63 protein-coding genes (2 of these 63 only partly in view) are annotated in these 55,514 nt (G+C 66.0%); 5 read left to right on the top strand and 58 right to left on the bottom strand.

The window, feature by feature from the left end; all coding sequences use genetic code 11:
* From GO999_RS02065 to pilM, 6 genes are all read right to left on the bottom strand, one after another.
* Positions 1-433, bottom strand: partial view of a shikimate kinase gene (locus tag GO999_RS02065; RefSeq protein ID WP_011002875.1) — the 5' portion only. Its footprint begins 140 nt before the window's first position; 433 of the gene's 573 nt are visible here — the first part of the coding sequence; the start codon lies at positions 431-433; the stop codon falls past the left edge of the window.
* A gap of 141 nt (positions 434-574) precedes the next feature.
* The gene (gene pilQ / locus GO999_RS02060) at positions 575-2,713 is read right to left on the bottom strand and encodes a temperature dependent type IV pilus secretin PilQ (protein ID WP_277615475.1); all 2,139 of its coding nucleotides are present in this window, start codon (positions 2,711-2,713) and stop codon (positions 575-577) included.
* Positions 2,714-2,715: 2 nt separating this feature from the next.
* The gene (locus tag GO999_RS02055) at positions 2,716-3,261 is read right to left on the bottom strand and encodes a pilus assembly protein PilP (RefSeq protein WP_011002877.1); all 546 of its coding nucleotides are present in this window, start codon (positions 3,259-3,261) and stop codon (positions 2,716-2,718) included.
* On the bottom strand, positions 3,258-3,917 hold the full coding sequence (gene pilO, locus GO999_RS02050) for a type IV pilus inner membrane component PilO (protein WP_020832821.1): 660 nt from the start codon (positions 3,915-3,917) through the stop codon (positions 3,258-3,260). The genes GO999_RS02055 and pilO overlap by 4 nt, the downstream gene beginning before the upstream one ends.
* Positions 3,918-3,919: 2 nt before the next feature.
* Positions 3,920-4,552, bottom strand: a complete 633-nt coding sequence (locus GO999_RS02045) for a PilN domain-containing protein (RefSeq protein ID WP_011002879.1) — start codon at positions 4,550-4,552, stop codon at positions 3,920-3,922.
* A gap of 13 nt (positions 4,553-4,565) precedes the next feature.
* A complete protein-coding gene (gene pilM / locus GO999_RS02040) occupies positions 4,566-5,636 on the bottom strand; it encodes a type IV pilus biogenesis protein PilM (RefSeq protein ID WP_011002880.1) in 1,071 nt (356 codons plus the stop codon).
* Between the two features lie 452 nt (positions 5,637-6,088).
* On the opposite strand from pilM, the gene GO999_RS02035 reads away from it, so the two are divergent.
* Complete coding sequence (locus GO999_RS02035) at positions 6,089-8,494, top strand: penicillin-binding protein 1A (RefSeq protein ID WP_011002881.1); 2,406 nt, start codon at positions 6,089-6,091, stop codon at positions 8,492-8,494.
* Between the two features lie 70 nt (positions 8,495-8,564).
* Here GO999_RS02035 and cyaY read toward each other — a convergent pair whose 3' ends face one another.
* Positions 8,565-8,906 (bottom strand): iron donor protein CyaY, encoded by a 342-nt coding sequence (gene cyaY, locus GO999_RS02030; protein WP_011002882.1) that lies wholly within the window; start codon positions 8,904-8,906, stop codon positions 8,565-8,567.
* 115 nt (positions 8,907-9,021) lie between these two features.
* Between cyaY and lptM the strand changes: the two genes are divergently transcribed.
* Together lptM and lysA are read left to right on the top strand one after the other, a co-directional pair.
* Positions 9,022-9,252 (top strand): LPS translocon maturation chaperone LptM, encoded by a 231-nt coding sequence (gene lptM / locus GO999_RS02025; protein WP_043876662.1) that lies wholly within the window; start codon positions 9,022-9,024, stop codon positions 9,250-9,252.
* A 64-nt stretch (positions 9,253-9,316) separates the two neighbouring features.
* Positions 9,317-10,576, top strand: coding sequence for a diaminopimelate decarboxylase (lysA, locus tag GO999_RS02020; protein WP_016725146.1), 1,260 nt, complete (start codon positions 9,317-9,319; stop codon positions 10,574-10,576).
* Positions 10,577-10,643: 67 nt separating this feature from the next.
* Here the strand turns inward: lysA and msrQ are convergent, their stop codons facing one another.
* The 8 genes from msrQ to GO999_RS01980 all read right to left on the bottom strand — a co-directional run bounded on the left by msrQ (position 10,644) and on the right by GO999_RS01980 (position 18,524).
* Positions 10,644-11,297: a protein-methionine-sulfoxide reductase heme-binding subunit MsrQ gene (msrQ, locus tag GO999_RS02015; protein ID WP_011002885.1), complete on the bottom strand. Its 654-nt coding sequence runs from the start codon at positions 11,295-11,297 to the stop codon at positions 10,644-10,646.
* 15 nt (positions 11,298-11,312) lie between these two features.
* Entirely contained in the window at positions 11,313-12,308 is a 996-nt protein-coding gene (gene msrP, locus GO999_RS02010) for a protein-methionine-sulfoxide reductase catalytic subunit MsrP (RefSeq protein WP_019718896.1), read from the bottom strand.
* A 95-nt stretch (positions 12,309-12,403) separates the two neighbouring features.
* Positions 12,404-13,264: an anti-sigma factor family protein gene (locus GO999_RS02005; RefSeq protein WP_011002887.1), complete on the bottom strand. Its 861-nt coding sequence runs from the start codon at positions 13,262-13,264 to the stop codon at positions 12,404-12,406.
* A gap of 8 nt (positions 13,265-13,272) precedes the next feature.
* Entirely contained in the window at positions 13,273-13,806 is a 534-nt protein-coding gene (locus tag GO999_RS02000; RefSeq protein WP_011002888.1) for an RNA polymerase sigma factor, read from the bottom strand.
* A gap of 25 nt (positions 13,807-13,831) precedes the next feature.
* Complete coding sequence (locus GO999_RS01995; RefSeq protein WP_011002889.1) at positions 13,832-14,278, bottom strand: COG4315 family predicted lipoprotein; 447 nt, start codon at positions 14,276-14,278, stop codon at positions 13,832-13,834.
* Between the two features lie 101 nt (positions 14,279-14,379).
* A complete protein-coding gene (gene ccsB, locus GO999_RS01990; RefSeq protein ID WP_211906511.1) occupies positions 14,380-15,567 on the bottom strand; it encodes a c-type cytochrome biogenesis protein CcsB in 1,188 nt (395 codons plus the stop codon).
* A gap of 7 nt (positions 15,568-15,574) precedes the next feature.
* Entirely contained in the window at positions 15,575-17,758 is a 2,184-nt protein-coding gene (gene resB / locus GO999_RS01985) for a cytochrome c biogenesis protein ResB (protein WP_211906510.1), read from the bottom strand.
* Between the two features lie 106 nt (positions 17,759-17,864).
* Positions 17,865-18,524, bottom strand: a complete 660-nt coding sequence (locus GO999_RS01980; RefSeq protein ID WP_011002892.1) for a c-type cytochrome — start codon at positions 18,522-18,524, stop codon at positions 17,865-17,867.
* 283 nt (positions 18,525-18,807) lie between these two features.
* On the opposite strand from GO999_RS01980, the gene yihA reads away from it, so the two are divergent.
* Entirely contained in the window at positions 18,808-19,512 is a 705-nt protein-coding gene (yihA, locus tag GO999_RS01975) for a ribosome biogenesis GTP-binding protein YihA/YsxC (protein ID WP_016725256.1), read from the top strand.
* Positions 19,513-19,647: 135 nt separating this feature from the next.
* Positions 19,648-20,643, top strand: coding sequence for a porphobilinogen synthase (gene hemB, locus GO999_RS01970; protein ID WP_011002894.1), 996 nt, complete (start codon positions 19,648-19,650; stop codon positions 20,641-20,643).
* A 6-nt stretch (positions 20,644-20,649) separates the two neighbouring features.
* Here hemB and GO999_RS01965 read toward each other — a convergent pair whose 3' ends face one another.
* The 43 genes from GO999_RS01965 to GO999_RS01755 all read right to left on the bottom strand — a co-directional run.
* Positions 20,650-22,476 (bottom strand): protein-disulfide reductase DsbD, encoded by a 1,827-nt coding sequence (locus GO999_RS01965; protein WP_211906509.1) that lies wholly within the window; start codon positions 22,474-22,476, stop codon positions 20,650-20,652.
* Between the two features lie 18 nt (positions 22,477-22,494).
* The gene (gene cutA, locus GO999_RS01960; protein WP_019718902.1) at positions 22,495-22,833 is read right to left on the bottom strand and encodes a divalent-cation tolerance protein CutA; all 339 of its coding nucleotides are present in this window, start codon (positions 22,831-22,833) and stop codon (positions 22,495-22,497) included.
* Positions 22,834-22,993: 160 nt separating this feature from the next.
* Positions 22,994-23,392 carry a 50S ribosomal protein L17 gene (gene rplQ / locus GO999_RS01955; protein WP_011002897.1) on the bottom strand — a complete coding sequence of 133 codons (399 nt, stop codon included), beginning with the start codon at positions 23,390-23,392 and terminating at the stop codon, positions 22,994-22,996.
* Positions 23,393-23,532: 140 nt separating this feature from the next.
* Positions 23,533-24,513, bottom strand: coding sequence for a DNA-directed RNA polymerase subunit alpha (locus GO999_RS01950; protein WP_011002898.1), 981 nt, complete (start codon positions 24,511-24,513; stop codon positions 23,533-23,535).
* A gap of 241 nt (positions 24,514-24,754) precedes the next feature.
* On the bottom strand, positions 24,755-25,378 hold the full coding sequence (rpsD, locus tag GO999_RS01945) for a 30S ribosomal protein S4 (protein WP_011002899.1): 624 nt from the start codon (positions 25,376-25,378) through the stop codon (positions 24,755-24,757).
* Positions 25,379-25,583: 205 nt separating this feature from the next.
* Entirely contained in the window at positions 25,584-25,985 is a 402-nt protein-coding gene (gene rpsK, locus GO999_RS01940) for a 30S ribosomal protein S11 (protein ID WP_011002900.1), read from the bottom strand.
* Positions 25,986-26,010: 25 nt separating this feature from the next.
* Positions 26,011-26,376: a 30S ribosomal protein S13 gene (gene rpsM / locus GO999_RS01935; RefSeq protein ID WP_011002901.1), complete on the bottom strand. Its 366-nt coding sequence runs from the start codon at positions 26,374-26,376 to the stop codon at positions 26,011-26,013.
* 21 nt (positions 26,377-26,397) lie between these two features.
* Positions 26,398-26,514, bottom strand: coding sequence for a 50S ribosomal protein L36 (rpmJ, locus tag GO999_RS01930; protein ID WP_003264141.1), 117 nt, complete (start codon positions 26,512-26,514; stop codon positions 26,398-26,400).
* A 30-nt stretch (positions 26,515-26,544) separates the two neighbouring features.
* Entirely contained in the window at positions 26,545-26,763 is a 219-nt protein-coding gene (infA, locus tag GO999_RS01925) for a translation initiation factor IF-1 (RefSeq protein WP_011002902.1), read from the bottom strand.
* Positions 26,764-26,792: 29 nt separating this feature from the next.
* Positions 26,793-28,115: a preprotein translocase subunit SecY gene (gene secY / locus GO999_RS01920; protein ID WP_016725254.1), complete on the bottom strand. Its 1,323-nt coding sequence runs from the start codon at positions 28,113-28,115 to the stop codon at positions 26,793-26,795.
* A 56-nt stretch (positions 28,116-28,171) separates the two neighbouring features.
* On the bottom strand, positions 28,172-28,603 hold the full coding sequence (gene rplO, locus GO999_RS01915) for a 50S ribosomal protein L15 (protein ID WP_011002904.1): 432 nt from the start codon (positions 28,601-28,603) through the stop codon (positions 28,172-28,174).
* Between the two features lie 18 nt (positions 28,604-28,621).
* A complete protein-coding gene (gene rpmD, locus GO999_RS01910) occupies positions 28,622-28,804 on the bottom strand; it encodes a 50S ribosomal protein L30 (protein ID WP_011002905.1) in 183 nt (60 codons plus the stop codon).
* A 22-nt stretch (positions 28,805-28,826) separates the two neighbouring features.
* Positions 28,827-29,345, bottom strand: coding sequence for a 30S ribosomal protein S5 (gene rpsE, locus GO999_RS01905; RefSeq protein ID WP_011002906.1), 519 nt, complete (start codon positions 29,343-29,345; stop codon positions 28,827-28,829).
* Positions 29,346-29,366: 21 nt separating this feature from the next.
* On the bottom strand, positions 29,367-29,723 hold the full coding sequence (gene rplR, locus GO999_RS01900) for a 50S ribosomal protein L18 (RefSeq protein WP_009241896.1): 357 nt from the start codon (positions 29,721-29,723) through the stop codon (positions 29,367-29,369).
* A gap of 11 nt (positions 29,724-29,734) precedes the next feature.
* Positions 29,735-30,268: a 50S ribosomal protein L6 gene (gene rplF / locus GO999_RS01895; RefSeq protein ID WP_011002907.1), complete on the bottom strand. Its 534-nt coding sequence runs from the start codon at positions 30,266-30,268 to the stop codon at positions 29,735-29,737.
* Between the two features lie 11 nt (positions 30,269-30,279).
* Positions 30,280-30,675, bottom strand: coding sequence for a 30S ribosomal protein S8 (gene rpsH, locus GO999_RS01890; protein WP_011002908.1), 396 nt, complete (start codon positions 30,673-30,675; stop codon positions 30,280-30,282).
* A 27-nt stretch (positions 30,676-30,702) separates the two neighbouring features.
* Complete coding sequence (gene rpsN / locus GO999_RS01885; RefSeq protein ID WP_211906508.1) at positions 30,703-31,008, bottom strand: 30S ribosomal protein S14; 306 nt, start codon at positions 31,006-31,008, stop codon at positions 30,703-30,705.
* A gap of 9 nt (positions 31,009-31,017) precedes the next feature.
* Positions 31,018-31,560, bottom strand: coding sequence for a 50S ribosomal protein L5 (rplE, locus tag GO999_RS01880; protein ID WP_003264131.1), 543 nt, complete (start codon positions 31,558-31,560; stop codon positions 31,018-31,020).
* Positions 31,561-31,586: 26 nt separating this feature from the next.
* The gene (rplX, locus tag GO999_RS01875) at positions 31,587-31,895 is read right to left on the bottom strand and encodes a 50S ribosomal protein L24 (protein ID WP_011002909.1); all 309 of its coding nucleotides are present in this window, start codon (positions 31,893-31,895) and stop codon (positions 31,587-31,589) included.
* A gap of 11 nt (positions 31,896-31,906) precedes the next feature.
* Entirely contained in the window at positions 31,907-32,275 is a 369-nt protein-coding gene (gene rplN / locus GO999_RS01870; RefSeq protein ID WP_003264129.1) for a 50S ribosomal protein L14, read from the bottom strand.
* Between the two features lie 267 nt (positions 32,276-32,542).
* On the bottom strand, positions 32,543-32,812 hold the full coding sequence (gene rpsQ / locus GO999_RS01865; protein ID WP_011002910.1) for a 30S ribosomal protein S17: 270 nt from the start codon (positions 32,810-32,812) through the stop codon (positions 32,543-32,545).
* Entirely contained in the window at positions 32,809-33,003 is a 195-nt protein-coding gene (rpmC, locus tag GO999_RS01860; protein ID WP_011002911.1) for a 50S ribosomal protein L29, read from the bottom strand. Before rpmC ends, rpsQ begins: the two co-directional genes overlap by 4 nt.
* 12 nt (positions 33,004-33,015) lie before the next feature.
* Complete coding sequence (gene rplP / locus GO999_RS01855; RefSeq protein WP_003264123.1) at positions 33,016-33,432, bottom strand: 50S ribosomal protein L16; 417 nt, start codon at positions 33,430-33,432, stop codon at positions 33,016-33,018.
* 2 nt (positions 33,433-33,434) lie between these two features.
* Positions 33,435-34,229, bottom strand: a complete 795-nt coding sequence (gene rpsC, locus GO999_RS01850) for a 30S ribosomal protein S3 (RefSeq protein WP_011002912.1) — start codon at positions 34,227-34,229, stop codon at positions 33,435-33,437.
* Positions 34,230-34,238: 9 nt separating this feature from the next.
* Positions 34,239-34,568, bottom strand: a complete 330-nt coding sequence (gene rplV / locus GO999_RS01845) for a 50S ribosomal protein L22 (RefSeq protein ID WP_011002913.1) — start codon at positions 34,566-34,568, stop codon at positions 34,239-34,241.
* A 9-nt stretch (positions 34,569-34,577) separates the two neighbouring features.
* Positions 34,578-34,853, bottom strand: coding sequence for a 30S ribosomal protein S19 (gene rpsS, locus GO999_RS01840; protein WP_011002914.1), 276 nt, complete (start codon positions 34,851-34,853; stop codon positions 34,578-34,580).
* A gap of 22 nt (positions 34,854-34,875) precedes the next feature.
* Positions 34,876-35,706 (bottom strand): 50S ribosomal protein L2, encoded by an 831-nt coding sequence (gene rplB, locus GO999_RS01835; RefSeq protein WP_011002915.1) that lies wholly within the window; start codon positions 35,704-35,706, stop codon positions 34,876-34,878.
* Positions 35,707-35,708: 2 nt separating this feature from the next.
* Positions 35,709-36,023, bottom strand: coding sequence for a 50S ribosomal protein L23 (gene rplW / locus GO999_RS01830; protein ID WP_003264114.1), 315 nt, complete (start codon positions 36,021-36,023; stop codon positions 35,709-35,711).
* Positions 36,020-36,640, bottom strand: coding sequence for a 50S ribosomal protein L4 (rplD, locus tag GO999_RS01825; RefSeq protein WP_011002916.1), 621 nt, complete (start codon positions 36,638-36,640; stop codon positions 36,020-36,022). Before rplD ends, rplW begins: the two co-directional genes overlap by 4 nt.
* A 12-nt stretch (positions 36,641-36,652) precedes the next feature.
* Complete coding sequence (rplC, locus tag GO999_RS01820) at positions 36,653-37,315, bottom strand: 50S ribosomal protein L3 (protein ID WP_011002917.1); 663 nt, start codon at positions 37,313-37,315, stop codon at positions 36,653-36,655.
* Between the two features lie 287 nt (positions 37,316-37,602).
* On the bottom strand, positions 37,603-37,917 hold the full coding sequence (gene rpsJ / locus GO999_RS01815; RefSeq protein ID WP_003264110.1) for a 30S ribosomal protein S10: 315 nt from the start codon (positions 37,915-37,917) through the stop codon (positions 37,603-37,605).
* Between the two features lie 105 nt (positions 37,918-38,022).
* Complete coding sequence (gene tuf / locus GO999_RS01810; RefSeq protein WP_011002918.1) at positions 38,023-39,213, bottom strand: elongation factor Tu; 1,191 nt, start codon at positions 39,211-39,213, stop codon at positions 38,023-38,025.
* An 81-nt stretch (positions 39,214-39,294) separates the two neighbouring features.
* Positions 39,295-41,406, bottom strand: coding sequence for an elongation factor G (fusA, locus tag GO999_RS01805; protein ID WP_011002919.1), 2,112 nt, complete (start codon positions 41,404-41,406; stop codon positions 39,295-39,297).
* 116 nt (positions 41,407-41,522) lie between these two features.
* Positions 41,523-41,993, bottom strand: a complete 471-nt coding sequence (gene rpsG, locus GO999_RS01800) for a 30S ribosomal protein S7 (RefSeq protein ID WP_004634470.1) — start codon at positions 41,991-41,993, stop codon at positions 41,523-41,525.
* 186 nt (positions 41,994-42,179) lie between these two features.
* A complete protein-coding gene (rpsL, locus tag GO999_RS01795; protein WP_003265519.1) occupies positions 42,180-42,557 on the bottom strand; it encodes a 30S ribosomal protein S12 in 378 nt (125 codons plus the stop codon).
* Positions 42,558-42,994: 437 nt separating this feature from the next.
* On the bottom strand, positions 42,995-44,908 hold the full coding sequence (recQ, locus tag GO999_RS01790) for a DNA helicase RecQ (protein WP_197361855.1): 1,914 nt from the start codon (positions 44,906-44,908) through the stop codon (positions 42,995-42,997).
* Between the two features lie 113 nt (positions 44,909-45,021).
* Entirely contained in the window at positions 45,022-45,612 is a 591-nt protein-coding gene (locus GO999_RS01785) for a class I SAM-dependent methyltransferase (RefSeq protein ID WP_016725251.1), read from the bottom strand.
* A 15-nt stretch (positions 45,613-45,627) separates the two neighbouring features.
* Complete coding sequence (locus GO999_RS01780) at positions 45,628-46,482, bottom strand: YfaP family protein (RefSeq protein WP_211906507.1); 855 nt, start codon at positions 46,480-46,482, stop codon at positions 45,628-45,630.
* A gap of 21 nt (positions 46,483-46,503) precedes the next feature.
* A complete protein-coding gene (locus GO999_RS01775) occupies positions 46,504-47,286 on the bottom strand; it encodes a YfaP family protein (protein ID WP_020832834.1) in 783 nt (260 codons plus the stop codon).
* 17 nt (positions 47,287-47,303) lie between these two features.
* The gene (locus tag GO999_RS01770) at positions 47,304-49,034 is read right to left on the bottom strand and encodes a YfaQ family protein (RefSeq protein ID WP_211906506.1); all 1,731 of its coding nucleotides are present in this window, start codon (positions 49,032-49,034) and stop codon (positions 47,304-47,306) included.
* A 7-nt stretch (positions 49,035-49,041) separates the two neighbouring features.
* Positions 49,042-53,814, bottom strand: coding sequence for an alpha-2-macroglobulin family protein (locus GO999_RS01765; RefSeq protein WP_211906505.1), 4,773 nt, complete (start codon positions 53,812-53,814; stop codon positions 49,042-49,044).
* Between the two features lie 8 nt (positions 53,815-53,822).
* Positions 53,823-54,548 (bottom strand): DUF1175 domain-containing protein, encoded by a 726-nt coding sequence (locus GO999_RS01760; RefSeq protein WP_021154634.1) that lies wholly within the window; start codon positions 54,546-54,548, stop codon positions 53,823-53,825.
* Positions 54,545-55,514, bottom strand: the 3' portion of a protein-coding gene (locus GO999_RS01755) for a DUF2138 domain-containing protein (protein ID WP_211906504.1). The gene runs 872 nt beyond the window's last position; only the last 970 of its 1,842 coding nucleotides appear in the window; the start codon falls outside the window, past its right edge; it ends in the stop codon at positions 54,545-54,547. Before GO999_RS01755 ends, GO999_RS01760 begins: the two co-directional genes overlap by 4 nt.

Below are 55,514 nucleotides of genomic sequence, written 5' to 3'. Positions count from 1 at the left end.
CCTCGCGGTACAGCGGGTCGCGAATCGCGTGCAGTTCCTCAAGCCTGGCGCGCGGGTTCTCGGTCTGCAGCAGCGGACGGTTCTTGTCGTGGCGCGTGCGCAGGTACAGGTCGTGGGGATTGGCGCGCAGGTAGATCACCGTGCCGCGCTCGCGCAGGAAAGCGCGGTTTTCCGGGCGCAGCACGGCGCCGCCGCCGGTGGCCACGACCACGCCGTGGCGCGCGGTCAGCTCATCGATCATCTGGGTTTCGCGGTCGCGAAAGCCCATTTCGCCTTCATGCTCGAAGATGACCGGCACGCGCACGCCGCAACGCGCTTCGATCTCGTGGTCGGAGTCGAAGAACGGCAAGTCAAGCCGCCGGGCGACGGCACGCCCGACGGTGGTCTTGCCGGCCCCCATCAGGCCGACGAAAAAAACGTTGGAAACAGACAAAATCGCGCGAAATCTGAAATTTGATTCCGATTGTAGTGGCTTTTGCCCGCCATCCCGCGCCGATCGATGCGCCGAACGAAAAAAAGCCCGGCGCTCCATCCGGAGGCCGGGCTTTCGGGTCTGGCACACCCGCGCTGCGGCTTACTTCAGCGACAGTTGGTCGGACAGCACGCGCGGCGTCAGGAACACCAGCAGTTCCGTCCGGTCGTTGGTCTTGGCCGTGCTCTTGAACAGGTTGCCCAGCACCGGGATGTCACCCAGCAGCGGGACCTTGTTCACATCGGTCCGTTCGTTCTGCGTGTAGATGCCGCCAATCACAACCGTGCCGCCGTTCTCGACCAGCACCTGGGTCTGCACGTGCTTGGTGTTGATGGCGAAGCCGTTGGTGGTCTGCGTGCCCAGGCTGTCCTTGTTGACGTCCACGTCCAGGAACACGTTGCCGTCCGGCGTAATCTTCGGCGTCACCTCCAATTTCAGGTTGGCCTTTTTGAACGAAACCGACGTCGCACCCGACGAGGTTGCCTGCTGGTAAGGCACTTCGGTACCCTGCTCGATCAGCGCCTTGATGTTGTCAGCGGTGACCACACGCGGGCTGGAGATGATCTTGCCGCGGCCATCGGCTTCCAGCGCCGACAGTTCGAGCGCCAGGAAACGGCCGGCACCGGCGTTGAACAAGCTCACTGCCACACTGGCGGCGTTCACACCGTTGATGCCATTGGCGGGCAAGCTGACGGCCGCGCTGTTATCCCAAGTGGCGTCTTTCGTGACCGGCGACACCACGTTGCTGTAGGTGTTGCCATACCCGGCACCATTGGTCTTGGCCGCGAAGCCCAGCTTTGCCCCGAGATTGCGGCTGAACGTGTCATCGGCCTCGACGATGCGCGCCTCGATCATCACCTGACGCACCGGGATGTCGATCTTCAGCAGGAAGGCCTGCACCTCCTCCAGCTTGCTCGGGATATCCGAGACGAACAGCTGGTTGGTACGGGCATCCGACGTCAGCGAGCCACGCTTGGACAAGATGCGCGACGCCGCAGCACCACCGCCCGCCGTTCCTCCGGTACCCAGCAGCATGTTGCGCACGTCGTCAGCACGCTGGTAATTCAGACGGAACACCTGGCTGCGCAGCGGCTCCAGCTCGGTCACCTGTTGCTGCGACTCCAGCTCAGCCTTCTCCTTGGTCGCCAGTTCGTTGCGCGGCGCCACCCACAGCACGTTGCCGTTGCGGCGCGAGGCCAGGCCCTTGGAATCCAGCACGATCTGCAGCGCCTGATCCCACGGCACGTCCTTCAGACGCAGCGACAGGGTCCCCGTCACGCTGTCGCTGGTGACGATGTTCAGGTTGGTGAAGTCGGCAAAGACCTGCAGCAGCGAACGAATGTCGATGTTCTGGAAGTTCAGCGACATGCGCTCCCCGCGATAGCCCGGACCGGAGATCAGCTTGTTCGGGTCCTCCTTGGTCGGGCGGACTTCCACCACGAACTGCGTGTCGGTCTGGTACGAGCTGTACTGCCAGTTGCCGCGCGGCTCGATGACCAGGCGAGTGCCCGTGCCGTTGTCGGTGGCGCGCATGGCCTGCACCGGCGTGCCAAAGTCGCTCACGTCAAAGCGGCGACGCAGCGATTGCGGCAGCGTGGCACCGGCGAAATCGACCACCAGGTTTTGCCCCTGCTGAGCGATGTTGATCGCGGAGTTGGACGTCGACAGGTCGACCACCACACGGCCGGCCAGCTCTTCGCCACGGCGGAAGTCGATGTTGCGCACGGACGGCCGCTCCACACCGGCCGTCGGCGCGGGCGCGGCGAAGGTCGGCACCGGGGTGGCCGACGCCGTCGGCGCGGCGCCCAGCGTCAGCACGTACTGGTTGCCCCGGATCTCGGACTTGTACTGCGACTGGCGCGCCAGATCCAGCACGACGCGGGTGCGGTCACCGATCTGCACCACGCTGGCCGCGCGCAGCAGCTTGCCGCCATATTGATAGTTGGCACGCCCCTGGGCGAATGCCGTGCCGAAGAAGTCGATGGCGATGCGCGCAGGCTGCTGCGTGCTGAATTCCACCGGCTTCTGGGCGGGCGTGTCCTTCAGCGTCACCGTCACCACGGTGGATTCGCCTGTCGAGGCTTGTTCCACGCGTTCGACGGCATTGCTTGCCGGCGCCGTGATTGCCTGCTGGGCCAACGCCTGTCCACCCACCATCAGCATACACAGCGAAAGCCATGCCACTGCGCCCCCCCGGGCCACTCGAACGGCCTGCACCAGGCCGCCCTTCACGCGACGCATCGTCATTGCGCGCCCTCCTGAACTTTCAGGGTCGTCATTTTTTCTTTCCATTCGGCCGTGCCTTCGCGCACCAGCTCACGCAAGGTGAGTTCCTGATCGCCGATGCGGACGATGCGGCCATAGTTTTGTCCGATGTACTGCCCCACATGCACGTGCTGCGTCTTGTCCCCGACAGACAGGACGGCTTCCGACTCACCGTTGCGTTTCATCGTCCCGAGCAGCTTGAAGGCTTCCAGCGGATAGTCCTCGAGCGGCTCACGGCGGTGACCCGGTTCCGGCGATTCGTTTTGCGCGCGCGACAGCTCCGCCACCTTCTGCACACTGAACGGATCAGTCTGCTTGGTGGTCGTGTATTCGCGCGGCGCGTATGGCTTGGGCTCCGGCAGCGGGGCCAGCCTGGTGCTGACGGTGCTGCGTGCCTGCTGCATCCATTGCTCCAGCTCGTCGTCCGCGCTGGCGCCGCAAGCGGCCAGCACCACGGCCAGACACAGTGGCGAAAGATGTATGAGACGCGTTACCTGGCGGCGGGTCATGACTTGGCCCTTCATTTGGCGTCTCCCTTGACGACGGCGGCAGCCTTGCGCTGCGCGGCCTGCTCATCCGGGTCGAGCGCACGGTAGGCTTCGGCGCGCGCTTCCATCACCATGCTGCCGTCCTTGTTGCCGGTCAGCGCAATGTTCCTCAGCGTGACGATCCGCGACAACGCTGCCACATCGGCGGCAAACAGCGCCATGTCGTGATAGCGGCCGTTGACCTTCACCGAGACCGGAATCTCGGCGTAGTACGGCTTGACCACGGCGGACTGGGGACGGAACAGATCGAAAGTCAGCCCCCGCGCGATGCCGGCATGGTTGACGTCGGCCAGCAGCGCGTCCATCTCGGTTCGGTTCGGCAGTTGCAGTTCAAGCTTGGCGACGCGGCGCTCCACCTCGATCTTCTGCTTGCGCAGTGCCTCTAGATTGACCACCTGGGCCAGCTTGGACTGGTATGCGGATTTCAGCTGCTCCTGCTCGGTGCGCTTGGCGTCGCGCTCGTCCAGCTTGCCGCTCCAGTAAAACTGCCAGCCAAGCACGACCACCAGCACGGCCGCGAGGATCATGAACAGGATGCGCGGCGCCAGTTGCCACGTTTCCGGCTCGTTGAGGTTCAGGCCACGGAATTGGCCAACCAGTTCTTCCAGCGAGAGTTCGGTCGAGAGAGCCATGGTCATTTCCCCGCCACTGCGCTGGCTGCACTGCCCGGCTTGGCCGGCGTTGCCGGCTCGGCCTTCCACGTGAAGCGGATGGTGAAGTTGAAGAGGCGGCGCTGCTCCTTCAGGTTGTTCGTCATGGTGGTGGCAACGGATTCGCCCAGTTCGGCACGATCCAGCCAGGACACCGACCCCAGGTTGCGCAGCAGATCCGACACCCGTTCGTTGGACTGCGCCACACCGGACACCGTGTAGCGGTCACCGTCCTGCTTGAGCGCGGTCAAGTAGATGCCGTCCGGCACCCGACGCACCAGCTCTTCCAGCAGCTGCACCGGGCGGTTGCGCTGGTTCTGCAGGCTTTCCACCGCCTGCTGCCGCTGCAGCAGGTCGTCGATGTCCTTCTTGAGGGTGTTAACCTCGGCGATCTGCTTGTCCATCTCCGCATTCTTCTGCGTGAGGATGTCGTTGATGCGCTGAGCCTCTTCGGTCTGCTGATCAATCACCATGCCGCCAAGGAACACCAATGCGGCGCCCACGACGGCTGCACCGCCCAGGCTCATGAAGACCTTCTTGCGCTTGCCCGCACGCCGTTCGGCGTGATAGGGCAGCAGATTGACGCTCGGGAGCGCGTTGACGCTTTCGTTGGCCATCGCCCGCCCCTCCTTATTGCAGCCCGCGCAGGGCCAAGCCCGCGCTGACGATGTATGCCGGCAGATCGCGTTGCAGATAACGCGCGTTGACGTTCTTGGCCGCGCCCATATTGGCAAACGGGTTGGCCAGCGTCGTATTGATCTGGGTCTGTTGTTGGATTGCCGTCTGCACGCCGAGCAGCGACGCGTGGCCGCCAGACAGCACGATCTCGTCGACGCGGCCGACGCTGGAAGTCGACAGGAAGTTCTGGATCGCCTGGCTGACTTCCATGGCCAGCGTCTCCAGCGAAGGCTTGAGCAACTGGCTGCGGTATTCGTCCGGCAGCGTGTTCTTGCGCTTCTTCACCTCGGCCTTCAGCAGGTCGAGCGAGAACAGGCGGGAGATGCTCTGTGTGAGCTGGTCGCCCGAGCCGGACAGCGGCTGCTCGTACAGCTCCTTCCAGCCCTGATAGAACAGGGCCTGCGAATTCGCCCCCCCGAGGTGGAACATCGCCACCACGGGCATGTCCCGCATCTCGGCCTCGGTGGCCGAGGTCTTCACCGCGCGCATGTGGGTCATGGCGCGCTGGATGGCGTTTTCCTCCACGTCCATGACGATCGGCCTCAGGCCGGCCATCTCGGCGGCCGTCACGCGCTCGGTCACGCGCTCGGCGACCGTCGCCATCACGCGCACGCCGATGCCGCCCTCGGTCTCGGACGGACCGATCACGACATAGTCGAAATTGACGTTCTGCGAAGGCGGAAACAGCCGGTTGGCCTCGCTCTCGACCTGGACGAACAGCTCATCCTCGGTGAGATTGTCGGGCAGGCTGACGGTCTGGGACTCGGTCAGACTGGCCGGAATGGCGAGCACGGCATCCTTGCTGCGGATGCCGGCCTTGGCGATCGCGCGCTTGAGCGCGCTGCCCACCGCATCGATATTGACCAGATTGCCGTCAGCGACGGCACTGCGTTCGATCAGCTCACTGGCGCACTTCTCGAGCCGGAAGTCTCCCTGTTTGCCATTGGCGGACAACTCCACCACCTTGACGCTGGAAGATCCGATGTCGATTCCGACAATATTGCGGCGCAGCAGGCCGGACAACAAACCCCGTCGCACAGAAACACCCCACCGTTTATATATTTTTGAACCCTGACACACGTCCCACGTCCAACGTGCGCCATAGCCTGCATGGATTTGCCGTTGGATTCTCACAAAATCCTTTAGAACAGGCAAACGCTGGCGCAGGCCGCGACGCATTTCGCCCGCATCGCTTCGCAAAGCGTTGCCAAAACCCCACGGTCGGGGGATACCCCATTCGTCCGACTTGCTTTCCGCAGCGACTACTTCTAACGGCGGATTCGCGCACGGCTTGAACTTTGGTGCGCATGACGCACAAGCCGCGGACCCGCTGCGCCGCAACGCGCACAATGTGTACCGAACAGGCCGGGCCCGGAGGCCCGCGCGACACCGGTTACGCGCTGTTACGCCACACCGGCCGGACCCCGCCGACGCCGACGATATAATCGCCGCCACGCTGACAGACACCCCTCGTAATGGCTACTGCCCAAACCGCCCCTGCCTCGCCCAAGCCGCCCAAAGCCCGCCGCCCGCTGTGGCTGCGCCTGATCCTGTGGATGCTTGGCCTGTTCGTCGCCATGGGGGTCGTGGGAGCGCTGCTGTTGGGCTATGCCCTGCTGGTTGCCGCGCCCAACCTGCCGTCGCTGGATGCGATCACCGACTACCGCCCGAAGATCCCGCTGCGCGTCTACACCGCCGACAACGTCCTGATCGGCGAATTCGGCGAAGAACGCCGCAGCTTCGTGCCGATCACGCAGATGCCCGACGTGATGAAACGCGCCGTGCTCGCCATCGAGGATGACCGCTTCTACGAGCACGGCGGCGTCGACTTCATCGGCGTGCTGCGCGCGGGGCTGGCCAACCTGCACGGCGGCCTGTCGCAGGGCGCCTCGACCATCACCATGCAGGTGGCGCGCAACTTCTTCCTCTCCAGCGAGAAGACGTACACGCGCAAGATCTACGAGATGCTGCTGTCCTACAAGATCGAGGCCAGCCTGACGAAGGACCAGATCCTCGAGCTCTACATGAACCAGATCTACCTCGGCCAGCGCGCCTACGGCTTTGCCAGCGCCGAGCAGATCTACTTCGGCAAGAACATCAAGGACATCACGCTGGCCGAGGCCGCCATGCTGGCCGGGCTGCCCAAGGCGCCGTCGGCATACAACCCGGTGGTGAACCCCAAGCGCGCCAAGATCCGCCAGGAGTACATCCTGCAGCGCATGCGCGACCTGCACTACATCACGCCGGAGCAGTACGCGCAGGCCATCCACGAACAGCTGCCCGTGCGCGGCGAGGGCCATGAATTCGACGTGCACGCCGAATACGTGGCGGAAATGGTGCGCCAGCTGATGTACGCGCAGTACCGCGAAGAGACGTATACGCGCGGCCTGAACGTCTACACCACGCTGCGCAAGGGCGACCAGGAAGTCGCCTATGAATCGGTGCGGCGCGGCATCCTCGACTATGAGCGCCGCCACGGCTATCGCGGCCCGGAAGCTTTCATCGACCTGCCCGCCGATGCCGACGAGCGCGAGCAGGCCATCGACGACGCGCTGGTCGAGCACCCCAACAGCGACGACCTGCAATCGGCCGTGGTGGTCAGCGCGGCGCCCAAGCTGGTGCGGGCGACCATGCTGTCGGGCGAGACCATCGACCTCGCCGGCGACGGCCTGCGGTTCGCGCAGGCGGCGCTGTCGGCCAACGCCCAGCCCAAGATCAAGCTGCGCCCGGGCGCGATCATCCGCGTGATCCAGGACCCGAAGACGGGCAAATGGTCGATCACGCAACTGCCGGAAGTGGCCTCGGGCTTCGTGTCGCTCGACCCGCAGACCGGCGGGATCTATTCGATGGTCGGCGGCTTCGACTTCAACCGCAGCAAGTTCAACCACGTCACGCAGGCCTGGCGCCAGCCGGGTTCGAGCTTCAAGCCGTTCATCTACTCGGCGGCGGTGGACAAGGGCTTCTCGCCGTCGACCGTCATCAACGACGCACCGCTGTCGATCCCGACCGGCGACACCGGCGGCCAGTTGTGGGAGCCGAAAAACTACGGCGGCGGCTACGACGGCCCGATGACGATGCGCCGCGCGCTGCAGAAGTCGAAGAACCTCGTTTCCGTGCGCATCCTGCGGACCATCGGCACGCAGTACGCGCAGCAGTACATCACCCGCTTCGGCTTCGAGCCCGACAAGCACCCGGCCTACCTGCCGATGGCGCTCGGCGCCGGCTCGGTGACGGTGCTGCAGATGGCCGGCGCATACTCGGTGTTCGCCAACGGCGGCTACCGCGTCAACCCGTACATCATCGACCGCGTGACCGATGCGCGCGGCACCGTGATCCAGCAAACCCACCCGATGACGGCCAGCAAGGACGCGGTGCGCGTGATCGATCCGCGCAACGACTTCATCATGGATTCGCTGCTGCGCAGCGTGGTGTCGGGCGGCACCGGCTACCTGGCCAAGCAGAAGCTGGGCCGCAGCGACATGGCCGGCAAGACGGGCACGACCAACGATTCGTTCGATGCCTGGTTCTGCGGCTACACGCCCAAGCTGGTGGGCGTGGCCTGGATCGGCTACGACAACCCGCGCAGCCTCGGCGACCGCGAAACCGGCGGCGGCCTGGCCTTGCCGATCTGGATCAATTACATGAGCTACGCGCTCAAGGGCCAGCCGGAAACCGAGCGCCAGCCGCCCGAAGGCGTGGTGCAGATGGCTGGCGACTGGGCCTACGAGGAATACGCCAACGGCCAGGGCGTCGCCTCGGTCGGCCTGGGCGATGCCCTGCCGGGCGGTCCGCCGGCATCGGGCCCCGAAGCCGCGCCGAGCCTGGCGCCGACGCCGGAGCAGGAGAAACAGAAGATTCTCGACATGTTCCGCGGCAACTGACGTGCGTCACGCGCCGACAAAAAAGCCGCCCGATCGGGCGGCTTTTCTTTTGCGGTGGCACGGCGGCGGCTCAGTCCGCCACCAGCGTGACATCGACCTCGCTCTGCTGGCTGACATAGCGCGACAGGGCCACATACAGCTCCTCGCCGCTGCGCGTATCGACCCAGCGGCCGTCGTTGCGGCGGAAATGGAAACCGCCGGCGCGCGCCGCGACCCACAGCTCCTGCATCGGCGTCTGGCTGTTGATGATGATCTTCGAACCATCGTCGAACTCCAGCGTCAGCACATTGCCGACGCGGCCGATCTCGATGTCGGCGTCAACCTCATCGGCGGCGCGCTCGACGGTGCGCTCGATACGGCCCAATTCGGCGTCGGCCAGCGCCAGGAACTCCGATTCGGTCAGGGGGGGCATGCTACACTCCAAAATCTTGCGGGGGCTGGGCGCGCAAGCCTTTCCGGCTGACGGTCGCCGCGCCCCGAGTGACTCCGATCGCCGCATCGCGGCATCCTTTCTGCACCATCATCCGATGATACGAACCGCCGCCATTGTAGCCACTGTCGGCCTGGCCCTGACGGTCACCGGTCTCTCCGGCTGCGGCATTCGCGGACCGCTGTACCTGCCCACCGTGCCGCCCGCCCCGACCGCGCCCACCACGCCGGACCCGGGCATCGCAGGCCCCAACGCCGTGCCGCAATTGCCGGTGCCGGGCACCAGGGCCGCGCCGGATGCCGCCAGCGCAGTCCCGGCCAGCCGCTGATTCCGTTCTTCCGCTGTCTTTCTCAACCGGCGTCGCAGTGCGGCGCCCTGATGGTTTCCCGTTCATGTCCGAGTCCCTGATCCGCCAGGACGGCGCCCTGATGATCGAAGGCGTCGCGCTCGAGGCGATTGCCGCCCGGTTCGGCACGCCCACCTACGTCTATTCGCGCGCCGCCCTGACCGCCAACTACCGCGCCTACGCGGCCGCCTGCGAGGGCCGCAACGCGCGCGTGCAGTACGCCATGAAGGCCAACTCCAACCTGGCGGTGCTGCAGATCTTCGCGCAACTGGGCGCCGGCTTCGACATCGTCTCGGGCGGGGAACTGCGGCGCGTGCTGGCCGCCGGAGGCAAGGCCGCCGACGTGGTGTTCTCGGGGGTGGGCAAGACCGCCGACGAGATGCGCCTGGCGCTCGAAGCCGGTGTCGCCTGCTTCAACGTCGAATCGATCCCCGAGCTGCACCGGCTCAACGAGGTGGCCGGCTCGCTGGGCAAGACCGCGCCGGTGTCGCTGCGCGTCAACCCGGACGTGGATGCCAAGACCCACCCGTACATCTCCACCGGCCTGAAGGGCAACAAGTTCGGCGTCGCGTTCGATGAAGTCCTGCCGACCTACCGCGCGGCCGCGGCCATGCCGAACCTGCGCGTGGTCGGCATCGACTGCCATATCGGTTCGCAGATCACCGAGGTCTCGCCGTACCTGGACGCGATCGACAAAGTGCTCGACGTGGTGGCCCGGCTCGACGCCGAAGGCATCCGCCTGTCGCACATCGATGTGGGCGGCGGCCTGGGCATCACCTATACCGACGAGACGCCGCCGGACATCACCGCCTTCGCCCGCACGCTGCTGGACCGCATCGAGCAGCGCGGCTTCGGTGACCGCACCGTGCTGTTCGAGCCCGGCCGCTCGCTGGTCGGCAATGCCGGCCTGTTGCTGACGCGGGTCGAATTCCTCAAGCCCGGCGCGGCCAAGAACTTCTGCATCGTCGATGCGGCCATGAACGACCTGGCCCGCCCGGCGATGTACGAGGCGTACCACCACATCGTGCCGGTGCGCGAGCGCGGCGGCGCGCCGACCGTCTACGACATCGTCGGCCCGGTCTGCGAATCGGGCGACTGGCTCGGCCGCGACCGCGCGCTCGACGCGCAGCCGGGCGATCTGCTGGCGATCCTGTCGGCGGGCGCCTACGGCTTCACCATGAGCTCGAACTACAACACCCGCGGCCGCGCGGCCGAAGTCATCGTCGACGGCGACCGGGTACACGTGGCACGCGAGCGCGAGCGCTTCGAAGACCTGATCCGCGGCGAGCAGTTGCTGTCGGCCTGAAGACGCCCTCCCCCCCAAAAAAAAGCCGCGCACGTCGCGGCTTTTTCATTGGGCCTGCCTCGGCGCATCAATCGCGTAGCGGCACGGCCCCACCGGCAATGGCCCCCTGCCGCGCCCCGCGCCACACCCACCACACGCGCAGGCCCAGCAGCACCGCCATCACCGCCGCATAGATCGACACCTCGGCGAAATCGTGCTTGCCGGCCTTGTGCCACCAGTAGTGCAGGATGCCCAGCACGCCGGTCACATAGACCAGCCGGTGCAGCCACTGCCAGCGCCTGCCGCCCAGGCGCCGCACCATCGCGTTGGTGGAGGTGGCCGCCAGCGGGATCATCAGCACGAAGGCCGCGAAGCCCACGGTGATGAACGGCCGCTTGGCGATGTCCTTCACCATCGATGCCGGATCGAGCCCGCGATCGACCAGCAGCCAGATCAGGAAGTGCAGCGTGCCATAGAAGAACGTGTACAGCCCCAGCATGCGGCGGATGCGGATCAGCCAGTTCATGCCGGTCAGCCGCCGCAGCGGCGTGACGGCCAGGGTGCAGCACAGTAGCACCAGCGTCCAGGTGCCGGTGGAGCGCGTGACGAATTCCAGCGGATTCGCCCCGTACCGATCGGTCGCGCCCAGCACCACCAGCCGCAGGAACGGCACCAGCGCCAGCAGCCACACCGCGATCCTGACGGCGCGCAGCGATTTGGGGGGCAGCATCGAGGGCAGCATCTTCACGGTGCGTCCTCAGAAGAACTTGCGCAGATCCATGCCGGTGTACAGCGACGCGACCTGGTCGTAGCCGTTGAACATCAGCGTCTTGCGCTTGGGCGCGAACAGGCCGCCGAAGCCGCCCTTGTCCTCGCCGATGCGGCGTTCGGTCGCCTGGCTCCAGCGCGGATGATCGACGCTCGGGTTCACGTTGGAATAGAAGCCGTACTCGTTAGGCGCGGCGATGTTCCAGCTGGTCGGCGGCTGCTTGTCGACAAAGCGGATCCGGACGATGGACTTGGCGCTCTTGAAGCCGTACTTCCACGGCACGATCACGCGCACCGGCGCGCCGTTCTGGTTCGGCAGCACCTGGCCATACAGGCCGAAGGTCAGCAGCACGAGCGGGTGCATCGCCTCGTCCATCCGCAAACCCTCGCTGTAGGGCCAGTCCAGCACCGGGCTGCTGACGCCGGGCATCTGGCGCTTGTCGGCCAGCGAGATGAACTGGATGTACCTGGCGCTGCCCTGCGGCTCGACCCGGCGGATCAGCTCGGCCAGCGGGAACCCCACCCACGGGATCACCATCGACCAGCCCTCCACGCAGCGCAGACGATAGATGCGCTCCTCCATCGGCGCCATCTTCATCAGATCATCCAGGTCGTAGGTCTTCGGCGCCTTCACCAGGCCCTCCACGCTGACCTGCCAGGGGTGCGGGCGCAGCGTGCCGGCGTAGCGCGCCGGGTCGGACTTGTCGGTGCCGAACTCGTAGAAATTGTTGTAGGTCGTGACTTCATCGAACGGCGTCGGCTTCTCGACCGTAGCGTAGGCCGGGTTGGGCTTGGCGGCCAGCCGGGCCGGCGCGGGGCTGGCGGCGAAGGCCCGGCGCGCCGCCCAGGGCGACAGCGCCGCGCCGGCCGCGCCCAGGGCGGCGGCGGCCAGCAGCCTGCGGCGCTGGTCGAAGAGGTGCTGCGGCGTGATCTCGCTGGCGGGAATGTCGTCACCGCGCAGCCAGCGGTCGGTCTTGATCAGCATGATGGTCCTCGTTGTGCGTTGGGGCGGCCCCATGTGCGTTGGTCGCGCCCGCGCCGCCGACCTGACAGCGCGCGGCGAAAAATGTCCGGCGGCGCTCAGCGCTTCTGCGCCGGGCCGGTGAAGTCGCTGTACTGCCGGTACACCGCCTGCGCCACCGCCAGCAGTTGCGGACGCGCCAGCGGCCCGGACACCGCAAACCCCAGGCCGTGGTCGGCCCAATAGAACGCCATCGGCGGCGGCCGGTCGACGGCCGGATGCATCGCCGCCAGCACCCGGCTGTCCGGCGCCAGCGTCTCCAGGCGGAAGCCGGTATCGCGGTTGTCCGGCATGCGGCGCAGCTGCACGGAGATGCGCGTGCCATCCTGGCCTTCGTACATCAGCATGGCGGTCGGGGCATCCGCCACCACGGTCTGGCGGCCACCGATCAGCCGGTAGCCGAGCGGCGCGAGGTCGGGAATGTGCAGTTGCGCATCCAGCCGCCGCGACAGCCAGGTGACGAGATGGCCCTCCTCCCCGGCCGGCACCTCCACCATATGCTTGGACTCCGGCGCATAGACGACGTGCGACACCAGGGCGTCATTGGCAAAACGCTGCATCGGCAGGGAAGTCTCCAGGGCACCCCGGCCGATCCAGCCGGCGCCGATGCCGACGGCCAGGCAGCCGATGCCCAGCACCAGCGTCCTCCACCCACGGATCACGCCGACATGGCTGGGGGCCTGAGGCCGCCGCGCCGCCGCCAGGATCGCCGACGGAATGCGGCGCTGCGGCACGGATTCGTTCAGCAGCGGATCGAGCGCGCGATGCAGCCGCCCGTCGATCCGGCGCCACGCCGCCACCTCGGCGGCGGCGGCAGGATGCGCGGCCAGGTACGCCTCCACCGCGGCACGGCGCGTGGCGGGCAGGCGGCCGTCGACGTAGGCGTGGAGTTCTTCGATGTGGATGGAAGCGGCGGACATGGTCGGCCTCATTTCACGCGGTGCAGCGTCGTGCCGCTGTCGCCCGATGTGGCAGGCGCGCCATCGAGCGCCACCCGCATGCGTTCGCGCGCCCGCGACAGCCGCGACATCACCGTGCCCAGCGGCACGCCCAGCACGTCGGCGGCCTCTCGGTAGGCCAGTTGCTCCAGCCCGACCAGCAGCAGCACCGCGCGCTGATCGTCGGGCAGCGATGCCAGCGCCTGCAGCAGGTCGCGGCGCAGGCCCGGGTCGTCGCTGACGGGAATGTCGGGCGGCGCATCGGTCAGCTCCAGCCGGTCCGGCCGGCGCACGGCATTCAGGTGCAGGCGGTGCATGATGGTCAACAGCCACGCGAACAGCCCGTCGCCCTCGCCCGCGGCGCCGAGCCTCGGGCGCAGCTGGAAGCGCCAGCGGTAACGCCAGGCGCGTTCCAGCGTGTCCTGCACGAGATCGTCGGCGCGGGCGGCGTCACCCACCAGGCCGCGCGCGTGACGCCGCAGCCTCGGCGTCAGCGCGATCAGGCGGCCAGCGAGGTCGGACATGGATCGGACGATCGGGGCGCGGCGCTTACGGCTTGGCGATATGCCAGGCGTTCATGAACCCGTCGCCGGTCTGGTCGCCGGGCATCTTGTCCTTCGACCACAGGTAGAGCGGCTTGCCGCGATAGGCCCACTGCTTCTTGCCGTCGTCGCGGACGATGATGGTGTAGTCGCCCGAGCCCTTGTCGGCATCGTTGGCCGTCAGCGGCGGCCAGTTGTTGGCGCAGTTGCCGTTGCAGGCGCTCTTGCCGGCCATGGTGTCGCGGTCGAAGGTGTACAGCGTCATGCCATGCGCGTCGGTCAGCGAGCCGTTGGTCACCTTGACCGCCGACGGCGCGGACGACATCCCCATGCCCATACCGCCCATGCCCATGCTGCTGCAGCCGCCCAGACCCAGCGCGGCGAGCGCCACGGCGCCGGCGGCAAGCGCGAGTCGGGAAGCGGACAACCGGGGGAAAGCTGCGGACTGGCTCATCTTGTTCTCCTTGGTGTGGAGGGGCACGCCGATCGCGCCCTCTAGAGCAGTAAACACGCGGAGCGTGCCTTTATTCCAGTCCGCCGGGGATTTTTTGTGACTCAGAGTTCGCCGTAGCTATGCAAGCCGGACAGGAACATGTTCACGCCCAGGAAGGCAAAAGTCGTCACCAGCAGGCCGACCAGCGCCCACCACGCCGCCATCCGGCCGCGCAGCCCCTTCATCAGCCGCATGTGCAGCCAGGCCGCATAGTTCAGCCAGACGATCAGCGCCCAGGTCTCTTTCGGATCCCAGCTCCAGTAACCGCCCCAGGCGTCGGCCGCCCACAGCGCGCCGAGGATGGTGGCGATGGTGAAAAAGGCAAAGCCGACGGTGATGGCCTTGTACATGACGTCATCGAGCACCTCCAGCGACGGCAGGCGGTCGGCCAGCACGCCGTGCTCCTTGAGCAGATAGGCCGCCCCAACCATGGCGGCCAGCGCGAACGTCCCGTAGCCGATGAAGTTCGCCGGCACGTGGATCTTCATCCACCAGCTCTGCAGCGCCGGCACCAGCGGCTGGATCTCCTGCGCGCCGCGCGACACCGTGTACCACAGCAGGAAGCCCACCGCCGCCGACACCACCAGCATCACGAACGGGCCCAGCGCGCGCGTCCGGTAGCGCTGCTCGTAATACAGGTAGAACAGCGAGGTGATCAGCGTGAAGAGGATGAACACCTCGTACAGGTTCGAGATGGGAATGTGGCCGATATCCGCCCCCACCAGATAGGACTCGTACCAGCGCACCAGCATGCCGGTCAGGCCCAGCACCACGGCCGCCCAGCACAGCTTGCTGCCGATCGCGCCGCCCGCGGGCCAGCGTGCCGCCAGCCCCGCCCAGAAGAACAGCGTCGACAGGAAGATCAACGCGCTCATCCACAGGATGGCCGACTGGCTGGCCAGGAAATACTTGAGGAAGAACACGCGGTCGGCGCGGGCCAGCTCCGGCCCGCGCCGACCGCTGTACTGCGCGATGGCGAACAGCGACAGCACGGCCAGTCCGATCATCAGCGTCCGCACCGGCTTCCACGTCCAGCCCAGCCAGGCGAAGGCCGGAACCGCGGCCACCAGGATGCCCCGCTCATAGCCGTCCATATAAGCGCCATAGCGCGAGAATGCATAGCCGGCGCCCAGGGCAAGCAGCGCGGCGAACAGCCAGTCGAACGGGCCGAGACGACGGAAGTAGGACGGCCGCTGCAGTGCACCCAGATCGGCCGGGGCGGACGGTTGGGGGAGGTTGGTCGCTTCCATCACCTGCTCACTTCGTTGGCGGTTGTTCGGCGGCCGCTGCGGTGGCGGCGCCGGGCGCGCCGGCTGCGGCGCGGACATCCTGCTTGAGGCGCTCGAACTCGCGGTCGAAGTCGAGCGTGCGGCGTGTGGTCGACATGGCTGTCAGCACGTGTGCCCCCTGCGCGGATCCGTCGGCTTGCGGGCGGATCCACAGCCACCAGCGGCGCTCCCGTACGTAGAACATCGAGAACACACCCAGCACCAGCAGCAACGACCCAAGATACACGATGTTCTTGCCCGGCGCACGGGTGAGCTGGAACACGCTGGCCTGCACTTGCTGGAAATCAACCAACTGCAGGTACACCGGCGCACCGTAGAAAAAGCTGTCCGACAGCGAGTTGATGGCCGTCTGCAGCCACTGACTGCCGGCGGCGTCGACGGCGGGGGCGGCGAGGCCGTCCTGCGCCCGGGCCAGTTGCCACAGCTCCCACATCGCGCTATTGATGATCTTCATCAGCACATCGGCGGCCTTTTCGCGCTCGCCCTCGGGCACCGATTTCTGCAGGAAGCCGGCGACCGCGGCAAAGCCGCCCGGCCCCTCCGCCGGCGCGCCCTTGATGTCGGTTGCGCCGGCGAACAGGTCGAGCGCGCGGCGAGCACTTTCGGCCAGCTGCGCGCGCAACACCGCGCGATCATCGCCGGGCATCGACAGCATCGCGAAGCGGCGCGCCGCCTCCCCACGCATGGCCGAGCTCTGCAGCGCGGCCCGCAGGCGCATCCAGTCGTTGACCGAGCCCAGCGCATCGGCGGGGATGCGCAGGTAGCGGAACGGCTCGTCCGGCTGCGTGCGCACACCGGCGAGGAAGACCGACTGCCCTTCGAGCGTGACCGGCAGCATGTAATTGCTGAACTCGCGCGCCTGGCCGTTGGCGTCGCGCAGCTTGTACTGCACCGAAGGCCCGACGTTGCGCAGATCGCGCTCGCGCGTCATCCGCTTGGCGTTGCCGAGCTCGGCGCGCAGGCCGGTATCGCCACCACCCGTGCCGACGCCGCGCGCATCCCGCTTGCCCGACGCATCGGTGACGGTCTCGATGTTCATCAGGCGGAAGTCGGTGAACTCGACGGTATAGTCGGCACCGGCGCCGGTCAGCCGGGTGTTCTCGCCGACCGTGCCGGACAGCGCGAACGGCTTCGCATCCGCCCCGCGCATCGGAAAGCCCGTCAGCTTGAGCCTGGAGCCGCCATCCTCGAAGCTCGACTGGTAGATCGCCACGCCGTCGTAGACGAAGGGCTTGTTGACCTCGACCCGCGCGGCGGTCTGCTTGCCGGTGCTGCGGTCGGTCACGACGATGTCGCTGGCGAACAGCTTGGGCATGCCGGTCGAGTAATGCTCGACGGTGAACTTCCTGAGCATGACGGAGAACGGCAGATCCTGGATCAGGGCCCCATCCCCAATGTTCAGGATCGCCGTGCCGACAGTCGCGCCCTCCGGCACGAAGGCATTGCCCCGAAAGCCCGGGTTGGACGCCGGCAGCCGGTGCTCCGGACCGATCTCGCTGATGACCGCGTTGCCCCGGATCGGCGACTTGCCGCCGAACCACATCTGCAGGCGGATCATCATGTCGCCATCCAGCAGCCCGCCGATGCAGATGATCACGATGGCAGTGTGCGCCAGGATGTAGCCGATCTTGTTGCCAGCGCCTGCCTTGGCGGCGATGAGCGTGGCCCCGCCGTCGCGCGCGAAGGCACGGATGCGGAAGCCGCGGTTCTGTGCAAGCGCTGCCAGGCGCGCCGTGACCGCGGCGGCATCCGCCGGCACATCGAATTCATCCCTGTGGTGGAACGCGCGCAGGCTGCCCTCGCGCACATGCTCGCGCCAGGCGCGCATATCGGCCAGCATCTTGGGCGCATTGCGCAGGATGCACAACGAGGTCGACACGACCAGGAACGCCAGGATCAGCAGGAACCACCACGCGCTGTACACCGTCGGCAGCGTCAGCGCGCGGAACACGTCCGCCCAGAACGGCCCGAACTGGTTGACGTAGTTCGGGTACGGCTCGTTCTGCTTGAGCACGGTGCCGATCACGCTGGCAATGGCGATCACCGTCAGCAGGCTGATCGCAAAGCGCATCGACGACAGCAACTCGACCGCCTCGCGCAGGGCACGGCGCCGTGAGCGGATCCGGACGCCGGAAGTGGAAACCGAAGACATGCAATGCCTGTTCAGAAACGAAAACAGGGTGGCGATGCCGAACGCATTGCCACCCTGCTCTTCTTGTTGATTGCCGGGCCGCCACAGGACGGCCCGGTGCGGCGGATCAGCGCAGGCCGGCGATGTAGTCGGCCACGGCCTTGATCTGCAGCGCCGTCATGCGCCCGGCCAGATCGTGCATCTGAACGCTGTTGCTGCGGCTGCCGTTCTGGAACGCGACCAGCTGCGCCTCGGTGTACTCGGCGAACTGGCCACCGATGCGCGGATACTGCGCCGGAATACCGGCCCCGGCCGGGCCGTGGCAGCCCGCGCAAGCCGCGATGCCGCGCTTGGCATCACCGCCGCGGTACAGCTTCTGGCCGAGTTCGATGGTGTCCTTGTTCTTGGCCGAGCTCGGCTTCCAGGCCGGTTGCTTGGCGATGTAGGCGCCGATGTCCTTCATGTCCTGGTCGGACAGCGCGCCTGCGTACAGCGACATCACCGGCTGGTTGCGCTCGGTCTTGGCCTTGAAATCCTTCAGCTGCTTCTCGATGTATGCCGCGTGCTGGCCGGCCAGCTTCGGGTTGGCGTTCGCCGTGCTGTTGCCGCCGGGGCCGTGGCAGCTGGTGCAGGCGGGCACGCCGTTGGCGGGGACTCCGGTGTTGAAGAGCGTCTCGCCGCGCGCGGCATCGGCTTTGGCGACCTTCGGCTCTTCGGCATGGGCCAGCGGGAGGGCCGATGCCAGGGACAGCGCTGCGACAGCAAGAACGTTCGCGATGCGGATCATTCGCACACCTTGTCTAGATTGTTTTCGAATGCTGCTGAATGCTGCGTTGCGCCGCGCATGCCGGACCCCAGGGCGACGCCAGGGCATCCCCCTCCTTGCCAGACCACCTGCTGCATGAAAACGGACCGGGCCAGCATGTGGAAGACATGCGGGAACGGTCCGCCAGACGGTCTGTGGGGACGTCCGTAAACCGCCGTATTGTACAATAAAGCCCCTGCGGTGCGACCTCGCGGCGCAGCAACCCACCGCAGTCTACGACCGCAGTTTACAGGCATTGCCGCGCATGTCGCTCCTGCATCAAGCTCGTTTCTTTACCACCGTCAACCATTTGCGCGATCTGCCGGCCACCGCCGTGCCGGAAGTCGCGTTCGCCGGCCGCTCCAACGCCGGCAAGTCCACCGCGATCAACGTGCTGTGCAACCAGAAGCGGCTGGCCTTCTCCAGCAAGACGCCCGGCCGCACGCAGCACATCAACTACTTCTCGGTGATGCCGGCGAAGGCGCTGGATCCGCTCGGCTTCCTGGTTGACCTGCCCGGCTATGGCTACGCCCAAGTGCCCGGCGAAGCCAAATCGCACTGGGAACATCTGCTGGGCGACTACATCCAGACCCGCTCGCAGCTGGCCGGCCTCGTCATCATGATGGACGCGCGCCGGCCATTCACCGATCTCGATTGCCAGATGGTCGAGTGGTTCCTGCCCACGGGCAAGCCGATCCACGTGCTGCTCACGAAGGCCGACAAGCTGACCAACAACGATGCCTCGCGCGCGCTGATGTCGGCCCGCAAGGTGCTGGCCGGGTACCAGGCGCAGATCGAAGGCGAGGTGTCGCTGACGGTGCAGCTGTTCTCGAGCCTGAAGCGCCGCGGCATCGAAGAGGCGCAGCGCGCTGTGGCGGGATGGCTGTGCCTGCCCGAGGCCATGCCGCCGTCGCCTGACGCCGAGCCGGCAAAAAAAACCCCGTCGCCAGACGCGCAACGGGGGGAATGACCCATCGAGCCGTCGATGGGGCCCGCGTCAGGGAGGCGTCGCGGGGGACACCGCAAGGAAAGGGCCGCTGCGGTGTCCGTGCATAGGACGGACAATCGTCGCAAAAGTTTTCAAACTACACACTGTGTGTCAGCCATGATCGCAAGCTTCCCCGACCACCGCCCGCGTCGCATGCGCCGCGACGACTTCTCCCGCCGGATGATGCGCGAATCGCGCCTGACGGCCGACGACCTGATCTATCCGGTCTTCATCCTGGAAGGCACCAACGTACGCCAGGCCGTGCCGTCGATGCCGGGCGTCGAGCGCGTCTCCGTCGACGTGCTGCTGGGCGTGGCCGAGCAATGCGTGCAGCTCGGGATTCCCGTGCTGGCGCTCTTCCCCGTCATCGAGCCGAGCCTGAAGACGCCGGACGGCATCGAAGCCACCAACGCCGATGGGCTGATCCCCCGCGCGGTCAAGGCGCTCAAGGCGCGCTTTCCGGAACTCGGCATCCTCACCGACGTGGCGCTCGACCCGTACACCAGCCATGGCCAGGACGGCGTGCTCGACGATGCCGGCTACGTGCTCAACGAAGAAACGGTCGAGATCCTGACGCGCCAGGCGCTGGTGCAGGCCGAGGCCGGGGTGGACATCGTCGCGCCGTCGGACATGATGGACGGCCGCATCGGCGCGATCCGCCTGGCGCTGGAGAACGACGACCACATCTACACACGCATCATGGCCTACGCGGCCAAGTATGCGTCGGCGTTCTACGGCCCGTTCCGCGACGCGGTGGGCTCGGCGGCCAACCTGGGCAAGGGCAACAAGATGACCTACCAGATGGACCCGGCCAACTCCGACGAGGCGCTGCGCGAAGTGGCCCTCGACATCGCCGAGGGCGCCGACATGGTGATGGTCAAGCCGGGCATGCCGTACCTCGACATCGTGCGCCGCGTGAAGGACGAGTTCCGTTTCCCGACCTACGTCTACCAGGTCAGCGGCGAGTACGCGATGCTCAAGGCTGCCGCCCAGAACGGCTGGCTGGACCACGACAAGGTCGTGCTGGAGTCGCTGCTGGCCTTCAAGCGCGCCGGTGCCAACGGCATCCTGACCTACTTCGCGCTGGACGCTGCGCGGCTGCTGCGCGGCTGACCCGGCTCAGGTCGAGGGCTTGGCCTGCGCCGTGCCCAGCGCGCGGCGCAGGCTGGCCAGGAAGGTCTCGGCGCGCTCGAAGCCGACCACGCGCACCGGCGCCTGGTTGCCCCGCGCGTCGAAGAAGATCGTGGCGGGCGGACCAAACAGGCTGAAGCGCTTGAGCAGCGCGCGATCATCGGCACCATCGGCCGTCACGTCGGCTTGCAGGAGCACGACATCGGCAAGCGCGGCACGGACCCGCGCGTCCGTGAAGGTCAGGCGCTCCATCTCCTTGCAGCTGACGCACCAGTCCGCGTAGAAATCGAGCATCACCGGGCGGCCGGTTGCGGTGGCGGCACGAACCGCCTCATCGACTTCCGATACGCTTTTCACGCGCTGGAACACCACGCCGCGGGCATCCGGCTGAGCGCCCGCCGATGCGCGCATCACCCCCGCCAGCGGCTGCAGCGGATCGCGCCCGCCCGCTGCCACGCCCACCAGTTGCACGGCCCCCGCCAGAGCCAGCACCACGCCAACCACCTTGCCCAGGCGCGGCAGCGGCCCGGCATCGGCGGGCAGGGAATCGAAGGTGCGCAGAAACACGGCCGCCGCAATCAGCAGCACGGCCCAGGCAACCATCGCCAGCCAGGCCGGCAGCACCGGCTGCACGATCCACAAGGCCACGCCCAGCAGAATGAACCCGAAGATGGCCTTGGTGACCACCAGCCAATAGCCGGCGCGCGGCAGCAGATTGCCCGCGCCCACGCCGACGAGCACCAGCGGCACCCCCATCCCGATGGACATGGAGAACAGCGCCGCGCCGCCCACCATCGCGTTGCCCGTCTGCGCGATATAGGCCAGCGCCCCCGCCAGCGCCGGCGTCACGCACGGCGAGACAATCAGCGCCGACAGCGCCCCCATGACAGCCGCCCCGGCCACCTGCCCCCCGCTCAGCCGGTTGGAAGCCTGCGTCAGGCGGTGGCGCCAAGCAGCCGGCAGCTGCAGCTCGTACAGTCCGAACATCGCCAGCGACAGCACCACCATCAGCGCCGCAAATGCCCCCAGCACCCAGGCGTTCTGCAGAGCCGCCTGCAGGCCCTGCCCCGCCAGGCCGGCCGCCACGCCGACCGCCGTATACACCACCGCCATCCCCAGCACATAGGCTACCGACACCGCCGCCGCGCGCATCCGCGTCGCATGCTCGCCGACCACGATGGCCGACAGGATCGGCAGCATCGGCAGCACGCACGGCGTAAAGGTCAGCAACAGACCGAGCCCCAAGAACAGTACGGCAATCGCCCCCAGATTGCCGCCGCCGAGCGTGCTTGCGATGCGGCCGCCCAGCGCGTCGCTCGATCCGGCAGCCTCAAGCGGCGCCGCCGGCGGTGCCAGGGACGCTGCCGCCGGTTCGACCCGGAAGCGGCTCTTCATCGGCGGGTAGCACACGCCCTGATCCGCGCAGCCCTGCGAAGTGACGATCAGCGAGAACGGGCTGGCCGCCTCCCGCGCCTTCACGCGAAACACGAGCGCATGGCGATACGTCTCGACATCCTTGTTGAAGGTCTCGTCGAATTTGACTTTGCCCGGAGGCAGTTCCAGCGGCGCGAACGTGACGGTGGCGGGATCCGCCGCGACAGCGAGCCGCTCACGGTACATGTAGTAGCCATCGGCAATCGCGAATTTCACCTCCACGGTCTGCCCGTCGATCTGCACCGCCGAAAAGCGGAACGCCTGTTCGGGCGGCAGAAAATCATCCGCGGCGCGGGCAGGCAGGGCGAGGGTCGCCATGGCGACCAGCAGCAGCCCCAGTTGCAGCAAACGGCGCAGAGGCAGGAATGCAGACAGCGTCATATCAGCGGCAATCAGACATCAAACAGTAGACCGGCCGGTCTCCCCGGCCACCCACGCCAGATAGGCAGGCAACCCGGCCGCGACCGGCACGGCAAGGATCTCGGGCACTTCATACGGATGAGCACGCCGAAGCGCTGCCTCCAGCCCAGGATACGCCGCCCGGGTGGTCTTGATCAGTAGCGGAATCTCCACCGCATGCTCGATGGCGCCGTTCCACCAATACGCCGATGCACACGCCGGCATGCGATTGACACACGCCGCGGCGCGGGATTCCAGCACGACCTTGGTGACACGGTCCGCGCTGTCGGCGTCGGGCAGGTTGGTCAGCACCAGCAGGACGTCGGTTTCGGATGACATGCAAGCTCCTCGTTCGCATCGGGCCGGACGCCCCCCGCCCGCCAACGGACAACAAAAAAGCCAGGACGTGAATCCTGGCTTCATTGTAATGCGCACCCTCGCGCGCATCTTTCCGAGGTCTGCGCCGCGACGACCCGCCGCACCGCAGACTCGCTCAACCTTACTCGGCAGCGGCTTCGGCTTCCACGGCCTCGGCGACTTCCGGACGGTCGACCAGCTCGACCAGCGCCATCGGCGCATTGTCGCCCTGACGGAAGCCGAACTTCAGGATACGGGTGTAGCCGCCCGGACGGGTCGCGTAGCGCGGGCCCAGTTCGGTGAACAGCTTGGTGACCATATCGCGGTCGCGCAGGCGGGCGAACGCCAGGCGGCGGTTGGCGACGGTGTCCTTCTTGGCCAGCGTGATCAGCGGCTCGACAACCTTGCGCAGCTCCTTGGCCTTCGGCAGGGTGGTCTTGATCAGCTCGTGCTGGAACAGCGAGTTGGACATGTTGCGCAGCATTGCGAGACGGTGCGCAGAGGTGCGGTTCAGTTTCCGCAGACCATGACGGTGACGCATGATGATTCCTTCTTCAGAGTGTTTGACCAGCTCTTCTATCGCCGTGATTCACAGCGCGGGCCGGTAGCCTTCGATATGCCGCCCAACCGCAGCGGCGGGAAAACCGGCCGATGCACACGCACCGGCCAGCAAACTGCTTCTTACTTCTCCAGGCCTGCGGGCGGCCAGTTCTCGAGCTTCATGCCGAGCGTCAGGCCACGCGAAGCGAGGACTTCCTTGATCTCGTTGAGCGACTTGCGACCCAGGTTCGGGGTCTTGAGCAGCTCGTTCTCGGTGCGCTGGATCAGGTCGCCAATATAGTAAATATTTTCGGCCTTCAGGCAGTTCGCCGAGCGAACGGTCAGCTCCAGGTCGTCGACCGGGCGCAGCAGGATCGGATCGATCTGCGGTGCACGGGCGGCAGCGGCTTCGGCAGCGCTCTCGGTTCCTTCCAGCGCTGCGAACACCGACAGCTGGTCGACCAGGATGCGCGCCGACTGGCGGATCGCTTCCTCGGGCGAGATCACGCCGTTGGTCTCGATGTTCATCACCAGCTTGTCGAGGTCGGTACGCTGCTCGACGCGCGCGGACTCGACGGCATACGACACGCGGCGCACCGGCGCGAACGAGGCGTCCAGCACGATGCGGCCGATCACCTTGCTCGACTCGTCGCCGAACTTGCGCACGTTGCCCGGCACGTAGCCGCGGCCTTGCTCGACCTTGATCTGCATATCCAGCTTGCCACCGGCCGACAGGCTGGCGATGACATGGCCCGGATTGATGATCTCGACATCGTGCGGCAGCTCGATGTCCGCCGCGGTGACCACACCTTCGCCTTCCTTGCGCAGCGACACCGTGACCTCGTCACGGTTGTGCAGCTTGAACACCACGCCTTTCAGGTTCAGCAGCAGGTTGACGACGTCTTCCTGCACGCCATCGATGGTGGAATATTCGTGGACGACCCCAGCGATCGTCACTTCGGTCGGCGCATAGCCAACCATCGACGACAGCAGCACGCGGCGCAGCGCGTTGCCGAGCGTATGGCCGTAGCCCCGCTCGAACGGTTCCATGACGACCTTCGCGTGATGATCGCCAAGCGGCTCAACCGCAATAATTTTGGGCTTCAGGAGTGCTGTTTGCATAGGTTGTCCTGTTTCAATACCCTCGGCTCGTTACACCGATAAGGCTGACGGATTGGACTGGAAAGAATCCGCCGCATACTGCGCGACGGAAGACGCGCGTGCCGCAAACGCGTTGCGGCACGTGACGATTCGGATTGGTTCAGCGCCAAGACACAGCCGGCGCACAACCACGATGTCGTTGACGATGAACGTCCCCAAAAGGCGCATCCGATGCCCGCGCCAGGCGGCACGGGCCTCGTCATTAACGCGAATACAGTTCGACGATCAGGCTTTCGTTGATGTCGCCTGCGATGTCGCCACGATCCGGCGCCTGCTTGAAGGTGCCTTCCATCTTCTTGGCGTCCACGGCAACCCAGCCCGGGAAACCCGTCTGCTCGGCCAGCGACAGCGACTCGGCGATGCGAACCTGCTTCTTCGACTTTTCGCGGATGGCAACCACGTCACCAGACTTGATCTGGGCCGACGGCACGTTCAGAGCTTGGCCGTTCACCAGGATCGCCTTGTGCGACACCAGTTGGCGCGCTTCTGCACGGGTCGAACCGAAGCCCATGCGATAGACGACGTTGTCCAGGCGGGATTCCAGCAGCTGCAACAGGTTTTCGCCGGTATTGCCCTTGCGGCGATCGGCTTCAGCGAAATAGCGGCGGAACTGACGCTCCAGCACGCCGTAGATGCGCTTGACCTTCTGCTTTTCACGCAGCTGGTTGCCGTAGTCGGACGTGCGAGCACCGGAAGTGCGGCCATGCTGACCAGGCTTGCTGTCCAGCTTGCACTTGTCGGCGAGCGAGCGACGTGCGCTCTTCAGGAAAAGATCAGTACCTTCGCGGCGAGACAGTTTCGCCTTGGGGCCGGTATAGCGTGCCACGTTGCGTTCCTTCGTTATCAGTCATCCGCGACGCTCGACGCCCCGGATGGTCCGCCAGCCGATCCCACAAACGGACCGCGGCGAACAGTGGACTTATGAAAATGACGAAACCCGCCTTCCGGAAAACCCGGAAGACAGGTTAGCAGGTGAGTATATCACCCGCAGACCGACCTCGCCAGCAACCCAGCGCGGCCGGCCGAGCCGCTTAGATGCGGCGGCGCTTCGGCGGACGGCAGCCGTTGTGCGGCACCGGCGTCACATCCTCGATCACCTGAATCTTGATACCCAGGTTGTTCAGGGCGCGGACAGCCGACTCGCGACCCGGGCCCGGGCCCTTGATGCGCACTTCCAGGTTCTTGATGCCTTGATCCTGAGCCACACGGCCGGCGCTCTCGGCCGCAACCTGCGCGGCGAACGGCGTCGACTTGCGCGAGCCCTTGAAGCCCTGGCCGCCCGACGTCGCCCACGACAGGGCGTTGCCCTGGCGATCGGTGATGGTGATGATCGTGTTGTTGAACGACGCGTGAACGTGCGCGATGCCGTCGGCGACGTTCTTGCGAACCTTCTTGCGCGCGCGCTGGGCGGCGGTATTCGCTGCTTTTGCCATAGTTCCTATCCTTTACCCGACGGGATTACTTCTTGAGCGCGACGCCGGCCTTGCGCGGACCCTTGCGGGTGCGGGCATTCGTGCGCGTGCGCTGACCGCGCAGCGGCAGGCCCTTGCGATGGCGCACGCCGCGGTAGCAACCCAGATCCATCAGGCGCTTGATGTTCATCGTCGTTTCACGGCGCAGATCGCCTTCGACGAGGAACTTCTCGATTTCCTTACGCAGCGCGTCCTGATCCGGGTCCGTCAGGTCCTTGACCTTCTTGTCGGTCGGAATGCCAGTAGCCTCGCAAATCTTCCGAGCGCGCGAGCGGCCAATACCGTAGATCGCCGTCAGGCCAATCACGGTATGTTTGTGGTTGGGGATGTTGACCCCTGCGATACGTGCCATTCGTCAATCCTCTTTGCGAAATTAGCCTTGGCGCTGCTTATGACGCGGGTCCGACGAGCAGATCACACGCACCACGCCCTTGCGCTTGATGATTTTGCAGTTGCGGCAAATGCGCTTAACAGAAGCCAGCACTTTCATGATTTTCCTCTTCCTTCAATTCCAGTCCGCTCACTTCGCCCGGAATACGATGCGCGCGCGGGACAGATCATACGGGGTCAATTCGACCGTCACCTTGTCCCCGGGCAAGATGCGGATGTAATGCATACGCATCTTGCCGGAAATATGGCCCAACACTACATGGCCGTTTTCCAGTTTGACGCGGAACGTCGCGTTGGGGAGGTTTTCCTGCACCTCGCCCTGCATCTGGATCACGTCGTCTTTAGCCATGTCTCTTCAGCTTCGTGCGATCGCCCTAGCTAACGGAGCGTCAGGTTGCCCTTGAAATTCGCCTTCTTCATCAAAGACTCGTACTGCTGAGACATCACGTACGACTGCACCTGCGCCATGAAGTCCATCGTGACAACCACGATGATCAGCAGCGACGTTCCACCGAAGTAGAACGGCACGTTCCAGCGCAGTACCAAGAACTCCGGCAACAGACACACCAGCGTGATGTAAATCGCACCAGCCAGGGTCAGACGCACCAGAATCTTGTCGATATACCGCGTGGTTTGCTCACCCGGACGGATCCCCGGAATGAACGCCCCACTCTTCTTCAGGTTATCCGCCACTTCGCGGCTGTTATAGACCAGCGCGGTGTAGAAGAAGCAGAAGAAGATGATTGCCGCCGCATACAGCAGGATGTACACCGGCTGGCCCGGCGACAGCGTCGACGCCAGATCCTTGACGAACCGTGCAACCGGATTCGTCGAGTTGCCGGCAGTGAACCAGCCCGCGATCGTGGCCGGGAACAGAATGATCGACGATGCGAAGATCGGCGGAATCACCCCAGCCATGTTCAACTTCAGCGGCAGATGCGACGACTGACCGCCATAGATCTTGTTACCGACCTGCCGCTTGGCATAGTTGACGAGGATCTTGCGCTGGCCGCGTTCAATGAACACCACCAGGAACGTCACCGCGCCAATGATCGCCACCACCAGAATCGCGGAGAAAATTCCCATCGACCCCGTGCGCACCAGTTCGAACAGCCCGCCGATGGCGTTGGGCAACCCTGCTGCGATCCCGCCAAAGATGATGATCGAGATGCCGTTGCCCAGACCACGCTCGGTGATCTGCTCACCCAGCCACATCAGGAACATCGTGCCCGTCACCAGCGTGATCACGGCCGTCGCCCGGAACATCAGGCCCGGGTCCAGCACCAGACCAGGCTGCGCCTCAAGCGCCACCGCGATGCCCAGCGCCTGGAAAGTCGCCAGGACGACCGTACCGTAGCGCGTGTATTGCGTAATCTTGCGCTGGCCAGCCTGCCCTTCCTTCTTCAGCGACTCCAGCTGCGGCAACACGATCGTCAGCAGCTGCATGATGATCGATGCCGAGATATACGGCATGATCCCCAGCGCAAATACCGTGAAGCGCGAGAGCGCGCCGCCGGAGAACAGGTTGAACATCCCGAGGATGCCACCCGACTGCCGTTGGAAAAGCTGCGCCAGTTGGTCCGGATCGATGCCAGGCACAGGGATGTGCGCGCCGATCCGGTACACCAGCAGTGCCAGGACCAAGAACACCAGCCGACGGCGAAGATCGCCGTACTTGGCCGTGTTCTTGGCCTGCGCCATCACATTAGGTTTCGCCGTGGCCAAACGGATGCTCCGACAGTGTCAAACAGCAGGCTTTACGCCAGCGAGCCACCAGCCGCTTCGATTGCGGCCTTCGCCCCAGCCGTCGCGCCCAGGCCCTTCAGGGTCACCTTCTTGTCGATCGAGCCCGACAGGATCACCTTGGCGCTCTTGACCAGCTCGCCCACCAGACCGGCTTGCTTCAGGGTCAGCAGGTCGATTTCAGCGACCGGCAGGCCCGCCAGGTCGCCCAGGCGCACTTCCGCGGTGAATTCCTTGGTCAGCGAAGTGAAACCACGCTTCGGCAGACGACGATGCAGGGGCATTTGGCCACCTTCAAAGCCGACCTTGTGGAAACCACCCGAACGCGACTTCTGACCCTTGTGACCACGACCAGCCGTCTTGCCCAAGCCCGAGCCGATACCGCGACCGACGCGGCGCTTGGCGTGCTTGGAGCCGGCTGCCGGCTTCAGGTTATTCAGTTGCATGTTCTTCTCCGTCTTGCCTTAGCCGATGACCTTGACCAGGTAGGACACCTTGTTGATCATGCCGCGCACTGCGGGCGTGTCCTGCAGCTCGGACACCGAGTTCAGGCGGCGCAGGCCCAGGCCGCGCACCGTAGCGCGGTGGTCTTCGCGCGTACCGATCAGGCTGCGCACGAGTTGGACTTTCACGATTTTCTGCGACATATCGTTCACCTATCCCTTCGGCTTAGCCGAGGATCTCTTCGACCGACTTACCGCGCTTGGCAGCGATTTCGGCCGGGGTGCTCATCTTGCGCAGGCCGTCCAGCGTTGCGCGCACCATGTTGTAAGGATTGGTCGAACCGTGCGACTTGGTCACGATGTTCGTCACACCCATCACTTCGAAGATGGCGCGCATCGGGCCGCCGGCGATCACGCCAGTACCTTCCTTCGCGGGCGCCATCAGCACCTTTGCGGCGCCGTGCTTACCGATCACTTCGTGTTGCAGCGTGCCGTTCTTCAGCGGGACCTTGACCATCTTGCGACGGGCTTCGTCCATTGCCTTCTGCACGGCCACGGGCACTTCCTTCGCCTTGCCCTTGCCCATGCCGATACGGCCGTCGCCGTCGCCGACCACGGTCAGAGCAGCGAAACCGAGAATCCGGCCGCCCTTGACCACCTTGGTCACGCGGTTGACCGCGATCATCTTCTCGCGAAGACCGTCGTCGCGCTCGTCCCCTTGGACCTTAGGTTGAATTTTTGCCATGACGATATCCTCTATGCCGGCTTAGAACTTCAGGCCAGCTTCGCGAGCCGCGTCGGCCAGGGCCTTCACGCGACCGTGATAACGGAAACCCGAGCGATCGAACGCCACTGCTTCGATGCCGGCAGCCTTCGCCTTTTCGGCGATACGCTTGCCCACCAGGGTAGCGGCGGCGGTGTTGCCACCGTTGCCGTTCAGTTCCTTGCGGACTTCGGCTTCCGCCGTCGAGGCCGAGGCCAGGACCTTGGTGCCGTCTTCAGAGAAGACCTGCGCATAGATGTGCAGATTGGTACGGTGCACGGCCAGGCGAGCAACATTCAGCTCCGCAATCTTCAGGCGGGTCTGACGTGCACGGCGCAAACGAGAGTCATTCTTGTTCATGATGTGCACCCTTACTTCTTCTTGGTTTCCTTCAGGATCACGCGCTCATTGGCGTAGCGCACACCCTTGCCCTTATAGGGCTCAGGCGGACGATAGCCACGCACTTCGGCGGCGACCTGACCAACTTTCTGCTTGTCCGAACCCTTGATGATGATTTCGGTCTGCGTCGGCGTTTCCGCCTTCACGCCTTCCGGCATCTCATGGATCACGTCATGCGAAAAACCGAGCTGCAGCTTCAGGGCGGCACCCTGGAGCGAAGCACGATAACCCACACCGACCAGCGTCAGCTTGCGCTCGAAGCCCGTCGTCACGCCCTTGACCATGTTGGCCACCAGCGCGCGCATCGTGCCTTGCAGCGCATTCGCTTCACGCGACTCATCGGCCGGCGAGAAGGTGATCGTGCCGTTGTCGATGACAACCTTGACCAGGTTGTGGATCGCCTGCGTCAACGTGCCCAGCGGGCCCTTGACGGTCAGCAGACCGCCAGCAAAATTGACTTCCGCACCTTTGGGCAGTGCGATGGGAGCCTTACCTACGCGAGACATGCTTCCCTCCCTTAGGCGACATAGCAAATGACTTCGCCACCGACACCGGTCGCGCGCGCACGGCGGTCCGTCATCAGACCTTGCGGGGTCGAGATGATCGCGACGCCCAGGCCGTTCATCACTTGCGGGATTTCGTTACGGCCCTTGTACACGCGCAGGCCCGGCTTCGAGACGCGCTCCAGGCGCTCGATGACCGGACGGCCGGCGTAATACTTCAGACCAATCGTGAGGGAGGCCTTACCACCCTGCTCGGTCACGGCGAAATCGTCGATGTAGCCTTCGTCCTTCAGGACCTTGGCGATGGCCACCTTCAGCTTCGACGACGGCATGACCACCGACGCTTTTTCCACCGCTTGCGCGTTGCGAATACGCGTCAGCATATCGGCGATCGGATCGCTCATGCTCATACTGTTTCTCCTGTAGCCTGTGCGTAATTACCAGCTGGCTTTGGTCAGACCCGGGATTTCGCCCTTGAGGGCGATCTCGCGGAGCTTGTTGCGCGCCAGGCCGAACTTACGGAACGTACCGCGGGGACGACCGGTGATCGAACAGCGATTACGCTGACGGGTCGGGTTGGCGTTGCGCGGCAGCTGCTGCAGCTTCAGACGCGCTTCGTAACGCTCTTCTTCCGACTTGCTTTGGTCGGCCACGATGGCTTCGAGAGCGGCACGCTTTTCAGCGTACTTCGCCACGAGCTTGGCACGCTTCTTTTCGCGTTCGATCAGAGACAATTTAGCCACGGTAACCCCTTAATTGCGGAACGGGAACTTAAACGCGGCGAGGAGTGCCTTCGCTTCCTCGTCGCTCTTCGCGGTCGTCGTGATGCTGATGTTCAGGCCACGAAGTGCGTCGATCTTGTCGTACTCGATTTCGGGGAAGATGATCTGTTCCTTCACACCGATGTTGTAGTTACCACGACCATCGAACGCACGACCCGAGACACCGCGGAAGTCGCGCACGCGCGGCAGCGACACGGTGATGAAACGGTCCAGGAATTCGTACATGCGTTGGCCACGCAGCGTGACCATCGTGCCGATCGGGTAACCCTGGCGAATCTTGAAGCCGGCGATAGCCTTGCGGGCCTTCGTCACGACGGGCTTCTGGCCAGCGATCTTGGTCAGGTCGCCGGTGGCGTGCTCGATGACCTTCTTGTCATTCACGGCTTCGCCAAGACCCATGTTCAGGGTGATCTTGGTGATGCGCGGCACTTCCATCACGGACTTGTAGCCGAACTGCTTGATCAGTTCCGCTACGACCTTCTCTTTGTAAAACTCTTGCAGACGCGCAGTCATGCTCAACTCCTTTTTATCGCCCAGAATCAAGCACCGACGGCGGCACCGGTGGTCTTGAGCACGCGCGTCTTCACGCCGTTCTCGACCTTGATGCCGACGCGCGACGGCTTGCCATTGGCATCCACGAGCGCAACGTTCGAAATATGGATGGGCATGACCTTGTCGACCACACCACCCGTGGTACCCAGCATCGGGTTCGGGCGCACGTGCTTCTTGGCAACGTTCACGCCTTCCACCGTCACGTGCTCGCCGAGCACGGCCAGCACGGTACCTTGCTTACCCTTGTCCTTGCCGGTGCGAACGATGACGCGATCGCCCTTGCGAATCTTGTTCATGCGGCCTCCGATTACAGCACTTCCGGCGCGAGCGACACGATCTTCATGAAGCGCTCGGTACGGAGTTCGCGAGTGACCGGCCCGAAGATACGGGTGCCGATCGGCTCAAGCTTGGTGTTCAGCAGCACGGCGGCATTGCCGTCGAACTTGATGAGCGAGCCGTCAGGACGGCGCACGCCCTTGGCGGTACGGACCACCACGGCGTTGTAGATGTCGCCCTTCTTGACGCGGCCACGCGGGGCAGCGTCCTTGACGCTGACCTTGATGATGTCGCCAACGCTAGCGTAGCGACGCTTCGAACCGCCCAGCACCTTGATGCACATCACTTCACGCGCACCCGTGTTATCGGCCACTTCGAGCCGGCTTTCTGTCTGAATCATGGTGTTCTCGTCCCAACTTAATTCGCCAGCGCGCACAATGCACAGAGGCGATCAGTCTTGGTCCCGCCAGCCGCTGACATTGCGCCAGCTGCGATTGGGTTGATCAACTTGAAGTCGGTAGCTGCCTGACGACACGTGCCGCCCGGCCCATTCGATTCCTTCCGCGCGAGTGGCTGGCCCGGTAGACCGACCACCCCCACAAAGGGAAAGACCGAGACTATAACACATAATCTCGGTCTTACAACAGCAAACTGCCTGACTGTTGTTTTAGATCACGCGTGCGGCTTCCACCAGACGCGACACCACCCAGGCCTTGGTACGGGAGATCGGACGCGATTCCACGATCTCGACACGGTCGCCTTCCTTGTACTGGTTGGCTTCGTCGTGCGCATGGTACTTCTTGGAGCGCACCACGTACTTGCCGTACAGCGGATGCTTGACACGGTTCTCGACCAGGACCGTCACGGTCTTGTCCATCTTGCTGCTGACAACGCGGCCAACGAGCGTGCGCTTCAGGGACGTTGCGGCTTCAGTCATTTCTGGCTCCCTTTCTCGCCCAGCACAGTGCGGACACGCGCGATGTCACGACGCACCTTCTTCAGCTGGCTGGTGTTCTGCAGCTGTTGCGTCGCCTTTTGCATGCGCAGACCAAATTGGGCCTTCAGCAGCTCGGAGAGCTCCTGGTTCAGCCCTGCGACGTCTTTGTCGCGCAGTTCGGATGCTTTCATGGTGTGTATTCCTTACGTTCCGACCTGACGCACCACGAAGCTGGTCGCGATCGGCAACTTGGCGGCCGCCAGGCGGAACGCCTCGCGAGCCAGTTCTTCGCCGACGCCGTCCATTTCGTACAGCATCTTGCCCGGCTGAATTTCAGCCACGTAGTACTCGGGGTTGCCCTTACCGTTACCCATACGGACTTCGGCCGGCTTCTTCGAGATCGGCTTGTCCGGGAAAATCCGAATCCAGATGCGGCCGCCACGCTTGATGTGACGGGTCATCGCACGACGGGCCGACTCGATCTGACGCGCGGTCAGACGGCCACGACCCATCGCCTTCAGGCCGAATTCACCGAAAGAAACCGCATTACCGCGCGTTGCGATACCGGTGTTGCGGCCCTTCTGCTCCTTGCGATACTTTCTACGCTTCGGTTGCAGCATGTTTATTCTCCAGTCTTGGCGTCGGCGCCGCCGGAACGGCGGCCACCTGCGCCAGCACCGCGGCGCTGACCACCCGGGCGACCCTCGCCCTCACGGCGACGGCCTTCCGGACGACCCGGACGCTTGCGACGCTCTTCTTGCGGCTCTTCCACGACGGGCGCGTCGTTGCGACCCAGGTGGTCGCCCTTGTACACCCACACCTTGACACCGATGATGCCGTAGGTAGTTTCCGCTTCGGAGAAGCCGTAGTCGATGTCGGCGCGCAGCGTATGCAGGGGCACACGGCCTTCGCGATACCACTCGGTACGGGCGATTTCGATGCCGTTCAGACGGCCCGAGCTCATGATCTTGATGCCCTGGGCGCCGAGGCGCATCGCGTTCTGCATCGCGCGCTTCATGGCGCGGCGGAACATGATGCGGCGCTCGAGCTGCTGCGTGATCGAGTCGGCGATCAGCTGCGCATCGACTTCCGGCTTGCGGATTTCTTCGATGTTCACGTGCACGGGCACGCCCATGCGACGCTGCAGCTCAGCCTTCAGCAGTTCGATGTCCTCGCCCTTCTTGCCGATCACCACGCCCGGACGCGAGCTGTAAATGGTGATGCGTGCATTCTTGGCCGGACGCTCGATGACCACGCGGCCCACCGAAGCGTTCTTCAGCTTCTTCTTCAGAAACTCGCGAACTTCGATGTCTTCCTTGAGCATGCCCGCAAACTGGGTATTGCTGGCGTACCAACGCGAAGCCCAGTTACGGCTGACAGCCAGACGGAAGCCAGTCGGATGAATCTTCTGTCCCATCGTGACCCCTTAATTGCCCAGCGTCACAGTGATGTGACAGGTTTGTTTCTCGATGCGGTTGCCGCGGCCCTTCGCACGCGCGGTGAAGCGCTTGAGCGAGGTGGCCTTGTCGATGTAGATCGACTTGACCTTCAGCTCGTCGATGTCGGCGCCTTCGTTGTGCTCGGCGTTCGCGATGGCGGACTCCACCACCTTCTTGACGATGACAGCAGCCTTCTTCGGGCTGAACGCCAGAACGTTGAGCGCACGCTCGATCGGCAGACCACGGATCTGGTCAGCGACCAGACGCGTCTTCTGTGCGGAGATACGGGCGCCGCGATGAATCGCTTTAACTTCCATGATTGCCCCTTATCGCTTCGCTTTCTTGTCGGCAGCGTGGCCCTTGAACGTGCGCGTGAGCGCAAATTCGCCGAGCTTGTGGCCAACCATGTTTTCCGTGACATACACGGGGACGTGCTGACGGCCGTTGTGCACAGCGATCGTCAAACCGATGAAGTCCGGCAGAATGGTCGAGCGACGCGACCAGGTCTTGATGGGCTTCTTGTCCTTGCCGCCCGCCGCCGCTTCCACCTTCTTCAGCAGGTGGGCGTCAATGAACGGACCCTTTTTTGCGGAACGAGTCATATCTTATGCTCCTACCTACCGATTAACGCTTGTGACGGCGTTGCACGATCATGCTGGTCGTGCGCTTGTTACTACGGGTGCGGTAACCCTTGGTCGGGGTACCCCACGGCGACACCGGATCGCGACCGGCAGCGGTCTTGCCTTCACCACCACCGTGCGGGTGATCCACCGGGTTCATCGCCACGCCGCGAACGGTCGGGCGAATACCACGCCAACGAGTTGCACCGGCCTTGCCGATTTGGCGCAGGCTGTGCTCTTCGTTGCCGACTTCACCGATGGTCGCGCGGCACTCGATGTGCACGCGGCGGACTTCACCCGAGCGCAGGCGCACTTGAGCGTAGATGCCTTCGCGAGCCAGCAGCACGGCGGAGGTGCCAGCCGAACGGGCGATTTGCGCGCCCTTGCCCGGCAGGATCTCGACGCAGTGAATCGTCGTACCGACCGGGATGTTGCGGATCGGCAGGTTGTTACCGGCCTTGATCGGCGCTTCCGGGCCGTTGGCCACGGCTTGGCCGACCACCGCGCCCTTCGGGGCGATGATGTAGCGGCGCTCGCCATCGGCGAACAGCACGAGCGCGATGTTGGCGCTGCGGTTCGGATCGTATTCCAGGCGTTCGATCTTGGCCGGGATGCCGTCCTTGTCGTTACGCTTGAAGTCGACGATACGGTAGTGATGCTTGTGACCACCGCCCTTGTGACGGGTGGTGATGTGGCCGTTGTTGTTACGGCCGGACTTCTGGAATTGCTTTTCCAGCAGCGGCGCGTGCGGTGCGCCCTTGTGAAGGTCGGGATTGACGACCTTCACCATCGAGCGGCGGCCCGGCGATGTCGGCTTGGTCTTGACGAGTGCCATGATTACTTGGCCTCCGCTTCAAAATTGATTTCCTGGCCCGGCTTCAGCGAGACATAGGCCTTCTTCACGTGGTCACGACGACCCATGAAGCGACCAAAGCGCTTTTGCTTGCCCTTCTGGTTCAGGATCTGGACGGACTCGACTTCAACCTTGAACAGCAGCTCGACAGCAGCCTTCACTTCGCCCTTGTTGGCGTCGCGAGCCACTTCGAACACGACTTGTTCGTTCTTGTCGGCGACCAGGGTTGCCTTTTCGGACACCACGGGCGACAGCAGCACCTGCATCAGGCGATGGTCGTTCTTGGCAACTTGCGTCATTTCAGCAACTCCTCGATCTGCGCGACGGCTGCCTTGGTCACGAGCACCTTCTTGTAGTGCACGAGCGACAGCGGGTCGGCGTGACGCGGCTCAACCACCAGCACGTGCGCCAGGTTGCGCGATGCCAGGAAGAGGTTTTCGTCCAGGTTATCGGTGATCACGAGCACCGAATCCAGGCCCATGGCGCGGAACTTGTCGGCCAGCAGCTTGGTCTTGGGCGCGTCGACGGACAGGCTGTCGACGACATTGATGCGGCCTTCGCGGGCGAGCTGCGAATAAATCGAGCGCATGCCGGCGCGGTACATCTTCTTGTTGACCTTCTGCGAGAAGTTCTCTTCCGGGCTGTTCGGGAAAATACGACCACCCCCGCGCCACAGCGGCGAGGAGCTCATACCCGCACGGGCGCGGCCCGTACCCTTCTGGCGCCACGGCTTCTTGGTCGTGTGCTTGACCTCTTCGCGGTCCTTCTGCTTACGGTTGCCGCTGCGTGCGTTGGCTTGGTAAGCGACAACGATCTGGTGCACCAGGGCTTCGTTGTAATCGCGGCCGAACACTTCGGGCGAGGCGGAAACGCCGGTGCCGAGTTGGCCGTCTGCTTGCAGGAGCTTCAGTTCCATGCGATCGCCCCTTTACGCTGCAGCCGCAACTTGCGGCTTGGCCTTGACGGCCGGACTGACGACAACAAAACCGCTCTTCGCGCCCGGAACGGCGCCCTTGACGAGCAGCAGCTTGCGCTCTGCGTCGATGCGAACGATCACCAGGTTCTGCACCGTACGGGTGACGTCACCCATATGACCGGTCATGCGCTTACCCGGGAACACGCGGCCCGGATCCTGCGCCATACCGATCGAACCCGGCACATTGTGCGAACGGGAGTTACCGTGCGAGGCACGGCCCGACGAGAAGTGGTAGCGCTTGATCGTACCGGCATAGCCCTTACCGATCGTCGTGCCTTGCACGTCGATCTTCTGGTCAACCGAGAACAGGTCCACGTCGATGGTGTCGCCGAGCTTCAGCTCAGCGGCTTTGGTGGCGTCGATGCGGAATTCGACGATGATTTCACCGGCTTCCACGCCGGCTTTGGCGAGGTGGCCCGCCAGCGGCTTGGTGACGCGGCTGGCGCGTCGGGTGCCGAAGGTGACTTGTACCGCGGTGTAACCGTCGGTCTCGTCCGTCTTGATTTGCGTCACGCGGTTGCCGCCGACCTCGAGCACGGTGACGGGAATCGAATCGCCGTCATCCGTGAAAACACGGGTCATGCCAACCTTGCGACCTACAAGGCCAAGGCTCATGGTTTGCTCCATTCCCAGCTGCGATTGGCCGGGGCTGATTGATACTACGAATCTTGAACTGGGCCGCGCCAAAAGAGACAGCGCGAGGCCAAAATGGCCAGCCCACTCCCCTGACTAAAGGGGTAGCCCTACACTATATCCCGGCTGCGGTATATGTGCAAGCGCGATTGGCGCGGCGCGCATGCGGGTGTGGCGCCCAGCACGACATGGCGCCGCAAAAGCGAAACGGCGGGCACATGGCCCGCCGTTTCACTCGATGCCAGCGTCAACCGGCAGCGTTGTCTTGCTTACTGCAGCTTGATCTCGACATCCACGCCAGCCGGCAGATCCAGCTTCATCAGCGCGTCGACGGTCTTGTCGGTCGGATCGACGATGTCCATCAGGCGCTGGTGGGTGCGGATTTCGAACTGGTCGCGGCTGGTCTTGTTGACGTGCGGCGAGCGCAGGACGTCGAAACGCTGGATGCGGGTCGGCAGGGGCACCGGGCCCTTGACGATCGCGCCGGTGCGCTTGGCGGTCTCGACGATCTCGGCGGCCGACTGGTCGATCAGGCGATAGTCGAAAGCCTTCAGGCGGATACGGATCTTCTGGTTCTGCTGCATGATGATTCCTTAAAGAGCGTGGCGGACGGTGCCGCCGGAGATTGAAAGAGCGATGCAACAAGCGGCGCGCCCCACCCGTTGCCGGGAGCGGCGCACCCGCCCGCCTTACTCGATGATCTTGGCGACGACGCCGGCGCCGACGGTACGACCGCCTTCACGGATGGCGAAGCGCAGGCCTTCTTCCATGGCGATCGGGGCGATCAGCTTGACGGTGATCGACACGTTGTCGCCGGGCATGACCATTTCCTTGTCCTTCGGCAGCTCGATCGAGCCGGTCACGTCGGTCGTGCGGAAATAGAACTGCGGGCGATAGTTGTTGAAGAACGGGGTGTGACGACCACCTTCGTCCTTCGACAGGATGTAGACCTCGCCGGTGAAGTGCGTGTGCGGCTTGATCGAACCCGGCTTGCACAGCACTTGGCCGCGCTCGACGTCTTCGCGCTTGGTGCCGCGCAGCAGGATACCGACGTTGTCGCCAGCCTGACCTTGGTCCAGCAGCTTGCGGAACATTTCCACGCCGGTGCAGGTGGTCTTCTGCGTGGCCTTGATGCCGACGATTTCGATTTCTTCGCCGACCTTGATGATGCCGCGCTCGATACGGCCGGTCACCACGGTGCCGCGACCCGAGATCGAGAACACGTCTTCCACCGGCATCAGGAACGTGCCGTCAACAGCGCGCTCCGGCGTCGGGATGTACGAGTCCAGTGCGTCGGCCAGGTTCATGATGGCCACTTCGCCCAGCTCGCCCTTGTCGCCTTCCAGCGCCAGCTTGGCCGAACCCTTGATGATCGGGGTGTCGTCGCCCGGGAAGTCGTACTTGGAGAGCAGCTCGCGCACTTCCATTTCGACCAGTTCCAGCAGCTCAGCGTCGTCCACCATGTCGCACTTGTTCAGGAAGACGATGATGTACGGCACGCCGACCTGGCGGGCCAGCAGGATGTGCTCACGCGTTTGCGGCATCGGGCCGTCAGCGGCCGAGCACACCAGGATGGCGCCGTCCATCTGGGCGGCACCGGTGATCATGTTCTTGACGTAGTCGGCGTGGCCCGGGCAGTCGACGTGTGCGTAGTGGCGGTTGGCCGTTTCGTACTCGATGTGCGCGGTGTTGATCGTGATGCCGCGTGCCTTTTCTTCCGGTGCTGCGTCGATTTCGTCGTACTTCTTCGCTTCGCCACCGAACTTGCTCGACAGCACCGTCGCGATTGCTGCCGTCAGCGTCGTCTTGCCGTGGTCAACGTGACCGATCGTCCCAACGTTCACGTGCGGCTTGGTCCGCTCGAACTTTTCCTTTGCCATGTCAGCTCCTCAATTCGGAATCGCTAGATTGCTAGATTTGGATGGGGACGACCGCACACGCGATCGCCCCTAACGCGTTGATTACTTCGTGCCCTTGGCGGCCATCACAGCTTCGGCGATGTTCTTCGGTGCCTCGGAGTAGTGCTTGAACTCCATGGTGTACGTGGCGCGGCCTTGCGTGGCCGAGCGCAGCGACGTGGAGTAGCCGAACATTTCCGACAGCGGGACTTCGGCCTTGATGATCTTGCCGCCGCCCACCATGTCGTCCATGCCCTGCACGATGCCGCGGCGGGACGACAGATCGCCCATCACGGTACCGGTGTAGTCTTCCGGCGTTTCCACTTCCACAGCCATCATCGGCTCAAGCAGAACCGGGCTGGCCTTGCGCATGGCGTCCTTGAACGCCATCGAACCAGCCATGCGGAACGCGTTTTCGTTCGAGTCCACGTCGTGGTACGAACCAAACGTCAGCGTGACCTTCACGTCCACCACCGGGAAGCCGGCCAGGATGCCCGAGGGCAGCGTGTCGACGATACCCTTTTCCACCGCCGGGATGTATTCGCGAGGAATCACACCGCCCTTGATGGCGTCGACGAACTCGAAGCCCTTGCCCGGCTCTTGCGGTTCCAGCGTAATCACAGCGTGACCGTACTGGCCGCGGCCGCCCGACTGCTTGACGAACTTGCCTTCGACGTCTTCGGCCTTTTTGCGAATGGTTTCGCGGTAAGCCACCTGCGGAGCGCCAATGTTGGCTTCCACGCCGAATTCGCGCTTCATGCGGTCGACCAGAATTTCGAGGTGGAGCTCACCCATGCCCGAAATGATGGTCTGGCCCGATTCTTCATCGGTACGCACGCGGAACGACGGATCTTCTGCGGCCAGGCGGTTCAGGGCGATGCCCATCTTTTCCTGGTCGGCCTTGGTCTTCGGCTCGACGGCCTGCGAGATCACCGGCTCCGGGAACACCATGCGCTCGAGCACGATCGGGGCGGTCGGGTCGCACAGCGTATCGCCCGTGGTGGCGTCCTTCAGGCCCACCGCTGCGGCGATGTCGCCGGCCAGCACTTCCTTGATTTCTTCGCGCTGGTTGGCGTGCATCTGCAGAATACGGCCCAGGCGCTCCTTCTTCTGCTTGACCGGGTTGTACACGGTGTCGCCCGAATTGATCTTGCCCGAGTAGACGCGGAAGAAGATCAGCTGGCCAACGAACGGGTCGGTCATGATCTTGAACGCCAGTGCCGAGAACTTCTCGTTGTCGTCGGCCTTGCGCTCGAGCTTCTTCTCGTCGTCGTTCTCGTCGACGCCCTTGACCGGCGGAATGTCGACCGGCGACGGCAGGAAGTCGATCACGGCGTCGAGCATACGCTGCACGCCCTTGTTCTTGAACGCGGTGCCGCACAGCATCGGCTGGATTTCGCAGGCGATGGTACGGTCACGCAGCGCCTTGACGATCTCGGCGCGGGTCAGCTCTTCGCCGCCCAGGTACTTTTCCATCAGCGCTTCGCTGGCTTCGGCGGCGGACTCGACCATCTTCTCGCGCCATTCTTCAGCGGTGGCTTGCAGCTCGGCCGGGATGTCCTTGTATTCGAACTTGACGCCCTGGCTAGCCTCGTCCCAAATGATCGCCTTCATCTCGAGCAGATCGACGACGCCCTGGAAGCCGTCTTCAGCGCCGATCGGCACCACCACGGGCACCGGGTTGGCCTTCAGGCGGGTCTTCAGCTGATCGTAGACCTTGAAGAAGTTCGCGCCGGTACGGTCCATCTTGTTGACGAATGCCAGACGCGGCACGCCGTACTTGTTGGCCTGACGCCAGACGGTTTCCGACTGCGGCTGCACGCCACCCACGGCGCAGTACACCATGCACGCGCCGTCCAGCACACGCATGGAACGCTCCACCTCGATGGTAAAGTCCACGTGGCCCGGGGTGTCGATGATGTTGAAGCGGTGCTCGGGGTAGTTGCCGCCCATGCCCTTCCAGAAGGCGGTGGTCGCAGCGGACGTGATGGTGATGCCGCGCTCTTGCTCCTGCTCCATCCAGTCCATGGTGGCAGCGCCATCATGCACTTCACCGATCTTGTGGTTCACACCGGTGTAGAACAGGATCCGCTCGGTCGTGGTGGTCTTGCCGGCGTCGATGTGAGCGGAAATACCGATGTTACGGTAGCGCTCAATGGGGGTCTTACGAGCCACGGTTAATCCTCTGATTCGTCAACGGGGCGCCGCCACACATGGCGAGCGCCCCTAATACAAATGGGCGAGATGTGCGCACACAGCCCGCCCAGCAACCAACTACGTTGTCGCGCCGCTTAGAAGCGGAAGTGCGAGAACGCCTTGTTGGCTTCGGCCATGCGGTGCACTTCGTCGCGCTTCTTCATTGCGCCACCGCGACCTTCCGAGGCTTCGAGCAGTTCGCCCGCCAGACGCAGGGCCATCGACTTCTCGCTGCGCTTCTTCGCAGCTTCCCGCAGCCAGCGCATCGCCAATGCCAGACGACGCGACGGCCGGACTTCGACCGGCACCTGATAGTTGGCACCGCCAACACGGCGGCTCTTCACTTCCACCACCGGCTTGATGTTGCCGATGGCCAGCGTGAACACCTCGATGGGCGCCTTGCCTGCTTTCTTCTCGATCTGGTCGAACGCACCGTACACGATGCGCTCAGCCACCGACTTCTTGCCGTCCAGCATCAGGACGTTCATGAATTTGGCGACTTCCACATTGCCGAACTTCGGATCCGGCAGAATTTCCCGCTTGGGGACTTCACGACGACGTGGCATCTTCTTTCCTTCTCTGTTCAGTTGAGAACCGCTTCGGTTCTCCGGCCACCAACTAGCTTGTCTTGCAACAATCTGAGCCGGGTGACCACTTACTCGACGGTGCCAGTGCGGTCAAAAAACGCACCGTTGTACCGCCTGCTCATGACAAGACCGTGACCGCAAAAGCGGGCCGATCTCACTGGCGACTTAGGCCGCCTTCGGACGCTTCGCGCCGTACTTCGAACGCGCTTGCTTACGGTCCTTGACGCCTTGCAGGTCAAGGGAGCCGCGCACGATGTGGTAACGCACACCCGGCAAGTCCTTCACACGGCCGCCGCGGATCAGCACGACGCTGTGTTCTTGCAGGTTGTGGCCTTCACCGCCGATGTACGAAATGACTTCGAAACCGTTGGTCAGGCGCACCTTGGCGACCTTACGCAGTGCCGAGTTCGGCTTCTTCGGCGTCGTGGTGTACACGCGGGTGCACACGCCGCGACGCTGCGGGCAGTTCTCAAGTGCCGGGCTCTTGCTCTTCAGCTTTTCCGAGACGCGGGGCTTGCGAACCAGTTGGTTGATGGTTGGCATTGTTCAATCCAGCTTGGTTTTTGGAAAATCGCCGGACCACATGACGTGGCCGCCTCATCGACGAGGCAGACGGCGCAATCGGGTTTTGGAAGTGGCGAGCAGAACGCTCTAGAGAGAAGACCTGCGGGAACAGGCCAAGACCAAAGAGCGCGAGCCCGTCTGGCAGTCGATCGACTTGCGCGGCAAAACAAAATTGCCGGAGCATGGACGAGCGAAAACCAGAAGCCAAAAACTCGAATCTGGCACTATAGCGGCGTGTTTGGCAAGCGTCAAGCTTACCGCAGGCCTGCCGGGGACAGCGCAGGTTCAGGTACGCCACCTGTGGCGCGGATGGCACGGCGGACACTGCGACTGGAAGGCGAAACGTGCAGCAATCGACGCAATCCCACGATGGGGATGCGCCCGCCGGTTCGCGCCCCGATCGCGGACAGTTGCCGCTAGACCTCGCCCCGGCACTTGGCCAGCACGTCGAGCAAGGCCTGGCCGTAACGGTCCAGCTTGGCGACACCGATGCCGGGTAGCTCGGCGAGCGCGTCGCGCGAAGCGGGATCGGATTCAGCGATGCGGGCGAGCGTGGCGTCATGGAAGATCACATAGGCGGGCACGCTGTGCTCGCGCGCGGTCTGGGCCCGCCAGACGCGCAGTGCCTGCCAGCGCACCTGGGCCTCGGCCGATAGCTCGGCGGCGGGATCCGCGCGACGCTCGGACTTGGCGCCGGACGCGGGCGCGGCGCGCACCTTCTCCGCCTGGCGCCGCAAGGTCACAGGCTGCTCGCCCTTGAGCACCGGGCGCGCGGCGTCGGTCAGCACCAGGGCGCCATGGCCTCCGTGATCGATCGCCAGCAGCCCCTGCGCCACCAGCTGGCGGAACACGCCGCGCCACGCGGCCTCCGACAGGGCGTTGCCGATGCCGAAAGTGGACAGCGTCTCGTGATGCCATTGCTTGATGCGCTCGGTGGCGTTGCCGCGCAGGATGTCGATCAGTTGGCCGGCGCCGAAGCTCACGCGGCTGGCCTGCTGCACGCGGTACACGCACGACAGCGCCATCTGCGCCTCGCGGGTCGCGTCCCAGGTCTGCGGCGGGCTCAGGCAGGTGTCGCAGTTGCCGCAAGGCTCGCTGGACTCGCCGAAATACGCCAGCAGGGCCACGCGGCGGCATCCCGCCGACTCGCACAGCCCCAGCAGCGCGTCGAGCTTGGCCGTCGAGACACGCTTGTGCACGTCGTCGGCGTCGGACTCGTCGATCATGCGGCGCTGCTGCACCACATCGGCCAGGCCGTAGGCCATCCACGCGTTGGCGGGCAGGCCGTCGCGGCCGGCGCGGCCGGTTTCCTGGTAGTAGCCCTCCAGGCTCTTGGGCAAGTCCAGATGGGCGACGAAGCGCACGTCCGGCTTGTCGATGCCCATGCCGAAGGCGATGGTCGCCACCATCACCACGCCCTCCTCCTTACGGAAGATGGCCTGGTGGCGGGCGCGCGTCTCGGCGTCCATGCCGGCGTGGTAGGGCAACGCGCGGAGGCCCTGCTCGGCCAGCCACTGCGCGGTCTCTTCCACCTTCTTGCGCGACAGGCAATAGATGATGCCGGCGTCGCAGCCATCTTCGCCGAGGTGCTCGGCGCGGATGAAGCGCAGCAGCTGCTGGCGCGCGCTGTCCTTCTCGACGATGGTGTAGCGGATGTTGGGGCGGTCGAAGCTGGAGAGGAAGACGCGGGCGCCGCCCAGCGCCAGCCGCTCGACGATCTCGTCGCGCGTGACGGCGTCGGCGGTGGCGGTCAGCGCGATGCGCGGCACGTGCGGGAAGCGCTCGTGCAGCACGGAGAGCTGGATGTACTCCGGCCGGAAATCGTGCCCCCACTGCGACACGCAATGCGCCTCATCGATGGCGAACAGGCCGATGCGCGAGCGCTCCAGCAGTTCGAGGAAGCGCGGCGTCATCAGCCGTTCGGGCGCGACGTAGACGAGATCGAGCCGGCCGGCCGCCAGATCGCGCTCGACCTGCGCGGCCTCGGCGCCGCTGAGCGCGGAATTGAGGTAGGCGGCGCGCACGCCGGCCTCTTCCAGCGCGGCCACCTGGTCCTGCATCAGGGCGATCAGCGGCGAGACCACGATGCCCGCGCCCTGGCCGCGCCGGTGCCGCACCAGGGCGGGAATCTGATAGCAGAGCGACTTGCCGCCGCCGGTGGGCATCAGCACCAGGCAATCGCCGCCGTCGGCGACGTGGGCAACGATGTCCGCCTGCGGCCCGCGGAACGCGCTGTAGCCGAACACGTCGTGCAGCACGGCGCGCGTGGCGGTGGCCGTATCTTCGGGCAACGCGTCGAGCGCGTGGTCAATGGCGGGAGAATCGAACATCGGGACGGCGGGTGCTCGCGGTGTCACTGCGGATGGGTCGAAACCGCTATTGTGACAAACCCCGCCGCGGGTCGGGCAATCGGACGCGTCTCAATCCTTGCGATGGCGGCCGGTTACGGCTGCCGCGCGACGACCCGGTGCAGGGTCTTGCCCGACGATTGGCTGACGGCGACCTCGTCGAAGAGGACCTGCGCACCGGCCAGCGCTTCGCGGACGCCGGCGGCGTCGAACGCAGTGTAGAGCCGGCCGCGGCCGTCGCGCTGGTCGGCCTCGGGGGTGACGCGCCAGCTCAGGTACAGCGTGCCGCCCGGGCGCAGCAGGGCCAGCAGACGCCGCACGGCCGCGCCGATCTGCGCGGGCGGCAGGTGCATGATGACGGTCTCGCAGACCACGTTGTCGAACGCACCCTCGGCGATGCCCACCAGCTCGGGCAGCATGGCCCGGCGGAACGACAGCCCCGGATACTGCGTGCGCGCCGCCTCCAGCAGCCCGGCCGAGGCGTCGTAGCCGACCGCCGGATAGCCGTTGGCGTTGAGCCACGCCACCTCGCGTCCCGCGCCGCAGCCGATGTCGACCGTGTCGCCGCCCGCCTTGAACACGCGGCGCAGCAGTGCGTAGAGGTCGTCCGGCGCGGGCTGCTCGCGCCATTCGCGGGCGAAGGTCTCGGCGAGCGTGTCGTAGGCGGCAACGGTTTGCGTGTCCATGGCGATGGCTCCTATTTATTTCATGGTGAACGTCCTCACCAGGGTCAGCTCGCCGGCCTTGCGCATCGGCATGACGAAGGTCTGCTGGCGCTCGGCGGGCGTGTTTTCATCGGTGATGATGGTGACCTGCGCCGTGGTGATGATGCTGCTGTCGTTGCCGCTGCCGTAGTAGTTCACGTAAACCAGGTAGGTGCCGGGCGACGGTGCGGGATTGGAATAGATCTCGGGGCCGTAGCCCGTGGTGACGTCCACGTCGAGCGCGCCGCCGTTGGCCGTTACGCGGTTGCCGTACCAGGCGTGCTGGCCGTCGGGCGAGATCACGTGCAGGTCGAGGTCGGTGCCGTCGGTGTCCCACGACAGCACCACGCGCAAGCGCGGCCGCGTCTTGCCGGCGTAGGTGTCGTAGAACTGCACGCGCTTGGCGTCGCCGCGCGCGGTGCGGACTTCGACGCTGTTGCTGCCAGCGCCGAACGCATAGGGGCGCGAGAGCGTGCCGTCGGCCTCGATGCGCTGCGGCATCGCCACGCCGTTGACGACGAGGGTGCCGACCGAGGCGCCATCGCCATCGTCACCGCGGCGACGGCGCCTCGGTCGGCTCTCGTCCGCCGGCGCGGCGGCGGCCTTGGGCGTGCTGCGGATGCGCCCGGCGATCATCGAGGCGGCGCCCTGCCCTTGCGGCGTGGCGACCGAGACGGCCGGATAGTGCACGTCCTGCGTGTAGCGCGAGTTGTCGCCGGCCGAGTTGCGCCAGCCGTTGAGCGGCGCGGTCATCTCGATGTTGCCGGGGTCGGATTGCGCGAACGCGGTGCCGGCCGCGCTCGCGGCGGCGAACGCCATGGCGGCGGCGAAACGAAAGGAGGAAAGCGTCATGGCATCGAAGCCCGTTCGGATTCAGAAACGGATGGATTTCATCAGCGCCAGCTCGCCGATCTTGCGCAGCGGCACGGTGACGAACTCGCGCCGCTCGCTGGGCGTGTTCTCGTTATAGATCAGTGTCAGTTGCGCGGTGATGAGGTCGCGGTCGTGCGCGGTTTCGTCGAAGTTGTAGCCGGCGGCGTTGAAGTTGCCCCAGTAGTTCACGTAGAACAGCCACACGCCAGGACGCGGCGCGGCGGTGGAGAAGATCTCCGGACCGGCGCCGTCGACGCTGTCGACGTCCAGGCCGCCGCCGTCCGAGAGCAGCGGCTGCGCCCAGAAGGCGTGGTCGCCGATCGGCGAGATGACGTGCATGTCGACCTCGGCGCGCGGGTCGTCCCAGGTGAGGATGGCGCGCAGCTTGGCCGAGGTCTTGGTGGCGTTGGCCTCGTAGAACTGCAGGCGCTGGCGGGCCTTGCCGTCGGGGCTGACGATCTCGACGCTGTTGGAGCCGGGACCGAACGCCCACGGGCGGGCGAAGCGGCCTTCGCTGTCGCCGTAGAGCGGCATCGCGTTGCCGTTGACCACCAGCACCGGCGGGCGGCGACCCGTGCCCGCCGCGCGCAGCCGCCCGGCAATCAGCGTGCGGTACTTCTGCGCGCCGCGATCGACCGGCGGTTTCGGATAGGCAGCGGTGTAGCGCTCCAGCTCGTTGGTCAGGCCGCTGTGGCGCCAGCCGCCGATGGGGCCGTCCAGGTCGGCCACGGGCTCGGCCCATGCCGACAGCGCCAGCAGCCCGGCCGCCGCGCCGGTGCCCATCCGTGTCCTCCACGTCTTCACAGCAAACCCTCCCCACGGATCAGGCGGCGCGCGGTCGCCTCGACAAAGCCTTCGTCCTGCCCGCGCGGATGCCGCGCGAACGCCAGGTGCAGATATTCGTGCGCCAGCGCGATGCGATCCTCCTCGCCGGCGAAGCGCTGAATGTAGAGCCGGTTGCGGCGCGCATCGGCATAGGGCCGCCCTTCGCGGACCACGCAGACGGCGGGCAGCGGCGGCGTCTCGTAGCCGGGCTCGGCGGCCAGCCGGGCCGACCAGCGCGGCGCCTGCGCCCGCAGCCACGGCTGCGCCCCCGCCACCGACAGGCAGTCGCCCGCGACCGGGCTCCGGAACGAGGTCAGCGTCGCCTGCGGCCACCACTGGGCGAGAATGGCGTCGAAGCCCAGGCCCCGCTGGGCGGCGGCGCGCGCGTCGGTCCAGCCCATCCGGCCGCGTGCGCTGAGGGTGCCGTGGTACTGCACCGGCTGACCGGTCAGGACCAGCGCGTCCGTGAAGGCGGCGGCGCCGCGCGCGGCGGCGGACGGCGGGCGCGGCAGCACGCGCTGCGCGCGGGAGGTGTCGGCGATGCGGTAGCAGCCCTTGTCGCGCGCGGCGTGCTGCACCAGGTAGCTGCGGGCGGCCACGGCCAGCGCGCGGGCGGCCTGCGGCTCGGCCAACTCGCCCTCGCGCTCGACCACGCGGGCCACGTAGTCGTTCATGCCGAGGCGTCCGGTGATGACCGGGGCACCGCTTTCGCGCGACAGCGCCAACTCGCCCCGGCTGTCGATCGGCAGCGTGTTGCCGTTGACGAAGCGCACGGCGTAGCGGCCGTCCAGCCGGCCCGTGCCGACCGGTTTGCCGTCGGCATCGCGCACCTCGCGGATCGGGTAGCGCGCAAAGAAGTCGACCGCCACGCAGGCATCGTCGTCGGGCACGGGCGTGTGCTCGAGAAGCGGCATCAGGCGCGGCGCGGCGGCGGCCAGCACGCGGTTGCTCGCGCCGGAACCGCCGAGCCAGACCACCGTGCCGTCGGCCAGCCAGCCGGCGGCCCCGCCGATCGACGCACCGGGGCGCTGCGGATCGGGCATGGTCCAGGTCTTGGCGCGCAGCAGGCTGCCGAAATGCGAGACCGTCCCTTCGCCGCGCCCCACCGTCAGCACCGACACCAGCGTGTGCGCGGCGGCCTCGCGGCCATCGGTGGGCACGCTACGCAGCGCGGCCAGCAGGTCGGCGACGGCAACGCGGCGGGCCGGCCGCAGCGCGCGCGCATCGCGCAGCCACGCGGGCGAGCCCGCCTGCTGCCAGAAGCGGCGCCAGTCGGCCGGGTCCAGCCCCAGGCGCGCGGGTTCGAAATAGCGGCCGCACGACTGGATCAGCGCGTGCTCGCGGTCGATGCTCTGCCCGGCCGTGCAGCAATAGACCTCTTCGGGATCGTTGCCACGACAGGTGTAGTCGGGCGTCGCGATCCGGCGCGAGACCAGGTAGCTGTAGACGAACAGCTTCCAGACGCTGCCCAGCGGCGTCTCGACATCGTGCGCCAGCGGCACCGGTTGCGGCACGCCGGCGGCGGGGTCGGCGCTGAACTGCCACAGCCGGGCCGCATCACCCTGTGCGCCCTGTCCGCCCGGCAGGGTGGCGTAGCGCAGCGGCTCGGCCGGCGGCACCGCGGCGACGGCCGGCGCGCACGCCAGCGCGCTGCCGGCCCAAACCAGGCCGGTCAGCACCGCGCGCGCAAGCCAGCCGGAGCGCATCGCCGCGTCACTCCACCTTGAACGGATAGCTGGCGGCCTTGCCGTCGCCCTGCAGCGCCTTGGCTTCCGGCTGGTACATGCGGAAGTAGCGCGCCGGGGGCAGCGCAAAGCGGCCCGGCAGCGAGAAGCGCACCAGCTGGCGCAGCGCGGTCGGCCGCTCCAGCGTCGGCACCGGCTGGTTGTACGACAGCTGGCCCATCTCGTAGGCCGCGCGCCGCTCGAAGGGCTGCGGGCCGTTGCCCTCGTTCGGCTCGCCCTTCAGGCCGTCGATCTGGATGCCCCAGGTGGTGGCTTCCACCTCGGCACCCGGCGGCAGCGGCACTTCGACCAGGCCGTAGCGGTACGTGCCCTGGCGCGGCGTCAGCACGACCTCGTCGACGTAGAGCGCGTTGCTGTCGAGCGTGTCGCCGGGCTTGACCGGCTTGGCCTTGAAGGTGATGCCAGCGTTGGCGGTGACATCGGCGGCGGCACGTTTGGGCGCCTTGGCGTCGTCCTTCGGGGCGGCGGCGTCGACCGGCTCCAGGCGGTACAGCTTGCGCTCCACCGTGATCGGCAGCCTGGAGGCCTCCGGCGCGCGGCTGCGGTAGGACACGATGGCCGACTGCGTGGTCACGTCGGACGGCGTGCTCGCCAGGTCGAGCGCGGCGGGCGGCTGCGCGCCGGCCCAGCGCCAGGTCGGCACGCCGACCGTCGAGCGCGCCGCTTGCCAGCCGCCGGCCGACAGCGCCGGCTGGATGGCCGCGACGTTCGCGCCCTGCAGGCCGCCCAGGCCCTTCTGCAGCCAGACCAGCGCAACGGCGCGGTCCATGGTCGGCATCGCGGCGCTGGCACGGGCCAGCAGCGGCGCGGGGTCGGCCGCGGAGCGGCCACCGCCCATCAGCAGCAGGCTCTGCACCAGCGGCGAGGTGTCATTGGCCAGCGCTGTGCGCGCCGCGATGTCGGCCGACACGAGCGCCTCCGGCACCGGCTGCCCGACCTGGCGCATCAGTTGTGCCGTCAGGATCGCCGCCACCTGGCGGCCGCGCGGCGAATCGGGCGCGACGAAGATCAGGCTGTCGCCCGGCGCGGGCTCGGCATCGGCCGGCGCCTTGGCATTGCGCGCGAGCTCCGCCGCCACGCCCGACAGCGGCGTCGCCACCGGCAGGCCCATCTCGTTGGCAAACCACAGCGCCAGCGCGCGATGCAGCAGCGGCTCGTTCTGGCTGGTGCGCTTATAGGCTTCCAGCACCTGCTTCCAGTTGTCGGCGGGCAGGCTGATGCCGACCGCGCGGCTGGCCAGCCAATCGGCGTAGTAAGCGTACGAGGTGATCAGCGCACTGCTGCTGGTCAGCTCGCCCCACCAGCCGAAGGTGCCGTTGGTGCCGGCCAGCAGCGCGAGGCGCTGGCGCTGCGTGCGCAGCAGCGCATCGACACCCTGCGTGCCCGCCGGGTTGCCGTCGGGCAGGCGCGCGCCGGTGGCGGCCAGGCTCTGCTGCGCCAGCGCCAGCGGGATCAGGCGGCTGGCGGTCTGCTCGGCGCAACCGTACGGGTATTCGATCAGGTCGTCGGCCACGCGGGCGAACTGGCTGGCGGTGTTGCCGACCACGCGCAGGCGCACGTCGCGCGCATCGGCGGGCAAGCCGAGCGGCAGGCGCGTGCCCTGCAGCTGCGTGAGCGGGACGATGCTTTCGCGATCGGCCAGCCAGCCGGTCGCATCAAGCTTGACCGTGGTCTGCAGGCGGTCGGACACCTTGTCGTCCTGCTTGAGCTCCGCGTTGACGACGCCCGGCTGCAGCGCTGTCACCGGCGCATGCAGGTAGTTGGCGCCGCGCTTGAGCGTCACGCGCTGGTTGATGTTCAGGCCGGCGCCCGAGACGATCCAGTCCGCCGTGATGTCCTTGTCGGTCTGGTTGAAGGCGACCATGTCGAGGCGCGGCTGGTCGCTTTCGCGAAAGCGCGACGGGCCGGTCCACTTCAGGTACAGCGCCTTGTCGGAGCGGATGCTGGCGGTGCGCTGGCCGACGATGCCGTCCGCCGCGCCCGTGGTCGAGACCGCGCGCACGGTGACGCGCCAGCGCGCCAGCGAATCCGGCATCGTGAAGGTCATGCGCGCGCGGCCGTCGGCACCGGTCTGCAGGTTGGCGACCCAGGCGGCGGTGTCCTGCTCGTCGCGGCGCGGGCGCTCGAGCACCTTCACGCCGCGCTCGTTGTGGCGGCCGTAGGTGCCGCCCGGCTTGCCGGGCAGCGACGACAGCGCCAGGTCGTAGCTGATGAAGCTCTGGCTGGAGGTGGTGCGCACGCTGTTGCGGCGCGGGTGATAGAAGAAATCGACGATGGACGGCGCCACCTCCGGCTGCAGCACATAGACCATCTCGTCGACCACCGACACCGTCAGGTTGGCCGGCACCGGCTTGCCGGCCAGCGCGCTGGTCAGGTCCAGCGTGACGGTCTCGCCCGGCGCGTAGACGGCCTTGTCCGCGCGCACGGTCAGGTCCAGCGCCGGCTGCGTGACGACGATGCCGGCGTTCTGGAACACCATGTCGCCGTCGCGCACGGTCAGCGCGGAGAAGGTCATGTTGGGGCTGAACTCGGCGCCGATCTTGATGCGGGCGCGGTACTGCGAGGGCGTCACGCGCTGCAGCGCCAGCCAGTCGCCGCCGCCCGACAGCAGCGCGTGGCGCTCGACCTTGTCGCGCTCCAGCGTCAGCAGCGCATCGTCCACCGGCTGCGGGAAGGTGATCAGCGCCTCGGCGGTGTCGCCGATCTGGTAGCGGTCGCGGTCGAACACGATCTCGATGTTGCCCGGCACGGTCTGCACGCCGTCGCCGGCCACCCAGTGGCTGGACGCCGCAAGCAGGTTGCCGGCCGCATCGCGCACCGACAGCGTGTATGAACCGGGTTGCTCGAACTTGACCGGGAAGGTGGCGCTGCCCTTGGCATCCGGCTGCAGCGCGCCCTCGGTGCGCGTGCGCGATTCGAGCCGCACCAGCTCCCACTTGGCGGGCGGCGCACTGGCACCGCGCACACCGTCCACCGCCGGCAGCGGCTGCAGGTTGAACGACACGCTCTGCCCCGGCGTGGTGAAGTTGGCGGCCGTGGACAGCCTGTACGGCGTCGCGCCGCGCGCCACCAGCAGCTCGCGCGTCACCTTCACCCGATAGGCGGCGCCGTCGTTGGCGAACACCGTGACGACATAGCGGCTCGGCTCCTTGGCCGCCGGTAGCGTCAGCGCGGCGTTGCCGTCGCCGTCGGTGGTCAGTTCCTGCTGCTCCAGCTTGACCGGGAACAGGCCGGCGTATTGCAACTCGCCCTCGACCATCGTCACCTGCTGCGCGCGCAGGCTGACCGATACCTTGCCGTCCTTGACCGGCTTGCCGTCCGGATAGCGCAGGCTGATCTTGCCCTTGATGGCCTCGCCGGTGCCGTAGCCGGCCTTGTCCAGCGACAGGTTCACGTCGAAATGCGGCTTGATGTATTCGGCCACGCGGAAGGCGCCGCCGTAGGTGCTGCCGCCGTAGTCGAAGCGCAGCGTGTAGCCGCCGGCCTGTGCGTTGGACGGCAGCGTGAAGCGCGCGTCGGCGCCGGTCTCGCCCGACAGCCGCGTGGTGGTGGTCGCCACCGGCGCGCCGGTCGGGTCGATCACGTCGAGCTTGATGTCGCCGGCGGCCGGCGCGGTCGACTCGGTCGCGCTCCGGAAGTTGCGGCCGATGAATTTGACGCGCACGTCATCGCCCGGGCGGTACAGCGGCCGGTCGGTGAAGGCATACAGCTTGGTGTTGTAGATCTCGCTGTCGTAATAGAAATTCTCGGAGATGAACACGCCACCCGCGCGATCGACGCCGAGCACGTAGCTGCGCTCGGGCGCGACGTGGCGCAGCTCGGCGGTGCCGTCGGCCTGTGTGGTGCCGGAGGCCAGCACGCCCACGCCGTCGGTCCAGCTGACGGCGCTGCCGGCCACCGGCTTGCCGCTCTTGCGCTCGGCGGTCCACACCATCATCCCCTGCGAGGTGCCCTTGGTCACGGCCACGGTATCGGAGACGAACAGCAGCGTATGCGCGCGGTACGCGCCGATCACCGCCTCGACGATGTACAGCCCCGCCGGCAGCTTGCCCACCGGAATCATCACGTTGCCGACGTTCTGCGGCATCCACTCGCTGCTGCTGCCTTCGAGCTTGACGTCCTTGGGCGGCGCGATCGGCTTGGCCTCCCAGATCGGGTAGCGGAAGCGGCCGAGCAGCTCGTAGCCCTTGAGCGGCGCGTACTGCGGGGGGTTCGAAAAGCGCGTGGGCGCGGCCATCTGGTCGCCCATGCTGAACTGCGGCGCGGCTTCCACCGCCTTGCTGCGCGTGGCGAACGACAGCACGCGCTGCCAGGCTCGGCGCGCCTGGCGGGTCCAGTTGTCCCACAGGTAGGCCAGCGTGTTGGCCAGACCCTCGCCCGTGTAATTGGCCTTGACGTCGATGCGGTGCAGGTTCTTCTGCGCCTTCAGGAAATCGAGCGGCTGCGGCACGCGGTAGACCAGGATATCGGTGCCGCCGTAGCGGGCGAGCTCGTCCTTGTATTCGCGGCCAGGGGCCTCCAGGCGCACCATCGCCTCCTGGTCGGTGCCGTAGCTCGCGTCCGACAGCAGGAAGAACGGCTGGCCGGTGAACGGCACGTAGCCGCTGGCGGGCACCTCGGCGAGCGTGGGGTTCGGCTTGTCGCGCGCGGCGGCCGCCTCGTCGGCGCGGACGGGCACGGCGACCGCGAGCGCCGCAAGGCAGACCACCGCGACCAGATTGGACAGCCAACGATTGCGCATCTGTTTTCCTATCGCGTCAAAAAGGCCAGGCGAAACACGCCGATGAAGTTGGGATTGCCGCCCTGCGGCTGCCAGCGCGAGTCTTTCCATTGCATCAGTTCAGAGACCGGAACCGCCCGCAAACCCGCGTCGGTGCGGGTGACGGTGCCGGTGTGGTAAGCGATGTAGCGATCCATCCAGATCATCAGATGCTGGTCGTCGCCCTGATCGAAGAACAGCAGGTCGCCGGGCAGTGCCTGGTTGACATCCTTGGCGATGAAGCGGCTGTTCTGCTGGATCAGCGCCAGCGCGGAGGCGTAGGCGCCAGTGCTGCCGTCGATGCGTGTCCAGCGCTGCGCGAGCGTGCGCTGGGCCGGGGTCAGGTCGAGCTCCGGCGGCAGCTGGCGCGCCGACTCGGCGTCGCGCATGCCGTTGGCGCGCAGCCAGCGGGCATCGTGCGGACGCAGCGCCTCGGCGGCGGCAAAGCGCACCAGGCCGGCGCAGTCGCGATGCGTCCAGCGCGGCGTGGGCCCCTGCCGCAGCTGCTCGTTGACGATGCGCACGAACCACGCGCGGAACACCCCCGACTGCTCGGGCGTCAGCGCGCCGGGCCCCGCCGCTGCCGCGTCGGCCCAGCCGGACAGCGCCCGCACGCCCGGCGCGAAGGCCTGCGCGAGCAGGCCGGCACCGGCCGCGGCCAGCCAGCGGCGGCGCGGCGCGGCCGCCGGGACATGCGCCAGCGCGCGCGGCTTCATTGCGTGTCGGCGTTGTCGGCGGGGGCCGGCGCGGCGGCAACTTCGGCCGGCGCCGCATCCGCCGGCGCCTCGGCGGCCGGCGGCGTACCGTCGCCACCCGCGGGCAGACCGCGCGCGCCGGACAGCCACGTCACCGGCATCCAGCCGCGCGACGACGGCACGGCGCCCTCGAGCGCCAGCGACACCGGCGCATAGCGCGCCAGCGCCTTCAGCTTGGGGAACAGATGCGTCTGCGCGGCGTTCAGGAACACCGCCTCCTGGTCGGCCGGCAGCGCGGCGCCGGCCTCGCGGCGGATCAGCGGCGCCAGCGAGGCCGGCGTCATGGTCAGCACGATACGTCCGGCTTTGTCGCGCGGCAGGCTGTCGGCCACCGCCGGGAAGCGCTTGGCCAGCACGGCCAGGGCATCGTCGACGAGGCGTGCGTCGGGCGAGAACACCACCACGTCACCGGCCACCGCCAGCGTGACGGGGAAATAGCGATCCGCCGACAGCTGCGCCGCGAATGGCGCGCCCGCCGACTGCGCCGTGCCGTAGCGCGCACTGACGGGACGCTGCCACAGCGTGGCGCTGGCCGGCCCGGGGCGCGTCGTCACCGGCAGGCGCTTGTAGGCGCCGGCCTTGTCGTCCACATTGTCGGCCTGCGCCTTGGCCTCGTACGCGCCGACGATCTGGCCGAACAGCGCGCCCAGCGCCGGCTTGACGGCCTCGGCCTGCTGCGCCGACGCGAGCCGCGCCACGAACAGCGGCGCCACCAGCGACGACTTGCCGTACCAGCAGGCCGCCGCGGGCCCGGTGAAGGCATCGCCCACACGCGCGGCCGCGTCGGTCATCTCCTTGGCCTCGCCCGCCACGCTGCGCAACAGCGTGCCGGCAGCCTTCCAGTCGATCGGCAGCGTGGCGCAGGCGGCCGGGTCGGCCGGCAGCGCGTGCCAGAGGGCGGCGCTGTCCCACTTGCCGGCCAGGCGG

The sequence above is a fragment of the Ralstonia nicotianae genome, assembly GCF_018243235.1.
GTDB classification, from domain to species: domain Bacteria; phylum Pseudomonadota; class Gammaproteobacteria; order Burkholderiales; family Burkholderiaceae; genus Ralstonia; species Ralstonia nicotianae.
Note: the sequence above shows the minus strand (reverse complement) of the source record. Positions and strands in the feature narration are given on the sequence as shown.

Coding starts and splice junctions, on each gene's coding strand:
- GO999_RS01950 (WP_011002898.1), bottom strand. CDS start 24,513: ATGCAAACAGCACTCCTGAAGCCCAAAATTATTGCGGTTGAGCCGCTT.
- GO999_RS01785 (WP_016725251.1), bottom strand. CDS start 45,612: ATGGACACGCAAACCGTTGCCGCCTACGACACGCTCGCCGAGACCTTC.
- rplO (WP_011002904.1), bottom strand. CDS start 28,603: ATGCAACTGAATAACCTGAAGCCGGCAGCCGGCTCCAAGCACGCCAAG.
- GO999_RS01775 (WP_020832834.1), bottom strand. CDS start 47,286: ATGGGCACCGGCGCGGCGGCCGGGCTGCTGGCGCTGTCGGCATGGGCC.
- rpmC (WP_011002911.1), bottom strand. CDS start 33,003: ATGAAAGCATCCGAACTGCGCGACAAAGACGTCGCAGGGCTGAACCAG.
- rpsE (WP_011002906.1), bottom strand. CDS start 29,345: ATGGCAAAAATTCAACCTAAGGTCCAAGGGGACGAGCGCGACGACGGT.
- recQ (WP_197361855.1), bottom strand. CDS start 44,908: ATGTTCGATTCTCCCGCCATTGACCACGCGCTCGACGCGTTGCCCGAA.
- tuf (WP_011002918.1), bottom strand. CDS start 39,213: ATGGCAAAGGAAAAGTTCGAGCGGACCAAGCCGCACGTGAACGTTGGG.
- rplN (WP_003264129.1), bottom strand. CDS start 32,275: ATGATTCAGACAGAAAGCCGGCTCGAAGTGGCCGATAACACGGGTGCG.
- GO999_RS01770 (WP_211906506.1), bottom strand. CDS start 49,034: ATGCGCTCCGGCTGGCTTGCGCGCGCGGTGCTGACCGGCCTGGTTTGG.
- GO999_RS01995 (WP_011002889.1), bottom strand. CDS start 14,278: ATGAGCCAGTCCGCAGCTTTCCCCCGGTTGTCCGCTTCCCGACTCGCG.
- rplC (WP_011002917.1), bottom strand. CDS start 37,315: ATGAGCCTTGGCCTTGTAGGTCGCAAGGTTGGCATGACCCGTGTTTTC.
- rpsQ (WP_011002910.1), bottom strand. CDS start 32,812: ATGACTGAAGCCGCAACGTCCCTGAAGCGCACGCTCGTTGGCCGCGTT.
- rpsC (WP_011002912.1), bottom strand. CDS start 34,229: ATGGGACAGAAGATTCATCCGACTGGCTTCCGTCTGGCTGTCAGCCGT.
- GO999_RS02005 (WP_011002887.1), bottom strand. CDS start 13,264: ATGTCCGCCGCTTCCATCCACATCGAAGAACTCCACGCCTACGTCGAC.
- GO999_RS01765 (WP_211906505.1), bottom strand. CDS start 53,814: ATGCGCAATCGTTGGCTGTCCAATCTGGTCGCGGTGGTCTGCCTTGCG.
- rplE (WP_003264131.1), bottom strand. CDS start 31,560: ATGACTGCGCGTCTGCAAGAGTTTTACAAAGAGAAGGTCGTAGCGGAA.
- rplF (WP_011002907.1), bottom strand. CDS start 30,268: ATGTCTCGCGTAGGTAAGGCTCCCATCGCACTGCCCAAAGGTGCGGAA.
- GO999_RS01965 (WP_211906509.1), bottom strand. CDS start 22,476: ATGACGCTGTCTGCATTCCTGCCTCTGCGCCGTTTGCTGCAACTGGGG.
- infA (WP_011002902.1), bottom strand. CDS start 26,763: ATGGCTAAAGACGACGTGATCCAGATGCAGGGCGAGGTGCAGGAAAAC.
- rpmD (WP_011002905.1), bottom strand. CDS start 28,804: ATGTCGCAGAAAATCGTGAAAGTCCAACTCGTGCGCAGCCTGATCGGT.
- GO999_RS01760 (WP_021154634.1), bottom strand. CDS start 54,548: ATGAAGCCGCGCGCGCTGGCGCATGTCCCGGCGGCCGCGCCGCGCCGC.
- rplD (WP_011002916.1), bottom strand. CDS start 36,640: ATGGAACTGAAGCTCCTGCAAGCAGACGGCCAACTCGGCACCGGCGTT.
- rpsK (WP_011002900.1), bottom strand. CDS start 25,985: ATGGCAAAAGCAGCGAATACCGCCGCCCAGCGCGCGCGCAAGAAGGTT.
- GO999_RS02035 (WP_011002881.1), top strand. CDS start 6,089: ATGGCTACTGCCCAAACCGCCCCTGCCTCGCCCAAGCCGCCCAAAGCC.
- rplR (WP_009241896.1), bottom strand. CDS start 29,723: ATGAACAAGAATGACTCTCGTTTGCGCCGTGCACGTCAGACCCGCCTG.
- GO999_RS02055 (WP_011002877.1), bottom strand. CDS start 3,261: ATGAAGGGCCAAGTCATGACCCGCCGCCAGGTAACGCGTCTCATACAT.
- cyaY (WP_011002882.1), bottom strand. CDS start 8,906: ATGCCCCCCCTGACCGAATCGGAGTTCCTGGCGCTGGCCGACGCCGAA.
- rplW (WP_003264114.1), bottom strand. CDS start 36,023: ATGACGCAAGTTGCCAAGAACGACCATCGCCTGATGCAGGTGCTGCTG.
- secY (WP_016725254.1), bottom strand. CDS start 28,115: ATGGCGCAGGCCAAGAACACGGCCAAGTACGGCGATCTTCGCCGTCGG.
- rplQ (WP_011002897.1), bottom strand. CDS start 23,392: ATGCGTCACCGTCATGGTCTGCGGAAACTGAACCGCACCTCTGCGCAC.
- GO999_RS01780 (WP_211906507.1), bottom strand. CDS start 46,482: ATGACGCTTTCCTCCTTTCGTTTCGCCGCCGCCATGGCGTTCGCCGCC.
- cutA (WP_019718902.1), bottom strand. CDS start 22,833: ATGTCATCCGAAACCGACGTCCTGCTGGTGCTGACCAACCTGCCCGAC.
- lysA (WP_016725146.1), top strand. CDS start 9,317: ATGTCCGAGTCCCTGATCCGCCAGGACGGCGCCCTGATGATCGAAGGC.
- resB (WP_211906510.1), bottom strand. CDS start 17,758: ATGTCTTCGGTTTCCACTTCCGGCGTCCGGATCCGCTCACGGCGCCGT.
- yihA (WP_016725256.1), top strand. CDS start 18,808: ATGTCGCTCCTGCATCAAGCTCGTTTCTTTACCACCGTCAACCATTTG.
- rplX (WP_011002909.1), bottom strand. CDS start 31,895: ATGAACAAGATTCGCAAGGGCGATCGCGTCATCGTTCGCACCGGCAAG.
- rplB (WP_011002915.1), bottom strand. CDS start 35,706: ATGGCACTCGTCAAGACCAAGCCGACATCGCCGGGCCGCCGCTCGATG.
- rpsL (WP_003265519.1), bottom strand. CDS start 42,557: ATGCCAACCATCAACCAACTGGTTCGCAAGCCCCGCGTCTCGGAAAAG.
- rpsM (WP_011002901.1), bottom strand. CDS start 26,376: ATGGCACGTATCGCAGGGGTCAACATCCCCAACCACAAACATACCGTG.
- pilO (WP_020832821.1), bottom strand. CDS start 3,917: ATGGCTCTCTCGACCGAACTCTCGCTGGAAGAACTGGTTGGCCAATTC.
- lptM (WP_043876662.1), top strand. CDS start 9,022: ATGATACGAACCGCCGCCATTGTAGCCACTGTCGGCCTGGCCCTGACG.
- ccsB (WP_211906511.1), bottom strand. CDS start 15,567: ATGGAAGCGACCAACCTCCCCCAACCGTCCGCCCCGGCCGATCTGGGT.
- msrQ (WP_011002885.1), bottom strand. CDS start 11,297: ATGCTGCCCTCGATGCTGCCCCCCAAATCGCTGCGCGCCGTCAGGATC.
- rpsG (WP_004634470.1), bottom strand. CDS start 41,993: ATGCCACGTCGTCGTGAAGTCCCCAAGCGGGAAATTCTGCCGGATCCG.
- rpsJ (WP_003264110.1), bottom strand. CDS start 37,917: ATGCAGCAGAACCAGAAGATCCGTATCCGCCTGAAGGCTTTCGACTAT.
- msrP (WP_019718896.1), bottom strand. CDS start 12,308: ATGCTGATCAAGACCGACCGCTGGCTGCGCGGTGACGACATTCCCGCC.
- rpsH (WP_011002908.1), bottom strand. CDS start 30,675: ATGAGCATGAGCGATCCGATCGCCGATATGCTGACGCGTATTCGCAAC.
- rpmJ (WP_003264141.1), bottom strand. CDS start 26,514: ATGAAAGTGCTGGCTTCTGTTAAGCGCATTTGCCGCAACTGCAAAATC.
- GO999_RS01980 (WP_011002892.1), bottom strand. CDS start 18,524: ATGATCCGCATCGCGAACGTTCTTGCTGTCGCAGCGCTGTCCCTGGCA.
- GO999_RS02045 (WP_011002879.1), bottom strand. CDS start 4,552: ATGGCCAACGAAAGCGTCAACGCGCTCCCGAGCGTCAATCTGCTGCCC.
- hemB (WP_011002894.1), top strand. CDS start 19,648: ATGATCGCAAGCTTCCCCGACCACCGCCCGCGTCGCATGCGCCGCGAC.
- rplV (WP_011002913.1), bottom strand. CDS start 34,568: ATGGAAGTTAAAGCGATTCATCGCGGCGCCCGTATCTCCGCACAGAAG.
- rplP (WP_003264123.1), bottom strand. CDS start 33,432: ATGCTGCAACCGAAGCGTAGAAAGTATCGCAAGGAGCAGAAGGGCCGC.
- pilQ (WP_277615475.1), bottom strand. CDS start 2,713: ATGCGTCGCGTGAAGGGCGGCCTGGTGCAGGCCGTTCGAGTGGCCCGG.
- GO999_RS02000 (WP_011002888.1), bottom strand. CDS start 13,806: ATGTCCGACCTCGCTGGCCGCCTGATCGCGCTGACGCCGAGGCTGCGG.
- rpsS (WP_011002914.1), bottom strand. CDS start 34,853: ATGACTCGTTCCGCAAAAAAGGGTCCGTTCATTGACGCCCACCTGCTG.